This is a genomic window from Synechococcus sp. RC10A2 (genome assembly GCF_047502605.1).
In genome coordinates this window covers 12920-69189 of record NZ_JANSHP010000053.1, presented here as the reverse complement: position 1 = coordinate 69189, position 56270 = coordinate 12920, and the positions used below count along the sequence as shown (strand labels likewise).

The window sequence follows — 56270 nt, the reverse complement described above, 5'->3', positions numbered from 1 at the left end:
GGTGACGGTCTATGGGCGAGCGTCAGGACATTCCGAATACGAGTGGCAGCAAACCCAGCCGCTGCGGGATCCTCTCTTGAGCGCTGAGGAGACCACGCTCGTGCTGGAAAAGCAAGGCAACCGGCTGCTGCAGGATCTAACGCTGGTTGCTCCCGATTCCGCCGGCCCCCAGCCTGAGCCCAAAGAAAAGGGTCCCGGCCAAAAAGCTGCTGGCAAAGGCGGATCCCCTATTGCCTGGCTGTGGCCGGCAGGAGCAGTGCTGATGGTCGGGATGGCGGTGGCGGTTTTGCTTCTTTTCTTTCTCTAGAAAGCAGTCTGGCTGGGGATCAGGCCGGCTGTGGCGAAGGCCGGGATCCAGACGGGGCCGAGCGAGTCAATGCCGCCCTCTGCAGGGCATCCTGCAGCATCCGCTCCACCAGCTCCGTAAACGTCCAGCCCAGAGCTGCCGCCGCCTCTGGGCAAAGCGAAGTGGGGGTCATCCCGGGCAGGGTGTTCACCTCCAGCACCCAAGGGTTCTCGTCGGCATCCACCCGCAGATCCACCCGCGCCAGACCTTCACATCCCAACACCCGATAGGCCCTTAGCCCTGCCGCCTCGCAGCGGGCCAGCCCTGCCGCGCTGAGGGAACAGGGGATCAAATGCCGTGAGCCGCCGGGGGCGTACTTGGCTTCGTAATCGTAAAAATCTCCCTGGGCAGGGATGATCTCAATGGCCGGGAGAACCTGGCCGGAGAGAATGGAGAGGGTGATCTCCTTGCCGGGAATGTAGCGCTCCAGGAAGACCCGCGAGGAGACCGAGCTGGCCAACGCCAGCCCCTGAGCCAACGACACCTCATCCCGCGCAAGGCTAATCCCCACCGTCGAGCCGCTGTTGCTGGGCTTCACCACCAGCGGGGATCCCAAACGCGCCACACACTCGGCCCAGGAGAGCGGCTGCGCTTCATCCCAGACCAGCCACTCAGGAGTGGGAATCCCTTCGGCCCGAAAGATCTGCTTGGAGACCAGCTTGTCCATGGCCAGAGCGCTGGCCAACGGCCCGGATCCCTGATAGGGCAAGCCCAGCCACTCCAGCATCCCCTGCACTACCCCATCCTCACCGCCGGGGCCATGCAGGGCAATCCAGACGAAGTCGCAGCCTGCCTGCCGTTCCTGCCAAAGGCGCAGCGGCAGATCCTCCTCGGGGTCGATCAACTTCGCCCGATGCCCCAGATCCTCCAGCGCCCGCTTACAGGCTTTGCCCGTTACCAAAGAAACCTGACGTTCTGCCGAACGACCCCCTGCCAAGATAACAATGTTCATGGCTTAACCCCAAAGCACTCCCCACTCCCAGCAACCGGCACCAGGATAGCCGCATTCCCTCACTCTAACCTACGAAGGAGGACGGCGGCGGCGCAAAAACTCGGGAATGTCCAAGCCCCCGGATGCAGGGGGCTCAGGCTCAGGGGGCTGTCGAGGCGGTGGCTCAGAGCCAGAGGCAGTGGTCCTACGCGTCCCCACCCCCCCCTTGTTGGCGACCGAGGCTTTGGATCCAGAAGCGGCAGCCGACCGCGATCCGTCAAAACCGGTGGCGATGACGGTGATGCGCACCTCCCCTTGCATGCGCTCGTCCTGGACGGTGCCGAAGATGATGTTGGCTTCTGGATCCACTGCCTCAGCGATAATCTCAGCGGCTACCGTGACCTCGTGCAACGACAGATCCAGCCCGCCGGTGATGTTGAAGAGCACGCCCTTGGCCCCTTCGATGGAAGTTTCCAAAAGGGGAGAGGAGACGGCGGTAATGGCAGCTTCGCGGGCGCGGGACTTGCCGGATCCCATGCCAATGCCCATCAAGGCAGTGCCGGCATCGGCCATCACGCTGCGCACGTCGGCAAAATCCACGTTGATCATGCCGGGGATGAGGATGATATCCGAAATGCCCTGCACCCCCTGACGCAAGACATCGTCCGCGACGCGAAAAGCCTCGTGCACAGGAGTTTGCTCAGAGATCACCGAGAGCAGCTTGTCGTTGGGGATCACGATCAGGGTATCGACCGCCTCCTGCAGCGCTTGGATCCCTTCTTCGGCCTGCTTGGTGCGCCGCTTGCCCTCAAAGGAAAAAGGCCGCGTCACCACCCCCACCGTCAGGGCACCGCTGGCCTTGGCAATCTGGGCGACGATAGGGGCTCCACCGGTGCCCGTGCCCCCTCCCATGCCGGCGGCAATAAAGACCAAATCTGCCCCTTTGAGAGCCGCTGCAATTTCTTCGCTGGACTCTTCGGCGGCTTTCTGACCAATGGCCGGGTTGCCGCCTGCCCCCAGCCCGCGGGTTAACTTTTGCCCGATTTGCAGGCGGTTCACCGTTGATGTCGAGCACTGCGCAAGGGCCTGAGCATCCGTGTTGATACTCCAAAACTCAACACCCTTGAGGTTGCTGGCCGCCATCCGACTGACCGCGTTGCCACCTCCACCCCCCACGCCCACCACCTTAATTTTCGCGGCATTGCTCAGCATGTTCTCCTCTGGATGAGCCGCTGCCTTGGTCTGGGCTCCGTTTCTTTCATACTCGACCTGAGAGTCCTCCCCCGTGTAGCGCTCACTCCAATGGGAAGGCGTTGACTGAGTTTGCTCCAAGCCTTGCCCAGGACTGGGAGGATGGAAGTCTGACCAATGGTTAGATGGCATGTCAGCCCTCAAGATAGCTTAATTCTGGCAAATATCGAACATGCTAGCTGATTTAATATAAGGCAACTCTCTTCAGATGCCAACGGTGAAGACGTTTGCGGATCTTCTAGCTAGGCGAATGCAGCCCCCAAAAAGAGCCTCATCCGGATAATCTGGGCGCTTTCATGTTTCGTACTTTGCCTATGAATCTTCTCTCGCAGTTAAGCTTCCTCTTTTGTACAAGCGAGGTTCCTATCGAAGGGTACGTATTCCCGAACACCTAGTAGATAGAGCCCAAATTAGGACGAACTGTTGCCCCCAGCGCGCTTCGGTCGGAGCTGAGCTTGCGCTTGCCTAAAAGCTAACTTTGCGTTTTCTTTTCGGAGTATTCGAGAATACTCACCCCTCCCAATTCGAGCCTGGCAGACCAACCGCCAATTTTTGCCGATTTTTAATGCTGAGGTTTGGGTATTCTGCAAACTACCCCACGGCTAAAGCCGAAGGCTTCTGCGCCGAAAGAGCCGGTGGGGGGGTGCCGTCGGGGATCCGCGCCATGGGCTTAGAGCGGCTGCAAATGGATCTCGGCGTTCAGCCGCTGGCACAGGGATCCCCCTGATCCTGCGCCGTCGTCCTGCTGGCCAGGGCCTCTACCACTTCGTCGGAGTTGGCAGTCAGCACCACAACGGGGCGCTCGCAGGCGAGGGGGAAAGCGTGCCAGGTGCCGCGGTGCAGCAGCAGCCCGTGCCCAGGGGGGAAGCGCAGGGCTTGCACTTTGTCTAGGTCGGGGAGGGTTTTGGGGGGAGCCATGACCATGATGAATGGCTCCTGTCCCAAGGCTATAAACACATACGCAGGTGGCGCTCCGGCAGAGCACGGCCGGGTAGCCGGGCAGGATCTTGGCGGTGCGGATGACGGCTTTGCCGGTGTACCAGCAGTCGATCCTAGTTTTTTTCGGGGCAGCCGAAGAAAGGGAGGAGCAGGCAACGGTTTTCTCACCCCAGTCTGAGTCTCTGCGGGCCTTATTCTGGTGAGCTGGGCGAGTTAAACTGCCTCTCGATGATGTGGCAAATTTGCCTGGCAGCGGTGCCGTCGCCGAAGGGGTTTTGAGCCTGGGCCATGCGGGCGTAGGCCTGGGGATCCGTGAGCAATTCTCGGGCCGCCTCCAGGATCTTTTCGGGATGGGCGCCCACCAGGCGGGCGGTGCCGGCAGCAATCGCCTCAGGGCGCTCGGTGGTCTGCCGCAGCACCAGCACCGGTTTGCCCAAAGCTGGCGCCTCTTCTTGAATGCCGCCGGAATCGCTGAGGATGAGAGTGCAGCGCTGCATGGCGCTGACCCAGCAGGGATAGTCCAAGGGCTCGGTAAGAAAAACTCGCTCCCGGGATCCCAACAGGGCCTGCAGGGGCTCTCGCACCGCGGGGTTGGGGTGGAGAGGCAAGAGGAGGGCCGTGTCGGGGAACTCCGCCAAAATCTGCAGCAGAGCCTGGCCGATGGCTATTAAGGGATCCCCCCAGTTTTCCCGCCGGTGCACAGTAACCAACAAAACCCGATAGCGCCCCCAGTCCAAGCCAGGGATGGGGCAGGGGATCCCAAGCGCAGCTACCTGTAGCAGGGCATCGATGACGGTGTTGCCCGTGCAATAGATAGAGCCGATCACGCGGCTTTGCTTCAGGTTATCCACCGCTTGCGGCGTGGGAGCAAAGTGCAGGCTGGCCAACTGAGAAATGAGACGGCGATTGGCCTCTTCGGGAAAAGGGTGGTAGAGATCGTCGGTGCGCAGGCCGGCTTCCACATGGCCTACTGGAATGCGTTGGTAAAAAGCAGCCAGGGCAGCGGCAAAGGCGGTGGTGGTATCGCCCTGCACCAAAACCAGTTGGGGCCGCTGCGCCTGCAAGTAGGGTTCTAGACCCCGCAGGGTGGCTTCGGTGATGTCGGTCAGGCTTTGGCGGGGACGCATGATCTCCAGATCCCGATCCGCCCGTAGGCCGAAGAGCCGCATCACCTGATCCACCATCTCCCGGTGTTGCCCTGTCAGGATCACCTCGGTGCGCAGGTGGGGACTGGCCCGCAGGGCCTGGATTACCGGAGCCAGCTTAATGGCTTCGGGCCGCGTGCCCAAGATCACAGAAACCAGAGGAAGGGAGGTCATAGGCTCAAGGGCATCGGCGCCTGGGGGAAGCGAGCAACTCTGGCCCCGCTCCAGACAGATCGGCCGTCAAATCGGGTTTTGGAAAGGCCCTGACTGGGATCGGAGGCTCCCGCCTGCCTGGTTCTCAAGTTACGGCAGCACAGCCTCTGTAGATGGGGATGTTTCCGGGGCCAACTATAGGCAAAGAGAAACCAGCAGAGGGCGCTCCCCCCGATCTTAACCCCCGATTGCTCTACCTTTTGCTTCGCCGAAGCCAGCCCTGGGCAGGGATCCGGCAAAAAACATCAAAACCAAACAGCGCTGCTCGCTCCCTGCCCACCTCGCCCAAGTGGGCCCAGAGGCTGCCGGGCCGGGGACAGTTACCAGGGCCTCTAGATCCAGCCAAAAGCCTGGAGAGACAGGAATCCGTATCCGCCCTCTTCTACTGCCCTCCAATAGCTTGCCGAGGGCTATGGCTCGCCGAAACAAATTGCGCAGGGGCGGAGAGACTCTTAGCGGCGTTTGATCCGTGGGTATCTTGCATGTCGTTCGATGGTTGCCTCAGAGGGGCTGAGAGCCCAAAGCTGACCCCGAGCCTATATCCAGCCCATCTCATCACAAACGAGGGTAAACACCGTTGCACAACTGGCCACTAGCAGCGATATAAAGGGCGGCTGGCCATGAGCCATGCAAACAGCCGCTGCCAGCGAAGCGCCCACAGCAGCAGAAAAAGTGCGACCTGCCCAGTTGCCTTTGGAGGGTTTGTCAGAGGGATTAAATTTGTTAAACATTTTGACGCAAGCAATGGGGTACAAAAGGGATGATTCACAAGGATTTCGCCTCAGGCTATCACTCTCAGATGAAATTTCGGCGGGATTCAGGACTATTCTCAATACTTCTTCGCTTAGGCTTCAATCTTTCGTAAAATTGCGCTAAGGTATTCGTAGTCGTCCCGCAACAGCGAGCTCAACTGCCGCCCTGCTTGCACCAACCAGTGGCGATCCCGGTTCAAGATCCGGTAAGTCTGACGGATGACAGCGGCCACCAACTCGTCGCTGGGGATCCCGTTGACACGCAGCAGGGTGCGCAAAAACTCAAAAGAGCGGCAAAACTCCCTTACCTCGCTTTCAGAGCAGGGGTAAACTGGCTGGTGGATCTGGGGCGGGCGCGGCGGCAGATACTGATAAACCCGCCCCCCGCCAACGAAGCCGACAATGGCAGCGCGGAAATCGCTGCGCAACATGGCGAAAATCTGGGGTTGCTGCTCCCGCAGTTCCCGGGGGGAGAGGCCCAAGGCCCTGGGACGGTGAACGGTGTCGATGGGAGTGATGGCGGCATAGCAGACCACTCCATAGATCCAGTTGCCGGTCTCCTCGTCTTGCGAGCGGATCCAACTGCCGAGGGCGGGCAGGGGCGGGAAGCTCAGGCGTTCTGGCTCTAGGCACTGGGCCACAAGGGTGGTGGTGTTGGCCTCCACCACTTCTCCCAGGGCAGAGGGGGGTGGGGAGATGGCTTGGGATCGCATCCTTCCTCCGCTTTCTCAAGGCCAATGGCTGGGAGGTCGCTCTGGGGTCGCGGACAGAGGGGGCAAGCGGGAATGGAGGCAGGGCCGCTGCTCAGCTCTCCAAGGGCAGCCCAGAGCCAGGTGAGGAGGGGGGCAGCGGGGGTTCTTCTGCCGGCTCTGTCTGTTGGTAGCGGGCCTGGGCCCGTTGCAAGGCTTCCCGCACCACCGCAAAGCCAGTGCCTCCAGCGCTGAGCCGCGCGGCCACCACCTGGCGGGGATCGATGGCCGCAAAGATATCCTCCTCAAAGGCTCGATGAAAGCTTTTCCACCGCTCCAGGGGCAGATCTTTGAGCAGAATTCCCTCTGCCACACAGGTACGCACGATCTGACCCACCAGATCGTGGGCGGCGCGAAAGGGGATCCCTTTTCGCACCAGATAGTCGGCCACGTCGGTGGCGTTGGAGAAGTCTTCCTGCACCGCGGCCTCCATGCGTTGGGTTTGGAATTGGATCCCTTCCCGCAGCAGGATGGTCATCGCCTCCAAGCAAGCCTTCACAGTATCGACGGTATCGAAGAGCCCCTCTTTGTCCTCTTGCAAATCTTTGTTGTAGGCCAGGGGCAGCCCCTTCAAGGTGACCAGCAGAGCTTGGAGATGGCCGAACACCCGCCCTGTCTTGCCCCGCACCAATTCCAGCACATCGGGATTCTTCTTCTGGGGCATGAGGCTGGAGCCCGTGGCACAGGCATCGGTGAGGGCGACAAAGCCAAACTCCTGGGTGGCCCAGAGGATGAGCTCTTCCGAGAGACGGCTGAGATGCACCAAGATCAGGCTGGCGGCAGCGTGGAACTCCACCAGGTAGTCCCGGTCGCTGACGGCGTCTAGGCTGTTGGCACTGATGCGCTCAAAGCCCAGCAGATGAGCAACCAGTTGCCGGTCGATGGGCAAGGAAGTGCCGGCCAAGGCCCCGGAGCCCAGGGGACAGACGTTGACCTCTTCCCGCACCCGTCCCAACCGTTGCCAGTCCCGCCAGAGCATTTCTTCATAGGCCAAAAGGTGGTGGGCCAAGCTGATGGGCTGGGCCCGCTGCAGGTGGGTGTAGCCGGGCAGGATTGTCTCCACATGCTGGCTGGCCAAGTCCAACAAAACCCCCCGCAGCTCCCAGAGAGCCTGCCGGATGGTGTCGATTTCATCCCGCAGGTAGAGGCGCAGGTCGGTGGCCACTTGGTCGTTGCGGGAGCGCCCCGTGTGCAGTTTTTTGCCCACTTCCCCCACCAAGGCCACCAGACGGCGCTCGACGGCGTAGTGGACATCTTCCGCCTCAGGGTCAGGCTGGAAGATGCCCTCGGCAACTTCCTTCTCGATCTGCTCCAGCCCCTGCCGAATTTGCTCTGCCTCTTCGCGGCTCAAGATGCCGCAGGCCCCCAGCATCTGCACATGGGCCAGGGATCCGGCCACATCGTAGGGCAAAAGGCGAATGTCGAAGCCAATGCTGGCGTTGAAGCGGGCAATCCTAGGGTGGAGGGATCCCGCAAAGCGTCCGCTCCAGGGGCGCGGGGTGGAAGGTGCCGTCGGCTTAGCCATGGGCTTGGAACGGGGAGAGAGATGACCACCACAGAAAGACTTGGCTGCAGTTGAGGCGGAAAAGAGCAAGCAAGGCAACGACAGCCAAAACGCCGCCACCTTGGGGCCAGGGAATCCGGGCGCCACCGCCTTTAGTGAGAGCTGGTGATGCTCTTGAGCATGTAGCCTGCCACGATCCCTATCAAAAGGGCCCAAATTTGGCCCGATTCCACGAAGTTGTTCCAGCCCTTGCGGATATCGCCCAGCACGTCCTGCCGGAACACCTGGGCGACGATCGCTTCCGTCTGCAAGGCCGGCGAGGCCGGCAAGTAAACTAAGGAGGGCTCAGAGCCAGAAGCAGTGGAGTGCATGCATGTACCTCAGGCAAAGGTCAACTGGGAAAGCGGGCCGCCACCTAAGTGGCCTCCCTAGCTAGAGGGTACCCTTAGTTTGAACCTTCGTAGCTAGGTTGGCTCAGAATCGGGCAGTACTTTCAACACCACCAGCGTCGTATCGTCCACCGGCTCAGGCCGCAGGGAAATCTCATCCTGAAACAAGAGCCCTGCATCCACTGGCGGCCCTGGGACAACAGGGTGGGATCCCTGGCGGCCCCGGAAGGCGTCCATCTGCTCAAAAAGGTTCTCCAGGATCTCCTCGGGCGACTCGTAGCGACTGGCAGCCCGCTGGATGGCCTCCATCAGACCTGAAGTCTCCAGCCGCTCCCCGCGGGTATTGGCGGCCTCGACATAGCCATCGGTATAATAAACTACAACATCTCCCGGCTGCAGGTGCACGCAGCTTTCCGAGTATTGGCTGTGTTCCTCCAAGCCGATCAGCGCTCCCTCTGTGTCGAGGGGCTGGATGTCGCGGCTGCGGGCCCGCCACCAGAGGGTGGGGTTGTGGGCGGCGTTGCTGAAACAGAGGCGACGGGAGCGGGGATCGTACTCTGAGTAGAACAGGCTGATAAAGCGATTGGAGTTCTCCAGATCGCTGTACATGGCCCGGTTGAGATGTTGGAGAACGCGGGCCGGCGAGTGGCGGTTGAGGGCTTCTGCCCGTACCATGGCGCGGGTCATGCTCATCAACATGCCGGCAGGGACACCTTTGCCCATCACGTCCCCAATTACGATGGCCAGGCGAAAGTCTTCGGATGGCTCAGGGGAAGGGGCCAGGGATCCAACCGGCTCATCGGCGGCGGCCCTAGAGTTTTCCGGTCGCTCGCTGGGGATCTTAATGAAATCGTAGTAATCGCCCCCCACCTTGCTGGCCACACGGCAGCGGGCTGCCAGCCGAATGCCTGGAACCTGGGGGTACTGGCGGGGCAACAGTTGGGTCTGGATGTAGGAGCCGATCTCCATTTCTTTTTCCAGGGCCATTTTGCGGCGCAAGGCCGCCGTCAAGCGCTCGTTCTCGATGGCCACGCCCGCTTGGTCAGCCACCAACCGCAGCAGTTGTTGGCGACGTTCATTCCACTGGTAGCCGGGCTGACGGCTGAAGACGTACAGGCGCCCCTGGACGGAGCTGCGAATCAACAGCGGCGTCCCGAACAGGCGGACATCTGGCCCCAGACTCTGGCGCAGGCGCTCGTCCAAGAGATGTTCCAGGGCTGGGATCTTCACAGACAGGGATCCCTCGGTTTTTAAAATGGGCTCCTGCGCAGACAGAGCTTGGGCGATCTGCTCCATCTCGGCGCGAATCTGCTCGCGGCGGTCGAGGTCCGAACAATGCAGTTGATCTAGCTGGATGGTGCCGTTGGGGTTGAACAACACCAGCGCGCCGCCGTCGGCAGCGGTGAGTTGGCTGGCCACAAAAGCCGTGAGCTCTAGGATCTGGTTCAGGTTGTTGAAGGAGCGCAGGGCAAAGGCCAATCCCCCCAGCAAATACAGCATCGGCTGCTGGTCTGTCCCCAGCTCTGCCACCGGCTCCGGCTTCGGCGGGGCGGGCAAGATGGCCGGTTTCACTTCCGTCAGCTTTCTCTCCTCCGAGGCCGCCTTGGGCGCACCGGCGGGATCCCCATCTGGGCCAGCTTGGGCCGAGCGCAGATCGCCCTGCTCGTCGGTGGGCGGCAGCGACGCAGCCGGAACGTTGGCGGGAAAGGAGTTTCTGTCCGCGCCTTGGGCAAGCAAAGACTCCGTCCAGGACGAACCCGACAGCCCGGCAGGGGGCTGCGCCGGAAAGGCTTTTTGCGGGCCGTACTCATCCATCGGGAACTTAGAGGCAATCCCTTGGAAACATAACGATGCAGTTTAGCAAAAATATCAAAAGCTTTGTCGCAAAAGTTTCAGCCCAATCCCAATAGTCTTCCTTACGCGCGGCGGCGCTGACGGGATCCCCGGCACAGCTCCTGGTAGAGCTGCTCCAACCGGCTGAGGTTGTGGCTGAGGGTGTAGCGCTCCAGCACCCGCTGGCGGGCTTTCATCCCCAGCAGTTGCGTAAATTCCCGTTGATCCCGCAGCAGGGGCAGCAGCGTTTGCAGCTCCACCGCCACCCGAGCCGGATCCAACAGGATCCCGGCTCCATCGGCCAAAACCTCGCCGTCGGCCCCGACGTCGGTGGCCACCGCCGCCACCCCACAGGCCATCGCCTCCAGCAACGACAAAGAGAGCCCCTCGATTAAAGAGGGCAGGATAAACACGTCGGATCCGCGCAGGATCTCGATGCGCTGCTGCTCGTCGGCAACGTAGCCCAGCCAGTGGATCCCGTGCTGGCGGGTGTAGAAGGGCTTGAGGGTATTGAGCAGCGGCCCATCCCCCACAATGAGCAGGCCGCACTTCTCGCCCATTTGAGCTTGCTTCCAGGCTTTGAGCAAGGCCTCCACATTTTTTTCCGGCGAGATCCGCCCTTGGTAAACGAAGATCCGCTCCAGCCCCAACCGTTGCTTAAGGGTGGAGGGCCCCGGCGAATACTTATCCACGTCGACGCCGTTGGGAATGACCACCACCTGCTCGCGGCTCACCCCTAGCCTGACCAAGATCTGCCGCTGTGTTTCCGAGAAGACGATGGTGCGGTCGTAGTGGGCCAAACAAGGAGCATAGAGCTGGTAGGCCAGGTATTGGGTGCGGGAGGCAATGTTGCGCCGCCGCCGGTCGAAGGCCGGGTGGAAGGTGGCCACCAGCGGCTGGTTGAGCTCCGCACAGATCTCCGGCAAGACAAAGTCGATGGGAGAAATCGTCAGCGAGGCATGCACCAGATCCGGCTGCAACTCCCGCAGCGCCTGGGTGAGCAGCCGCCTGGCGTTGGGAGCTGGGATCGTATAAATCTGCGACTTGTACAGACAGGGCAGGGAGACATCCCGCCCCGCCAGCTCAGCACGCCAACGGCTCCCCGGACGGGATCCCTCTACAGCAGGCGCCTCCAGGCTGGGGGAGGGGCTTTCGTTGGTGAAATGGAAAAAGCTCACCTGATGTCCCCGCTCCAAGAGGCCGTTGGTCACCTCACGGCCATAGGTGACGTTGCCACAGAAAGGTGCCTTCTTGCCTATCCAGGCGATGTGCATGGGCGGATCCCTACAGCGCCAGAACGCTGATCTACAAGGGGATGTGCGATTCCAAAGCCTCTATAAGGGTAGCAGACTCGCATCCCACCTCGGCCCGCTCCTCCCCTCTCAGGGGAGAAACCCAGACCGACAAGGCATTGACAGATACCCAGCCCTACGTCGCAGCTATCCAGCAGAAAAACTTATCTGTGCCCCTCTCTGCCCAGCAGACCCCAGAGGTACAGCCCCGCCGACCCGGTCAGGGCCGCCAGGCCGAGAAACGTCCAGGCAAGGCCGAAATAGGTTTCCGCCACCCCCGCCAAAACCAGCGGCAAACTGAGAGCAATGTTGACCGCATTGTTCTGCAGTCCAAAAACCTTGCCGCGCAGATGTTCGGGGGTCTCCTCCTGGAGCAGGGTTTGCATGGGCACCGCCACCAACGCCCCTCCACAGCCCAGCAGGGCAATCCAAGCCAAGCTGGGAAACAGCTTCCCCTCCGTCCAGGACAAGGCCGCCAAGGACAGACACAGCAACAGGGATCCCAGCCCACTCCAGGCGCGACGGCTCACCTGCCGGCCCGTATGCCCCACCCAAAAGGCCCCAATGGCCATGCCCAGGCCGGCAGCCGCCAGCAACACCCCAAACTGATCTGCCTCCAGCTCCGCCGTCACCTCGGCCATGCGCACCGCCAAGACCGCCAGCGCCGCAAACAGCGAGTAGAGCACCACCATTTGCAGCAGGGCCGCGCGGATCAAGGGCATTTGCCCGATGTATTCCAGGCCCAGCTTGAGATCTTCCCAGAGATGGGGAGCCTCCCAAGGTCTGGGCTCCAGCTTCTCGTGGGGTTGCAACAGCAGCAGCAGGGCTCCCGCCGACAGGTAGGCTCCCCCCACCAACAGCTCTGGCCCCACCTCCCAGCCGGGCAACCACGCACGCCCCCAACGATCCGCCAGCGTTAGCAGCGGCTCGCCGATGGCAAAGCCGGCGATCAGCGAAGCCATCATCGTCGTGGTGTAGAGGGAGTTGGCCGCTAACAGCTCCCGCCTGGGCAGGATCAGGGGCAGAGTGGCCTGTTCGGCAGGGGCAAAAAACTGGGTCAAAACAGACACGGCAAAGCTAATCAACAGCAGCCCGCCAAAGCCCAAAGGGATCCCTGGCCAAAGGTTGCGCCCCGCCGTCAGCCAGAGCAGCGGCGGCAACAGCAGCACCAGGATCCCGCGCACCACGTTGGAGAGCACCAGCACCCCCTTCTTGGGCCAGCGATCCACAAATACCCCCGCCAGGCTGCCCAACAACACCGCCGGCAGCGTAAAAGCCAGCATGATCGCCGCCACCCAGCCGCTGATGGAGGCCCCTTCCGGCTGAAACTGCCTCGAGATCAACCCAATCAGCAGCACCAACAACACCTTGTCGGCCAACTGGGAAAACACCTGCCCTATCCACAGCAGCAGGAAATTGCGTCGGCGCAGCACGGCCAGGAAATTTCTCAGGCCTGGCCCGGCCAGAGCAGCATCCTCCTGCTTCAGCTTCTCGGTTGGGCCGTCGTCTTTGGGATCCTCAGGGAGCGGCTCCGGCAAGGGATTCCCGGACGAACACGCCAGCGAGCCGGAGGGAGGACTTGCCGGCGGCTCAAGTGGGGGGGCCTCCGACTTTAGCACCTCAGTTGAAGGAAATGTGGGAGGAAGATCCCGAAGATGAGGAGTCCGCTGGCAGACCTCCGCCTCCCCTTCCGGCCAATCCCCTCGTCGCTCCAAAGTCATAGTGCCCCGTGTAACCTTTCTCCCTCCCCCGCCTTGGCCCTGACAGGTGCTTTTCATGCCGGCTCGTGCCGCCACTGCTGCTGGACGGAGAGAGGTGCCCTGATCTTAATCTTGGCCCATCCCGCAATCAAACTTGCGCGCCCGTCTCGAGGAGGGGGCGACACCTCCCATCGGTCGCGCCGGCAGGATCTCATCAACCCTCTGCCAAGGACAGGGAGCGCAAGGGATCCGGGATCGACTCGCTGGGGGCCACGAAGCTGCCCTTTTCCACAAAAGTGAGGCGCACCGCCAGCCAACGGATGAAATCCTCATTGGTCGAGACCACTGCCCCCAGCGGCTCCTTTAACTTGTGGCGCAGGGGACGCAGCTCTGGAGCTTCCATGAAAGCCGGCTGGGGCACCCAAAAGAAATCGATGGAGCGATGGTGCTCCTCGTAGTGTCGGCGACGCTCCTCCAGCACTTCCTCCAGAGGTTCAGAGCGCAAAAAAGACAGACTGGCAACAATAAAGTGGTAGGTGGTGGGCTCAGCAGCAGGCATACTCTACGATTAACATGTGAGACTCGAACACCTAGAGGCGCGCTCCTGGCGAAAACACAACTTCTCCTGTCGGCTCTTCACCCAGAGTTGCCAACTTCAGCCTACTGGCAGGATTAGTTGGCAGACTTGAGTAAATGCGGGGCGGGATCGCGGGAGCTACACAGGGTCTGACAGTCTTCCAACTGCCGGGGGACGGGCAGCCGCGCCATCACCTCCTCAGGCGGCATAGACTGCTCTGAAGCCTGCCTGAGGGTGGGCAGAGCTTGAGCTGCCCATTCCTGCGCCCAGAGGGGTGTTGTTGAGGAGGGTTCCCCCTGCTCCAACAGCTCCTGACAGAGCGCGGTCGAGCGCTCCAAGTCGCCGCTGCCCTGATAGGCCATGACCAGGGCTACCCGCGCCAAAGCGCATTCCTCAGGGTTTATCCTGGAACCGTTGCGCTCCTTCTGGCGGGGCGAGCTCTCGTGAATCGAGCAGCAGTAGCAGAAAGACTCAAGGAGGTTGATCGCCTCTAAGTAGCGCTCCTGCTTGAGAGCAGTGATGCCGGCACGAAGGGATCCATACGGAGGGGACATGAGCCTAAGTATAGAAAAGATTCTGACGCCTTGCACTTAAGGGCGTTGATGACCTAGCTTTTTATCCGAGGTTTCGTGTCTGATACTACTATACAGCCTTTGGCCAGGCGACCGCGAATCTCCTTACCCTCTTAAGCTTTTGGCAAGGGCGCTCAACTCTTACGGGCCAAGATATAAGTGCTGACGTAGTGGGTTTCTCGGCGCAACACCTCACAGCCTGCCTGCTGCAGGCGCACCCCCAGGTCGTCGCGGATGTAGTCCCGGTAGTAGGGTTCGTGGAAGGTTTGCACAAAAGCTTCCATCGTCTCCTCCAGCTCGGGCGAGTCCAGCAGTTGCACCGAGTCGCAGATGACAATGGCGCCCCCCGGCTTCACCACCCGGCTCATCTCGTTGATGACATTTTGGCGGGCCGGGCCGGGCAGCTCGTGGAAGAGAAACACGCTGACAACCGCATCAAAGGTGGCGTCGGCGTAGGGCATGGCCTCGGCATTGGCGCGGATGAGCTGGGGCAGCTCCCCGGGCAACTCCTGCAACAGCCGGTTGGCCTTGCGCAGATAGGCAGGGGAAAGATCCAGGCCGTACAACGCCGCTTTGGGCAGGGATCCCCGCAGCAGGCGCAGCGTGCGCCCGGTGCCACAAGCTACGTCGAGGATGTGGGGGTCGGATAGAGCAGGATCGAAACCATCCTTGAGCAGGCGGATCACCCGTCGCCGCATCGCATCTGCCGCGCCACCAAACAGCAGTTCCACCTGCAGGTCGTAGAGCTCAGCCGAGCTGTCGCTCAGGTAACCGTTGGTTTGGTAATGAAAATTTTGCAGGTAGTATTTTGGATAGCCCTCGGTGGAGATGTCTGGAGAAAACTCTTGGTAGCGCCGGCTGTGTACCCGCTGAGTGATCTGCGGCAGATCCAGCCATACCTGCGGGTAGTAGCGGGCAAAGTCCAGCCAGGGGTTATCGAAAAGAAGGGCGTGAGGGTAGTAACCTGCCTCGGCGTCTTGCCAATCGACCTGTAGCAGCCGTTCGTAACGAGCCCGCAACTCTTGCAAAGTAGCTGGGCTGACCTTCACCCGCTCCCGCGGCGGTAGGGGCTTCCCAGAGGAAAAACTTTGCAGCTCCCTGAGCACAGAGAGCATCAGCTCCAAAGCCTGGGTGGAGAGAGCCTTGTGGGCAAAGCCAAAGAGATTTTTGCCCCACTGAAAAGCGCGGTAAGCAGCTTCTCCGACTGGAGATGGGATCGGCAGCGACAGCTCGGAGCTCAACTGTAAGCTCATAACCCTGCAAGGTGCGAATGCTTAATGTTTGTTTACGTTAGATTATAGCAAGGCAGCGATGCGAAACCGGCAAGTTCTGGGCCTTGGGAGAGTCGGCGAAATTGGAGCTGTAAACACTCCACTTCCCTGAGAGGGAGAGTACTCTATTGGTGTCCCAGGAAGGACGCCTCTGATGCTTCATGCGCTGGAGGAAGAGGCTGAGCAGGTCGAGTAGATTGGGAAAAGGGGGCGCCCGAGCATGACAGCCAAGACGGTGTTGGTCATTGACGATAGCATCATGATCCGCAAGATGGTGGCCAGCATCTTGGCTGACCAGTTTCAGGTGCTGGAGGCCAAAGACGGCCTAGCGGGCCTGGAGGCTGCCAAAAAACATCACCCCGACCTGATCTTGCTGGATTTTGTCATGCCCAAGATGGACGGCTATGACACATTGCAGGCCATCCGGCAGGAAGAGAGCCTGAAGAATACCCCTGTCATCATCATGTCGGGGATGAAAGAGCAGGTAACAGCCCGCGTCCCTGAGCCTTTTGTCGATTTCGATTTTATTGAAAAGCCGTTTGAGGCGGAGGCTCTTCTGGCTCGCATTCAAAAGGCCCTGCAAGTAGCCCCTGCGGCGGCAGCAGAGCCGGGATCGGAAACCAACACCCAGTTGCTCTTGAACAAGCTCACCGCCATCGAGACGCTGCTCATCCAAGGCACGGAAAACCTGATCCAGCGGGAAGTGGTGACGCGGCTTTCTGATCTCAACCAGCGCCTGGAGCGTCAGGAATCCCACAGCGCTAACCTGGAAGAGCAGATCCGTAAGCTCACCAGCGAGGTGGAACGGCACAGCCAGGGCTTGGCCTTGATCGTCAAGGAGCTAAAGCACATCCGCAAGCTGTTGGGGGGATCCTGATGTCTGAGAGGGTTTTTGAGCGCGCCTATCGGCACCTGGATGCGGTGACGGCCCTGTTTGTGGCTGTGCTGCTGATCTCCAACATCGCCTCCACCAAGATCGTGCTCTTGGGGCCGTTTACGTTCGATGGCGGCACCGTCCTTTTTCCCCTCAGCTACATTTTCGGCGACATCCTCACGGAGGTCTACGGCTATGCCCGCTCGCGGCGGGTGATCTGGCTGGGATTTATCTCGGCGGCCCTGATGTCGGCGACCTTGATGATCGTGGGATCCCTGCCGGCAGCCCCCGACTGGCCCTACCAGGAAGCCTACAAACAGATTCTCGGCCTTACCCCGCGCATTGTACTGGCCAGCCTAATTGCCTACTGGAGCGGCAGCTTTGCCAATGCCTATGTGCTGGCCCGCCTGAAGGTGTGGACGCGGGGACGCTGGCTGTGGACACGCACCATCAGCTCCACCCTGGTGGGCCAGGCGGTGGATACGGGCCTGTTTATTCTCATCGCCTTCTGGGGGGTGTTTCCCGGTCTGATGAGCCTCATTGTCTCCAACTACGTGTTCAAGTGTGCCGTTGAGGCGGTCTGTACGCCCCTGACCTATGTCATCACCGGCTGGCTGAAGCAGCAAGAACAGGAAGACTACTTTGACGTGGCAACCGACTTCAACCCTTTCCGAATGCAGTCCGTATCTGGGTAGTTCATTCGTCCATGGCTGCCCCGACGGATATGGCCAAAAGAGGGATCCCAGTTTTGGTATAGTCAGCTAGAAACCGCAGGAGCCCCGCCCTGTACCCCCCTATATCCCCCCGTATACGGGGGGACTGGGGGGCCGGGGGCCGTGCCGGTCAGGGTCGGGAGGAATGCGGACGACGTATAATCGTGACATGGCCCAAGTCCTGACTATCTCCTGCAAACTCAAGGTGTCTGTGTCGCAAGCCGCCAAGCTGGATGCGACCCTGGATGCCTTCGCAAAGGCACTGAACTGCGTGAATGAGAACACACCAGAGAAGATAGTCAACGCCGTCAAGCTCCAATCTCTCTGCTACCGCGAGATTCGTACCCGCTTCGGACTATCCAGCAACCTGGCACAACAGGTGTGCAGAAGGTTAGCCGGTGCCCGCAAGGTTGCCCAGCAGAAAAACCGTCCAGTCAAGGCGTTCAAGTCTGGCTTTGTTACCTACGATGCCCGCATCTTCTCGTTCCGTGAGAAGGACTGGACGGTGTCGCTGACCACCGTTGAGGGACGGGAACGCTTTGAACTGGATATAGGTCACTACCAGCGCGGCCTGCTAGCGGGTTCAAATCCCAAAGCAGCCACGTTGGTCAAGCGCCAAGGCGGCTCCTACTCCATCCAGATTGGCGTGGAGTCTGAGGTGCCGGAGCCGGAGCACGCCGTCAAGGCCATTGGTGTGGACTTGGGTAGGAGAGATATTGCCCACACCTCTGAGGGAGATAACTGGAATGGACAGCAGTTGAACCAGGTCAGAGACCACTACTCCCGTTTGAGAGGGGTTCTCCAACGCAAGGCCAGCAAGGGCACACGCAGTACACGACGTCGGTGTCAGCAACTGCTGCAACGGCTGTCTGGTCGGGAGAGACGCTTTCAAACTTGGGTGAACCACTGCATCTCCAAGTCGATTGTTGCTAGGGCACTGGCCACTCACCGTTTTATTGCCTTGGAAGACCTGACCGGGATCCGGGAGCGGGTCAACCGGCAGCCGCGCAGCAAGACGGAGCGGCGGCGGGCAAACAGTTGGGCGTTCTACCAGTTGCGGCAGTTTGTGCACTACAAGGCGATGCGGGCAGGGGTGAAGGTTGTGGTGGTTTCGCCGGCCTACAGCTCGCAGACCTGCCACCAGTGCCTGTGGATTGGGCAACGGGAAGGGAAGCATTTTCGCTGTGTGAACCCGGCTTGTGGTTGGGAAGGGGATGCAGATTTGAACGGTGCCAACGGGATTGCACTTTTGGGGGTCGCTGTAAACCAGCCCCCCTACATCCCCCCGCATGCGGGGGGACAAGAGGGGGGTTCGTGGTTGGCTTGCCAGCTGCAGGGCTACCAAAAGCCCGCTCCGTACCCCCCTCAATCCCCCCGCCCCCCGTATACGGGGGGTTGGGGGGCTGGAAGGGGGGGCGGTCGGAGCCGGGTAGTTTACAGCGTTATCCTATCTACCCTGCCGCCGGTGCGCAGCGAGCCGGATCAGGTTGGGCAGCCCGGTGTTGTCGGGAGCTTTTATCCAAGACAAGACTTTTGTGAGGGATCCAGACCATGATGCTCATTTTCCAAATTGCTTTGTTGGTGTTGGTGCTTTACAGCTTGCTGTTGGTGGTGGCGGTGCCGGTGCTCTTCAGCTCGGCCAGCGACTGGAGCCGGGCCAAGAATGTGATTTTGGTGGGATCCCTGCTCTGGGTGCTGATGGTGATCGGGGTGGGGGTACTTAGTTTCTTTAAGTGATATCCTTCGACGCCCATCCCCCAGGCTCCTGGACGTTGCAGAGCATCAGGGTTGCGACTGCAAGGTTCTGGGGGCGGGGAAAACTGCGCATCTCCGCACCCGCGTGGGCCTTGAGCGCTCTCGGTAGAAGGGATCCCACCCCTTACAATGGATAGCAATTTAATCTCATGGCCTTGCTGCTCCCTAGGTCAGCGGCAAGTTGTGCCTACACTGATGTCTTTTGGGAGGTTTGGGTGTTGAGAGCAGTGAAGCGTTCGTGGAGCCTCCGCTTGGCCCGGCTGGGGACGAGGCTGATTTTGGCAGGCTTGTTGGTAGGGGTGCTGTCCCCTTCGGCAGCGGCGCAGTCGGGCCTGGTGATCACCGGCAGCGAAGGGGTACCTGTCCTCAGCTATCGGCTGGATTTTCGCGGCATTCGCGGTCGGTTGGATCGCTATCGCCTGACGATCCCGCCTCAGAACGTGGCGGTGGCAGAGGTGCAGATCAACGGGGATAGAAATTTCGATGCCGTCATCGACCCGGAGAACGTGCGCCTAGAGGTGGAGGGCAAGCCGGTGGAGCTGGCGGAAGTGTACTGGAACGAGGAGTTTCGCTCTTTGGAGGTGGTGGCCCGTCAGCCCATTGCCGCCGGCCAGGAGATCCGCTTGGTGCTCTCCAATGTGCGCAATCCTTCCGCTGCCGGCATCTACCGGGTAGAGGCGCGGGTACGGGGGACAGAGCCCAACCCCCTCTTCCGCAATGTGGGCAACTGGCTCATCACCATCGACGATCCGGAGCGGCTCACTTTCTAAGGGCAGCTCCCTTCGAGCGGGGGAGAGTTTTGAGAGTGGATCCCTGAACAGGGGGTTTCGGGCGTAGCCCTTTTCAGAGACAGGGCAAGGCTGGTGAGGTACTGCGGCATCTCTATCTCCCCTCTCCCTAAGGGAGAGGGGTTGGGGGTGAGGGAAACTCCCCTCCAGACAGTAGCCTGGCGTACTGGGAGAGGCTTTCTTTGGTGCTGGCCGATATCTGGTATCCCAACTGGTGGCAGGCCCTGGTCTTGGGCATGGTGCAAGGGATCACGGAATTTCTGCCCATCAGCAGCACGGCGCACCTGCGGGTGTTTCCAGCTTTGCTGGGCTGGCCGGATGCGGGGGCTTCCTTTGCGGCGGTGATCCAATTGGGCAGCCTGGGAGCGGTGTTGATCTACTTTGCTTCTGACCTGCGCCAGTTGCTCCTCGGCTCCTGGAAGGCTTGGCAGAAGCGAGATTTCCAGGAGGAGTCTTGGCGGCTGCTCATGGGGATCCTGGTGGGAACGCTGCCGATTGTCATAGCGGGCTGGGCCGTCAAGGCCATCTGGGGATCCCCGCCCCGGCAGTTGTGGGTGGTTGCCGCCGCCGCCATCGGCTTGGCCCTGGCTTTGGGCTGGGCAGAACGGGTGGGGAAGCGCCGGCGCGATCTGCACAGCCTGGGCATTGGGGATGGGCTCTGGGTGGGGCTGGCCCAGGCTTTGGCCCTGATCCCAGGGGTATCCCGCTCTGGTGTGACGCTGACGGCGGCTCTGTTGCTGGATTTGCAGCGCTCGGCTGCCGCCCGCTACTCCTTTTTGCTGGGGATCCCGGCCCTCTTTTTGGCCGGGGTGGCGGAGTTTATCGCCGAGTTCAGGGCAGAGGCGCTGCTGTCGCAGGGGCTGGGGACGCTCTCGGCCTTTGTCTTCTCCTACGGGTCCATCGACTGGCTAATTCGATTTTTGCAGCGCAGCAGCACCTGGGTGTTCATTGTCTATCGGATTGGTTTTGGCCTGTTCATTTTCCTGGGGCTGGCCCTGGGGTTTTTGCAACCTTAAGTGGGCTTTTGTTGCCGCAGAATCCGCAGCGCTTTCGGCAGGTGCTCCGCCAGGTGGGCCGGATCCACGCCCGTTAGACCCCGTTCCCCCGCCAAATGGATGGCTGCTTGAGCATGCCACCACACCCCCGCACAGGCGCAACTGAGCAGCTCCGCGATCCCCATCGACTGACCCAGTTGAGCCCTTCTGCGCGCCACCAGGCCGCCGATCAGGCCGGTCAGAACATCGCCGCTGCCGCCGCGGGCCAAAGCCGGTGTGCTTTCCGGGTTGACCCAGCATTCCCCCGTAGGAGAGGCGATGACCGTCCGCGCCCCCTTCAAGACCACTACTGCCCCGCTCTGGGCTGCTGCTCTCTGGGCTGCCTCCATGCGATCTGAAAGCGGGAGGTGCGGAAAAAGCCGGCGAAACTCCCCCAGGTGCGGGGTGAGGATGGCTTGGATCCTGTGTTCTGGCAAGCGCTCCACCCCTATTTCCGCCAAGGCGTTGAGGCCATCGGCGTCGATCACCCAAGGGATCCCGGCCCAATCCTGCAGCAGGATCTCCAGCAGCAGACGGCGGGTTTCTCCCACGCCCGGCCCCACCGCCACCGCCTGAAAGGGTTTCTCGGCCAGCAGGGAGGGGATCCCTTCCCAGGCGTGAACCAAGACTTCCGGCAAAGCGCTGTGGACGAGCCCTTTCAATTCTGCCGGCACCGCCAGGGTTACCATGCCCACGCCGCTGGCGCGGGATCCCAGCCCGGCCAACACCGCCGCCCCGGCATAGGTTGTCGATCCCGCCACCAGCAACAGGGATCCCTGGCGGTATTTGTGGGTATCCAAAGGCGGATCGGGGGGGAAATGGGGCCAGGGGTGCAGCAACACCTGGGGAACTTCCACCTCCGGCCAGGCCCAAGGGGGAATGCCGAAATCGAGGCGGCGCAGACGTCCCACCCAAGGCAGAGCCGCCTCCTGCCACAGGCCCCGCTTCCAGAGGCCCAGGGCATAGGTGTAGCTGGCGCGGATGCAGCAGCCCCAGATCTCGCCTGTCTGGTCGTTGAGGCCGGAGGGCAGGTCCAGGCTGAGGATGGGAATGCCGCTGCCGTTGGCCCACTCCACCGCCTCCGCCCAGGGATCCCCCAGGGGCCGGTTTAGGCCAATGCCAAAGAGGGCGTCGATGAGCAGGTCGCAGTCGGCCAACGCCTCCACCCGCTCCACAAACTCCGCCCCCAGGGCCCTGAGGTAGCGGGCGTGCTCGGCGGTCAGGGGTTTGAGATCTGGCTTGCCCAGCCACACCTTCACCGACCTTTGGGCCAGCCGCAGCTCTCGTCCGACCACCAAGCCGTCGCCGCCATTGTGCCCTGTCCCGCAGAGGATGCCGATGCGCTGGGCCTGGGGAAAATCCTGTTGCAACTGGGCAAAAGCGGCCAGCCCTACCTTTTCCATCAGGGCGGCCACGGGCATGCCGGCAGCGAAGATCTCCTCCTCAAGGCGCTGCATCTGCGCCGCGCTGACCAGGGCGGTGGCCGGGTCGAACTGGCAGCGGGGATCCCTATCGCCACGCCGCGCTGGTGTTACAGGCGGTATCGCTGGGGGGAGAGGGTTCATGGCTCAGTTGCGCCAATGGCGCTTAGCTCGATTACATTCCCATCCGGATCGCGGACAAACACAGCCGCCCGCCCGGAAGCGCTGGGCTGCACCTCATAGCCTGCCTGCAGCAGGCGGGCTTTCACCGCCTCCAGATCTTCCACTCCCAGCGCCACGTGGGGAAGGCGCCCCCACTTCGCCCTGCTGCCACGACTGGCTTGCTGCCCCTGGTCAAGCGGCTCCTCAGTGACGATCAAGTGAATCTGCGAAGACCCCACCTGGTACCAGGCGCCGGGAAAGTCAAAGGGAAACCGTTCTGCCTTGGGGATCCCGAGCACCGTGCCGTAGAAATGCTCGGCCCTGGCCAGATCGCTGACCCAAAGGGCGGTGTGCAGGTGCTGGTAGGCGGGCTTTGGGGAGGCGGTCATGACATTGCTCCGGGAAAGTGCTTGCATCTGTCGAGGGAAACCATATTTTCTCCAAGAGCCTGCTCCGCCTGTGCGCTAAGTTGGAGCTAGGGCAGCGGCGAGGAACGTACCTTTGTCCTATCTTGGTTCTTACCCAGGAGTTGGTCTATGGGATCCCGCACCAAGTTTTTCGGCACTGTCCTGGCCATGCTGGCCGTCAACAGCATCTATATGCAGTTGCAGCAGCTTGCCCTGCGGCTAGAAGAAAAAGTGAAGCCAGCTCCCTCAGAGCAAGCCTCTCCAGAGCCTCAGAGCAACGCGCAGCCGCCGGATCGCTGAGAGCCTCTGGCCCAAGTTTTCCGGAGGGTGCAACTGGCCAGGGCCGGCTTTGTCGGGATCCCCTAGAAGCCGGGTGGTGCTTTGCAAAGGGGATCAAACTCCGTACCATAGAGGAGCAGGCTCCCCTGTTTTGCGGTTTACACCTTGGGTACTCGCCATGACTCAGCCCTCCGCAGCCTCTGGGCAAAAGCCGATCGTCGTCGCCCCCTCCATCCTTTCAGCCGATTTTAGCCGCTTGGGGGAAGAAGTGCGGGCGGTGGACGAGGCAGGGGCCGACTGGATCCACGTGGATGTGATGGATGGCCGCTTTGTGCCCAACATCACCATCGGCCCGCTGGTGGTAGAAGCCCTGCGCCCGGTTACGGCCAAGCCCCTGGACGTGCACCTGATGATCGTGGAGCCGGAGAAGTATGTGGCCGACTTTGCCAAGGCGGGGGCCGATATCATCTCCGTTCACGCCGAGTCCAGCTCCACCATTCACCTGCACCGCACCCTCGGCCAAATCAAGGATCTGGGCAAGCAAGCAGGCGTGGTGCTCAACCCCGCCAGCCCCCTGGAGCTGATCCAGTACGTGCTGGATCTGGTGGATCTGGTGTTGATCATGAGTGTCAACCCTGGCTTTGGCGGGCAGAGCTTCATCCCGGCGGTGGTGCCCAAGATTCGCCAGTTGCGAGCCCTGTGCGACGAGCGCGGCTTGGATCCCTGGATTGAAGTAGATGGCGGCATCAAGGCCAGCAACGCCTGGCAGGTGATCGAGGCGGGGGCCAACGCCATCGTGGCTGGCTCAGCCGTGTTCAAGGCCAAGGACTACGGGGAAGCCATTCGTGCCATTCGCCACAGCCGCCGCCCCGAGCTGGTAACGGTTTGATTTGAGCTGATCTGGGAAAACCCTGCCCTTGGACTCCTCTCAGGCCAAGGCGCAAAAGAGAGGGGAGAAGGCCTGGCGCTCCTCACCCTCAGCCCATTGGGAAGGGCCACGGCTCAGCGGCAGGGATCCCTTCTGGTGGGAGGATGGGCTCGAAATTCTAGCGCAGAGCGTTGGTCTTCTTCTGGGCAGCCAAAGGCACGGTACCGTCCTCACCGGCGGCCTGGACTAGGCAATGGGGAGGTGTGGAAGGAGGCGTGATGGGCTGGGGCGAAGTGGGGCTGAAAAAGGTCTGGCAGAAGGGCAGGCGGCTGTTGCGCTGAATGGTGGCAAGGTAAGGGGGAGGGACAGTGCCCCAGTAGGCGCCCAGCACCTGCTGGTCCGGATCCTCCGGCAGCACCTGGTAGTACACCATCAGGCGATTATCGGGGAACCAGGCGCGAACAAGCCTTTGCAGTTGCCTTAAATTGAAGCCCGGCTCTTCTGGATTGTCAATTAGGTGCATCCCCGCCAGCCGCCCGCCCATGAAGTAGGCCTCCACATAAAACCCACGGGCATAGAGGGGGGGCTCTAAGGGATCCCGCGACGAAGGGGCATCCGGCAGGTAAAGGGCCTCACCGCCCGGGCGCAGTTGCCAGCGGCTCCAGCGGGGATCCTCCCGGTCGCTGGAAATAGTCTCCCAATTGTTGGCGCGGGCGTAGCTCAAGAAGCGCTCCTCCACCATGCCCAAATAGAGCATTTCCATCTGCAGGGGCAGCCGGGCACTTGTTTGCAATAGGGGCAAAGTTCGCACTTCTCCCTGCTTGAGCACCAAAACCTCTGCCAAGGCAGGGCGCGGTTCCCACGCCAGCAACGCCGCCAGGATTCCTGCTCCGAGGGCTCTGCCAAGGCCGGCCAGACCTAGCCGTGCCGAGGCCCGCAGCAACAGGAAAAGCAGTTTGACAAGGGGCAGTTTAAACCGAGGCCGTGCCCCGCCCCACATGGCAACGGAAGCAGGGACATAAGATGAGATCACGGGGAAATTCGAAGAGCTGGGAAGACGATAGAGACTATGGATGTTCTATTCTAGCCACAGCGCTAAGGTTCTTTGAAAATTTTAATCTGCTGCCCTGGGTGAACTTTCTTGCCGGCGGATGGATCAAAACCGGTCTCCAAATGGGCGCGACTGTCGAGAACCTCCCTCCCCCTCCTCGACTGCAAGGCCGGGGCTTGTCGTCATCGCTGGCCCCACGGCCACCGGCAAGTCGCGCCAGGCGCTGCTGTTGGCCCAGCGGCTGGGATCCCCCCTGTTGAACGCCGACTCTCGTCAGGTGTACCGGGAGTTCGACATCGGCACTGCCAAGCCCACTCCCGCCGAGCGGGCCCTCTGGCCCCACGAGTTGATTGACTTTGTGGATCCCCGCCACACCTATACAGTGGCCGAGTTTCAGCAGGCGGCCCAGGCGCGCATTGCCGCAGCCCATCGGCAGGGACAGACTCCTATTCTGGTGGGGGGCACAGGGCTCTACATTCAGTCGATCACGGCAGGCTTAGGGATCCCGGCAGTTCCCCCCCAGCCTCAGTTGCGCGCTCAACTGGAGACGTGGCCGCCCGAGATCCGCTACGCCTGGCTGCAGCAGTTGGATCCTGTGGCAGCGGGGCAGATTCACCCTCATGATGAAGTGCGCACCCTGCGGGCTTTGGAGATCATCTACACCACTGGGAAGCCGGCTTCCTACCTGCGGCAGGCCCATCCTCCTGACTACCCCATTTTGCTCTTGGGGTTGCACTGCCCAATGCCCCGTCTGGAACAACGCATTGCCCGGCGCACAGCAGAAATGCTGGCGGCAGGCTGGATTGAGGAGGTAAAAACGCTGCGGCAGCGCTACGGCCCAGACCTGCCCCTCTTGCAGACCTTGGGCTATGCGGAGATCGGCGCTTACCTGGAAGGGCGGATCCCGGCAGCCGAGCTGCAGCCTCTGATTGTGCGGCGCACCCGCCAGTTTGCCAAGCGGCAGATGACCTGGTTTCGGGCCATGCCAGGGATCCAGTGGCTGGACTGCGAGGCCGAGGATCTGCCCGAACAGATCTGGAAGCGGGTTACGGCGTGGATGGCAGCTCAGACCAGCGCCGGAACCACTCCTGCCGTCGCCGCGCGTCCGCCCGCCGATCCGTAAGGATCTCCAACACCCGCACCCCTTGGGCGGGCAAGGGATCCAAAGCCTGGGCCAGCTCTTCCCAGGTCTCTATCCGCTGCTGGGGGATGCCATGGGCCTGGCAGAGGAGGGCAAAATCCACCGCCTGGGGAGTGGCAAAGTAGGGCTCAAAGGGAGGGTTGGGCTCCTGGCGACCCGCCTTGGCAATGGGCAAGAGCTCAAAGATACCGCCCCCCTGGTTGTTGATGAGAAGAATGGTCAGGGATCCCTGGAGGCATTGGGCAAGACGCAGGCCGCCGCAGTCGTGCAGAAAGGCCAGATCCCCAGTCAGCAGCACTGTTGGCCGATGGCGGTAGGCCACCCCAAAGGCAGTCGAGAGGATGCCGTCGATGCCGTTGGTGCCGCGGTTGAAGTAGGGCCGGATGCGGCGATCGTTGGGCGGCCAAAACCACTCCACATCCCGCACCGGCGTGCTGTTGGCAATAAATAGCGGCGTCTCCGGCGGCAGGTGGTGGGCCAGCCACCAGGCAAGCTTGCCCTCAAACCACTCCGGCAGGTCAGCCAGCAGCCGATCCAGCTCAGCCCGAGCTTTGGCTTCCGCCCGCAGCCAGGTTTGTAGAAAAGCGGTTGCTTTGGCCTTGCCTGCCGGGATCCCTGCCGCCACCTCCTCCACGACAAAGGGCAAGTGGGTGGTGGGGTTGTGGAGGGGATCGGCGTTCTGGGCCCGGGGATCGAGCAGCCAGGTGCGGGGTCGGGCTTGGGCTAGGGTTTGCCGCAGCGCCTTGCTGGTGGGCAAGGATCCCAGTTGGATCACTTGCTCTGGCCAAAGAGGAGGTTGCTCTCCCTGGAGGAGAAAATCGTAGGTGGTGATGAGGTAGGGGTTGAGGGAAGCGTAGTTGCGCAAAGGGGAGAGTCCCTCCGCCAACACCGGCCAGCCCAGGGCCAGCGCCAAGCGGGCCACCGCCTCTGCATAACGCTGGGGGTCTGCCGGTTGGGCCGGCCCTGCCAAGATCACCCCCCGCTCACAGCCACACCACTCCCGCCAAAAGGAAGCTGTTGACGCGAATGCAGAACCGCCAGCCGGGGTGACCAGGCCAGATGGGGAGATAACCCCGCGGAAAAAGGTCTTCTCAAACTCCGGATCTTCCTGCAAATGAACCAGCGGCGCCGTGCTGCCATCGGCAACGGGAGCTAGGGGATCCCGCAAAGGCACGTTGAGATGCACCGGACCCGGGAAAGGGTAGAGAGCACGCTCCCAGGCGTGGATGATCATTTGGCGCAGGTAGGCCAGAGCTTCCAGGTCGGCGCTGGGCAGGGCCAGCTCCGCCTGCCAGTTGGGGTAGTGGCCGTAGAGCTTCACCTGGTCAATGGTCTGCCCGGCGCGGCAGTGGCGCAGCTCCGGCGGCCGATCCGCCGTCAACACCAAAAGGGGCCAACCACTTTCTGCCGCCTCGATGAGAGCAGGGAAAAAATGGGCGCCGGCGCTGCCGGAAGTACACACCAGAGGGATGGGCTGCCGAGTTTGCTGGGCCAAGCCGAGGGCAAAAAAGGCCGCCGACCGCTCGTCCACCGCTGGAATGGCCTCGATCTCAGGGTGCTGGGCTAGGGCATAGGTGAGGGGGGCAGAACGGGATCCTGGACAGACCACGGCCACCCGACAACCCAGCCGGCTCAAGGTCTCGGCCAAAATGGATCCCCAGAGGGTGTTGAGGTTGCGCCAGTCCAGCCGTTGAAGGGAGTTTGCGCCAGTCACTCCAGCTATCCCAGCCAGCGGGGAGATCGAGCAAGTTGGGTAGGAAGCCCAAAATAGGCACATCCTAGTAATCTATAGCCATCCCCAATCGCAGGGGAACCACTTGCTTTGGCCTTCCTTCGCCTTTCCTCTCTTTTTGGGAGGGGAGCTGTGGGCCGGGGAGGCGCCCGGGAAACTGCCTCAAGTCGGTTGGTCGCGCCGCAACTCCAGATTTCCTGGCGGGGGCAAGGGTTGGCCAGGCCTCTCCGATGGGGGAATAATGTTCATGAGAACGCCCCTTATCGACCTTCGCTGCACCCAATAGGAGCACCCATGGCCAGAAAACCCGATGGATACCTTGTCCACATCATGCTCGAAGGTGGACAAACCATGCAGGTACGGGTCAAGGAAGCTAGAGAATACACAGAGCTGATCAACCAACTGATGGTGGGTGGGGACGAGTTCATCACATTGCCCAAGCAAATGGACAACGAGTACATGATCGTGCGTCCGCAGCGGGTGTCCGGCGTGTCGGTGGAGGCGATCTACACTTCCAGCGTCGGCATCGACCTGTAGAGCTCAAGGCCAGGGTCGCCGGGCTGGGTTGCAACGCAAAGCCCCCACCCCTGAGGGCAGGGGCCGGACTAGACCCCCCTGGGATCTAGAGCCTTAACACCGACAAGTTAGCTTTGCGGGGGCAGGATCACCTTGTCGATGACGTGGATGACGCCGTTAGAGGCCTCAATGTCTGCTTGCGTCACTTTGGCATCGTTGACCTTGACTCCGTCGCTCAAGGAGATCTTCACAGAAGATCCTTCGACCGTCGTCACTTCACCTTCCTTTAGATCGCTGGAGAGGACTTTGCCGGGCACCACATGGTAGGTGAGAATCCGGGTCAATTTCTCGCGGTTTTCCGGCTGCAGCAGCTCCTCTAGAGTGCCTTGCGGCAGCGCCGCAAAAGCTTCATCGGTGGGAGCGAAAACGGTGAAGGGGCCTTCCCCGGAGAGCACCTTCACCAAGTCGGCAGCTTCCAAGGCTTGGATCAAGGTGGTGAAAGAGCCGGCCTCGGCAGCAACATCTACTATGGTTTTGCTGGCAGGGGCAGCGGTTTTCACGCTTTCAGAAGTCGCGCCGTGGCTGCCGGCAATGACCGCAGGGGCTGCAACCAACGTGGTGGCCGAGGCAACAGCCAAGGAGAGAGCGAAGAGATTGCGAATCATGCAATGTAACCATCCGTGAAGAGTAGGTTCACATTTCTATGTGACGGACGGGATAGAGCTCGGGTTCCTCAAAATCGCAAAAAGTCCCCGAAAAAGATATTTCTACTACCCCAAAATACCTTTTTGACAAGGCTTACAAGGCTACTCTCCGCTGAGGTTAGATTTGCAACAATCATCGCGGGATGGCGGTGAACCATCCAAAACACGCCCGATGAGGATCCCTTGAGGCTGAGGGATCGTTACGTTTGTTTACATTGTTTGTTCAAGTTAGCGTTCCATTGGCATCGCCAAAGTGGGCACCTCTGCGGTGCTGGGCAGAGGGGTAAACGAGTTGGCGATCTCAGCAGGCATGCCTACTCTTCTTCCGCCTCGAAGTCTTCGTCGTAGTCGTCCCCGATCAAATCGTCGATGTCGTCGATGTCTTCTTCCAAAACAGCTTCAGGGACTTCAAGAGGCTGCTCGATCAGCCGGCCTTCCTGGCGCAACCAGTCGAGGATAGAAATGCTACCGGGCAGGGGCAGCACTACTGGAGGCTGATCGCGAGGTTCTTCCCGCAGAGAAGGGTTGTGGTACATGCTGTCCAGAAGAAGTGCAGCTGTGAAGAAGGTGTGGGCAAGCTTCGGGTCGATGGCCTCGATAGGGCGCTACTTATCGACTGTCCTTTAGCTTAGCTTATCCCTGCCAAGCCTGCAAAAAGCGGTGCAGCACCCGCTCCAGCTCGACGGCTCGCGCCGCCTTAAACAGCAGTCGATCCCCTGCCCGCACCTGCTGCTGCAAACCCTCCACTAAGGCAGAAGCTTCCTCAAAGCGTTCAACCTCGGCGGCTGGCTTTTCGTCAACCAGTGGCTGCATCTCCCCGTCGGGATCCAAAAGCCAGACCCGCTCCAGTCTCAAGGAGGCAGCCGCCCGACCCACCTCTGCGTAGAGCTGTGGGGCATGCTCTCCCAGTTCCCGCATTGGGCCGAGGATGGCCCAGCGCCGTTTTCCCGCAGTCTGAGCCAGCAGGTGCAAAGCCGCGATCATCGCTTCCGGCGAGGCGTTGTAGGTCTCATCCCAAATCTCCACGTCCCCAGCCAGCTTGAGATGGCGATTGCGCCCCTCCAGAGGCAGCGGTAGGTCAAGGGGCTCTTGCAGGCGCTCCCAATTCAGACCCAAGCTGCGCACAGCCGCCAGCACCCCCATCCAGTTAAGGGCGTGATGCCTTCCTGGCAGGGGCACCGGCAAGGTCAAGCCCTCCACGGTTACGGTTTGGGCTTGGGGATCCCATTCTCCTCGCAAGTCCCCTTGGGCGAGGCCATAGGTGAGGGTTTTTCCCGACCACAGGCTGGCGGCAGTGGCCAACAGCAAGGGATCCTCACCATTGAGCACAGCTATCCCCTGCCCCAACTCCTGCAGCAGCTCACACTTGGCAGCAGCAATGGCCTCGCGGGATCCCAGCCTGCCGATGTGGGCGGTGCCGATGTGGGTAATCAAGGCATGGGTGGGGCGAGCCATCTGTGCAAGGCGGCGAATCTCACCAGGGCCGCGCATGGCCATCTCCAGAACGGCAAACTGGTGTTCTGGTTGTAGCCGCAGCAGCGTTTGCGCCACCCCAATGTCGTTGTTGTGGTTGGCCTCGCTTTTGAGAACGCTGCCGTAGCGCGAAAGAGCAGCCGCCAGCATTTCCTTGGTGGTGGTTTTGCCTGCTGAGCCGGTGATGGCCACTACCGGGATGGAAAATTGCTCCCGCCAGGCTCTGGCAATGCGCTGATAGGCAGTCAAGGTATCGGGAACCTGGAAGTGGGGACCCTCCACCGGCCGCTGGCTGATGACAGCAACGGCCCCCTTGCTCAGGGCTTGCGGAATAAAATCGTGCCCGTCGAAGCGTTCTCCCCGCAGCGCCACAAAAACGGATCCTGGCTGCAACCGGCGGCTGTCGGTGCAGAGGGCCTGAACCGGCAACCCCAAGAGGTGGGGATCTCCCTGCAAAGGGGCTTGCAGCAGGTCGGCCACAGTTTGCAAGGTCAGCATGGAGCAGCAGTCGGAGACCGGCTATCGCGTAGGATACCAACAAAAGCCCAATCCAACGCCAGGCAACGACCCAGCCCTTGCCATCCAGGGCTCAACGGTTGCCTATGCCCGATTTCACCTGCTTGGATCCCCTTGTCCGGCACTTCCATCTGGGGGATCCGGAGCCACCCGCAGCCATTCAAGGGGGCCTTATTCATCAGCTATTCTCAAGAGGGGTTCTCCCGCTAGCATTGCGGAAGAAAGCTTGGGGTGTGAGGCAAAACTAAGGTGAAGACGGCCGGTAAGGGGATCCCAGCGGCGCGGCAGCAACTCAGGCGCAAACAAGCTCTGGGGCTGGGGATCCTGTCGCTGCTGGGCTTTGTGGCGGGGATGGGGTTTGCCGCCCTCTCCCAGCCGGAAGGGGGATCGCCCGTCGCCGCTCCAGAGCCGGAGGTGCCCCGTTTTACGGCCCACGGCTGGCCGCTGCTGGATCCCCTGCCCCAGCCGGACGAGATCTGGGAGTGCGAGCTGGTGGTGGTGGGCGGATCCCTGGGGGGCGTGGCGGCGGCAGGCCAGGCCATGCGGGGGGGCGTGCAAACCTGTCTCATCGAGCTCACCCCTTGGCTGGGGGGCCAGATCACCTCCCAGGGGGTATCAGCCATCGACGAGTCGCTCCCCATGCGGCAGCGGGGCAATTTTTCCCGCCACTGGCTGGAGTTTAAGGCCCTCATCGAAAGCCAGCCGGTGCATCTGCCCGCCTGGACAGGGATCCCGCCGGGAACCCGTGTCTCCGAAATCAACAGTTGCTGGGTAGGGGGGCTGTGTTTTCCGCCCCAGGCTGGTTTGCAGGCGGTGGAAACCTGGCTGCAACAGGCCGCCCGCAGCGCCCCCCACAGTCGCTGGGCCACCCAGACCGCTTTTAAGGGGGCCACCTTCAGCGCCGACGGCTCCCGCCTCGAGAGCATCTACGCGGTGCAGCGGCAGCCGCGGGATCCCGATTTTGTGCCGCCGGGGCGGCTGTGGCGGGAATTGGTGAGCTGGTATAGCTGGCAGGAGACGGAAGTCTTTGCCAAGCGGGTGCTGCGGCTGCAGGCGCCGCCGGGCCGCCCCTTGTTCGTGATCGACGCCACCGACACCGGCGAGCTGGTGGGCTGGGCCGGGATCCCCTACCGGCTGGGCTCAGAAGGGCGAGATCTAACCGGGGAGCCCAACGCCGCCCCGGCCAGCAACCCGGAGTGCACCCAGGCTTTCACTTTTCCCTTCGTGCTGGCCATCCACGACGACGGCGGGCGCTCCCGCGCCGAGCTGGCCCAGTTGCAGCCGGGCTACTCCCGCGCCGAGCACCGCCGCCAGTTCGACCTGGAGGGGTTTCCCACCTTCAGCGGCCAGAGCTTTTTCAACTACCGCCGCATCGTCAGCAAAGGCCGCACGGATCCCTTTTACGGCACCCCGCTTCCCGGCGATCTCACCCTGGTGAACTGGAACCGCGGCAACGACTGGGGGATCATGAACCCACCCCTAATCCTAACGGAAGAGCGGCTGCTGGCCTCAGGGCAGCGCCACAACTGGCTGGGGGGGCTGGATGTCTCGGCCATCAAAGATGGGGAGAACCACGCCCTGCTGTTTGCCGAATGGCTGATGGAAACCCAGTCCCGCGCCGGCTATCCCCTCTCCTTGCTGTTTGGCGAAGAGTCTTTGCTGGGCACCCGCTCCGGCCTCAGCCTCTACCCCTACATCCGGGAGGGGCGGCGTATCCTGGGGCGGGCCGCCTACGGCCAGGCGGAATTCCTGATGCTGGAGCAGGATATTCGCGTCGGCGCCAGCGGGGGACGGGACTTTAGCCCCACAGCAGTTGGGATCACCCACTACGCCATCGACATGCACGGCTGTCGCTACCGCAACTGGGAGCCTTCCCTGTCGGCCAGCTCGGCGCCGGTCAACGAGTTTTCCGTCCGCCCCATCGTCATCCCCCTAGAGGCCCTGATCCCCCAGAAGGTGGATAACCTGCTCATCGGCGGCAAGGGGATCGCCGCCAGCCACATTGTCAACGCCGCCACCCGCACCCATTACGGCGAGTGGACCATTGGCTCGGCAGCGGGGCTGACCGTGGCTTGGCTCCGCAGCCAGGATCCCGGCTTGACCCCAGCCCAGATCGTGCCCCAGGGCAAAATGGCCGATTTGCAGCGCTACCTGGTTGCCTACGGCCAGCGACTGCACTGGTAGGCCGTTGCCGCCGCTTTACCCCTGGGCTAGGGAAGATCCTACCCCTCTGCGCCGGAAGGCAGGGGATTGGGATCCCTGTTGGCGCCATAGCGCCGCTGCCGCCACCACACCAGCAGGGGGCTGGCGATGAAGATGCTGGAATAAACCCCCAAGCTGAAGCCGATAAGCAAAGCAATGGCAAACCCCTTCAGGGTGGCTCCCCCAAAAATGGCAATGGCCACCAGGGGCAGCATCGTCGTCAGGGTGGTGTTCAAAGAGCGGGCAAAAGTCTGGTTCAACGACAGGTTCACCACCTCGGCAAAGCTGACCTTGCGGCTGACCAGACGCAGATTTTCCCGGATGCGGTCGTAGATAACCACTGTGTCGTTGACGGAAAAGCCAATGATGGTTAGCAGCGCCACCAAAAACAGGCTGTCCACCTCCATGCCCACCGTCAGGCCCAAAAGGGCAAACAGACCTGTTGTCAGCACCACATCGTGCAGCAAGGCCACAATGGCAAACACTGCGTAATCCCACTGGAAGCGCAGGGCCAGATACACCACAATGAGCCCAAAGGAGATGAGCACCGCCACAAGGCCGGAGCGCAAGAGCAGACGCCCCACCGTCGGGCCTACCGTCTCCACCAGCTTGCGCTCAAAAGGGCCTATCTGTTGCCGCAGCGTGGCTTCTACCGCCAGGCGCTCCTGCTCCGTCAAAGGGGGCATGCGGATCAGGGCTTCTTGGCCCGTCTGGGTGTCCAGTTGGATGATGCTGGTTCCCAGGTCATGTTCCTGCAGAGCCCGCCGCAGCTCGTCGGTGGTGACAGGCTGCTCAAAACGCAGATCCAACAAGGTGCCGCCGGCAAAATCCAGCCCCAGCCGCAGGGGGGTTCCCAGAGAGGCCAGGGAAAAAGCCATGCTGACCAGCCCCACCAGCAACACTGCCAGAGACAAGCTAAACCACAGCCTGCTGCGACCCACGATGTCGAAGCGGTAGTCAAGCGACCGCCGGGATCCCACCGCCGGATCGGTGGGGGATAGCTCTTGAGCTGTCATGATTGAGCCGCCTCCATGCGAACGCCGTAAAACTCAGGTTTGCGCAGGGCGGGGATCCCCATTGCCGCCAAAAGCAGCGTGCGGGTGCAGGTGATGGCCGTGAAAAAGCTCACCAAAATGCCAATGGCCAGGGTTACCGCAAAGCCTTTCACCAGCCCCATCCCCAGCCAGAAAAGTACGCCACAGACCAAAAGGGTGGTGACATTGCTGTCGAGGATGCTGCTGAAGGCGCGGTTAAACCCTTCCGAGATGGACTTGTAGATGGACTTGCCGGCCCGCAGCTCCTCTTTGATGCGCTCGAAAATCAGCACATTGGCATCCACCGCCATGCCGATGCTGAGGATGAAGCCGGCGATCCCGGGCAGGGTCATGGTCACCCCCAGCAGTTGGAACAGAGCAAACGTACAGAGGGCGTAGATGAGGAGGGCGATATCGGCAACAAGCCCCGGCAGGCGGTAGTAGGCCACCATGAAGACGAAAACCAGCACCAGGCCGGCAATGCCAGCATAGAGGCTGCGGCGCACGCTCTCTTCCCCCAACGTGGCCCCGACGGTGCGGTTTTCAATGACGCGAATGGGAACGGGAAGCGCCCCCGCCTTGAGCTTCACCGCCAGATCGGTGGCGGTTTCCACTGTGAAATTGCCCGTGATCACCGCCGTCCCGCCGGTAATGCCGGTGCGGGCAAACTCCGGCCCCACAATTGGCGCGCTGATCAGCACGTCGTCCAGAAAAATGCCAATCGGGCGCCCTGTTCCGGCCAACTCGCGGGTGAGCTGAGTAAACTTCTCTGCCCCTGCCGGCTTAAACTCCAGCAACACTTCCCAAGTCTGGGATCCGCGGCGGGGGGCTTGGGGATAGGCGTTGCGCAGCAGATCGCCGGTGAGGCCGACCCGTTCAAACAGGGCGTCGGGATCCTCCCCCGCCGTTATCTCTCCCCGCTCGTTGCGGGGCAGGGCACTGACCGGCACCAGGCCCTTGCGAAACTCCAACCGGGCCGTATCGCCCAAAAGAGCAATGGCCCGATCGGGATCTGCCACCCCCGGCAGCTGCACGAACAGGCGATCTTGGCCGCTGATCTGCACCAGAGGCTCGGCCACCCCCAGGCCGTTGATCCGCTGCTGGATCACCGCCTCTACCCCCTGCATCACCTCAGAGGTAATCTCAGGCACCTCTTCCGTGGGCAAAGCCTGCAGGGTGAGCTGCGTCCCCCCTTTGAGGTCAAGGCCAAGACGAACTTCGCGGCTGAAGCCCAAGTAGACGAGAGCAACCACCACCGCCAAGATAAAGATCAGCCCTCGCAGAACAGCGAGGCGACTGAGCCACAAAGCTGGAGATCTGGCCATACTGCTGAAAGGGTGAGGAACACGGGCGCACTCGATCCGAGGCTTTCAGGATTTTGGCACCTTTTGATCCTATCGCACACGGGATCCCTCACCTGACAAGTCGGAAAACGGCAGCGGCAGGAGCGTCCAAGTAGGGTCTCTGGGGAGCTGCTGCAGAGACAACCGCGAGTTTCTCAGAAGATGGGCGCTCGGCTGCCGAGCCGAGTAAGGAGAAGGTTGAAAGCCGTTAAACCAACGCTGTCTCCTCTTGGTTTGTGCTAGCCCTGGGGCTAGGCTATTGCCATCTCGGGGCAGCAGGCAACATCTGGGTGCGGTTTGGCTCTACCCCGACATCTGCGAGTTCAAGGAGGGAAAGTTGAGGTGAATTGGAGACGGACTTACTATCTCCCTGGATTGCTCTCGGCCCTAGCTTTATGGGGATCCCCCGCCTGGGCCGGAGAGTATTTCACCGAGGAAGTGACCAGCCCTAGCCTGGAGATCATCCACGGCTGGCGGCAGGAAGTGGACGGCATTAACGTCACCATCACCAACACCAGCCTGGGATCTTTTCGGGTGCCGCTGGAAATCGATATGGAGGATCGAACTAGCTGTGAGCGAGCCGACTTAGTGCTGACGAACAATCGCGTTATGCCAATGGGATCCTTTCAAGACTGCATTCTCAACATCTTTCCCTACTTGGATAAATTCATCAACCAAGAAGTCGCCAGCATTCGGGTCGCCCTCAAAGGGCCGGCCCCCCTCCTGGAGATCCCCCTGGAAGAGTCGGATCGGCTGATCTTGGCCCAGGTGGCCAACCAATCGCGGGAAGCCTTTGTCTTCTTTCAGCAGGAGCTGGCCCGCGTCTTGGCGCTCTTGAAGCAGCCCGATCCCGGCCAGGCCGAGACGGCCCCACCGACGGCCAGCCCAACGCCGACTGCTGCCGCCGAATCTGCACCCAACCCGGGAGATTTCGTGATCGTGGGCTCGATTCAGGAAGAACGGGTGGGGGCTGGCAGCCGCCTGAGCGTAGAGGCGATCAACCGCAGCACCCGCACCGTCCTCAACGCTCGTGCTCGCTTCACGTTCTACCGGGGAGAGGAGGTGGTGGAGACGCGGGTGGTCGCGTTTGAACCCAGCGACGTGCCGCCGGGACAACGCGCCTCTGCTAGGGTTCTGAAAACCGATGCCAATTGGGATCGGGTCACCGTCACCTTCCAGTGGCAGTAGGGATCCCTAAGGTGCCAGGGCGTTCCCTCGCAGCAGGCTGCCTAGAGTCTTAACCGTGATCTTGAACTGCACCCAAGGGTTCATGGGCACCACCGTCTTGTAGAGGTAGCTGTCAAAGGTCATCCGCTGCACATCCCGGTCAGCGCACATCTCCACAAAGGCCTCGCGGGTGGCGTTGGAACGGTAGAACACCCGTTGCAAAATGTCCAAAACCTTGTAGGTTAGGCCGTATTGGCGATCCCAGCGCTTGAGGTACAGCTTGAGATCTTCTTCGCTGGGGATGCGCTTCCCGCCCTCGGAGGTCTCGACGATGGTCTCGGCGCACATGCGGCCCGACTTGGCGGCAAAATAGATCCCCTCGCCGCTGGACTTGGTTACATAGCCTGCCGCATCTCCCACCAGGGCTGCCCGACCCACCACACGGCGCGGACGCGGATGCTCTGGGATCGGATGGGCTTCCACCTTGATCACCTGGCCGCCCCGAATCCGCTCGGCAGCGCGGGCGCGGATCCCGGCCTGCAACTTTTGGATCTGGGCTTGGTTGGCCTTCATGGTGCCGGTGCCCACCGCCACGTGGTCGCACTTGGGGAACACCCAGGCATAGAAGTCCGGAGAAACATCGTCCCCCACGTACATCTCTGCCCGCTCCTCGTAGTAGGCCATTTTGTCGTCCGGGAGCCGAATCCGCTCCTGAAAGGCCAGAGCATAGTTGTAGTCGCCGGCACCGATGGCTTCTGCCACCTTGGAGTGAAAGCCATCTGCCCCGATCACCAGATCCACCGCCAGCGAACGGGGTACTCCCCGATTTGAGCCGTCGGAAAAATCGCTGTAGTGCAGGATGTAGGGATCCCGGCCATTTTGGGGGATTTCCAGATGCATCACCTTGCCGTGGATCAGCTCCGCCCCTTTTTGGCGAGCGCGGTTGCGCAAGAAGGCATCCAGGATCTCGCGGCGGCACATGCCGATATACTCATTTTCCTTTTCGAGGGCGATATCCACCTCGTAGTTGGAAGGGGAGATCATCTTCATCTTGCGCACTTTGCGGTCGATAATCTCCTCAGGGAGGTCGAACTCTGAGACCATACAGAGGGGAATAGCGCCCCCGCAGGGCTTGGCGTTGTCTAGCTTCCGCTCAAACAAAAAGGTCTCGATTCCGGCTTGGGCTAGAACTTCGGCGGCAGAGGCTCCGGCTGGGCCACCCCCAACAACAGCAACTCTCAGGCTCAAGGCGCTCTCCTCGCTGCAAGTAGATCGGCTCGTCAGACAGCAGGCATCCTACCACAGCTCCCCAAAAGCGTTGCAAACCTTGACGAAGTATTGCAGTTCGGCGAGGCTCAAGGGAACGTGCTTTGGCGATGGGAACAATAAAAAGGGGTCCGCCCCGTCTGCTTGTCCAGGGGGCGGGGAGCGGAAACCTGCCCTGCAGTCCGGGCTCAGCGCTAGAGGTTCTGAATCATGAGCTTAATTGGCAACATCATTTGGCTGATCTTCGGGGGGTTGCTGACCAGTCTGGGCTATATCTTGGGGGGGCTAAGCCTTTGCCTGACCATCATCGGCATTCCTTTTGGCTGGCAGAGCCTCAAACTGGGGTTTGCAGTGCTTGCCCCCTTCGGCAAAGAAGTGGTGGAGTATCCCGATGCCAACAGCCCGCTGCTGCTGATCTTCAACGTGATCTGGCTGTTGCTCTTCGGCTGGCCCCTGGTGCTCAACCACCTCTTCTGGGCTGTGATCCTGGCCGTCACCGTCGTTGGGATCCCCTTTGCCAAACAGCACCTGAAGCTGGTCATCCTGTCTTTGTTGCCTTTTGGCCGGGATCTGCGCTGAAAGAGGGCAAAGTGGGGATCCCTGCAGATTAAGATCACTGCCAAACTCTACCGCGACGGCAAGGGGAGAGGGCGAGCGGCCAGCCGTTGACTGTGATTTGGATCGCCTTCGAACCTCTCATCCGGTCACCAAGACACGGGCGGAAAAGCGAGAGATTGAACTCATCGCAGATGGGGAGAAAACCATGCGCAGCATCTGGCTCGCGGGGGTAGTCGCTGCTTTGGCTCTGCTGGCGGCTATGTCTTTGGCTCAATCGGATCCCCAGGAAGAGTGGCTGCACGGCGAGCAGTGTGGCACAGAGGGGCCGGTCATCTGTCTGGAGTGACGTTCTCCTCAGCCCGGATTTCAGAGGGGCTCTATCTGGGTCACTTCTACCCGGCTCTCTGGCCCTAGGCTGATGCGGAACTGTTTGGCACCCGTCGGCAAGGGATCCGGCGGCAACTCCGGCAGGTCGGCAAGAGGAGTTTCGGCGCGGCGTTCCCGGGCCAGCTCATTCTCCGGCTCGGCAGCCAGCAGGGATCCCGCCGCATCCACCGTTACTCGATAGATCAAGCTCTCCTGCAAATCGGGAGGAGACTGCCATTGCTGGGCCAGGGTGTTTTGCAGCCGCAGCAGAGGATCTCCAGAGGCTTCCGGCGCGGTGAGCTGCTCCTGGGCCGAGTTGAAAGCAGTGGGAGCCCTCTTCTCCGGGGTGCGGCTGGCCCAGATCCCGACCCCGGCCACCAGGGCGATCCCTCCCACCAGCAGGGCAGCGATCCCGGCAGGCTGTCGATACCAAGCCCGCGTTACCGGCGTTCCCAGGCTGGCCAGTTGGGGAATGTCATCGGCCACCTGAGAGAGGTTCTCCAACAGGTCGTACAACTGGGTCATCGACAGATCCACTTGGGCAATCTGATTCTCCCCTTGGCGCACCGTGAGGCGATGAAAAATAAAATCCAGCGGACGGATGGCCACAGTACCGCTGAAGGTTCCCTTGGGCGCGCCGCTGAGCTGGGATCCGACGTAGCGGTCGATCACCGCGATCAAATCGCTGAGCCAAACACTGTCCCCCTGCAGAGTTTTGGTGGTCTCCCCCTGGCGAATTTCCAACTGACACTCGAAGTTCTGCTGGATGGCTCGCAGGGGCGGCGTTGAGGAACCCTCGGCAGCTTCGGGCAGGCCAGGTGCCTCTCCCCGCACCGTGAGGGTCGAGGTGGGCTGTTGATAGGTATGACTGATAAGGGTGAGACTGGGCATGGCAACTGGCGGGCAAACAACACAAGCAAGGAGCCTATTTCAGGAAGAGGGCAAAGCATCCGATCCGGAGCTATGGGCTACCTCCCCTTCTTCGTCGCTGCCGGCGGGCAGATCCATCTCAGGGCGGTTGAGCAGGGCTTTCCATAGACGCTGGGCCCCTCTTGGGCTGCTGTAAAACATCAGCTCGATCAAGATGCGCAGAGCCAGCTCGGCGAGGCTGTTCTCGTCACGCACATCCCCATCCACCATGCGGCTGCGGTAGTGGGAGATAAACTCATCTAGATAGTCGCCCACCAGTGGCTGACGGAAAGGGCTGAGCTCCTGTTCAACAGCAGCTTCCAGTTGCTCCAAGGTGCTGCGGATACGGGCCTGCTGCTGAGCAGCCAGATGAGCAATCACCAGCACCAGGGCGCGCGCCTCTTCGATATCGACTTCTTTTCGCCCACCGCTGCTGCGGCGCAGAGGGTTGGCGTTGCGCAGCCGCCAGAGAGCCACCCGATCGCCGATCTGCTTTTCCAAGTTCAGGGCTTTGGCTGCAGCCAGAACCGCCTCGGAAATTTCTCCGCTCAGGGACTCCAGCCCCAGCAACAGCAAATCCAACTGGGCTTTGATGGTTCCGGTAGCTGTGGTGAGGCCGGCGGGCCGAGGGTCTAGCTGAGTCTGCTTAGGTTCCACCGTCACGCTGTCAATGGGAGCTTTTTGCTTTGATAGGACTCTATGATCTCCTGTCTGGGGCAAACCTGCAACCGGATCCCTCCTGCGCTTGATTCTGACCCTTGCCAAGGGCTTGGATGACGACATCCGGCAGGCGCTGGGCATTGTCCCGCTCTTTCTCGCTTCTTGAGAGTTCCCCAACCAGATTAGAAGTCAGACCGAGTTGTTCTGGGTCAGTTGTTGTTTTTGCAACGAACCCATTTTCTCAGCCTGTTTGCCCTTGAGAAAAAGAGGGGGTAGGAGGCGCTGTCGGTATGGGTTGACCTAGGATAGTGTATGATTCAAGCCTATAGCGGGTGAGAAGAGAGGGGGATCCGCATTTTGCGGCTTGATTGCCTGACTGTTCCCAGTCTGCCCTTTCTGACCACCTCAGCTCCGGGCGTATCCACAGATGAGCATGAGCGCTCCTGCTGCCCAACCCAGCCCTCCTCACTTGGTCTTGATCTTCACGAATCGGATGGGTCGGCGCGGCGTTGTCTTAGACAAGATTTACTACTCGGTGGGCCGGGCAGCCAGCAACCACATCCGCCTCTACGACTCTTGTGTTTCCCGCGAACACGCCCTGATCATCCGCATCCCGGAAGAGAACCGGGCTGGGTACGGCTATATGATCTTTGACGGCAGTTCCGCATCCCGCCGCAGCACCAATGGTTTGTTCGTCAACGGCAAGCGGGTTTTGTCTCATCGGCTACAGCTTTTGGACAAGATAGGGTTTGGGCCCAATGTAACCGCCATCGTGGAGAGCACCGACCGCCTCAGCCCGGAGACGCTGGCAGCCCTGTTGAGGCCGCCGGCCCTCGGCGACAATGTAACCCCAACCGGATCCCAGAGAGAAACCTTGAAAGAGACGCCCAGAGAGAACGACGACTTCACCGCCGCTTGATGGCGTGAATGGTTTTCAATCCAACCCCCTGCCGAGTTTTGGGTTCCCGTGACTCCCACTCCCCCTGCCCTGAGCGGCTACTGGCAAAATGGCTTCGACCTGGAAGCTCACTTGGGATCCTTTCTCGGCCTCAAGGCCGCCGAGCTGCGGGAGAAGCTGCGGCTTGGCCAGCAACAGTTGGCAGAGCTGGGCCGGCGCGACTTCATCTGGGATCAGGCGGAGATCTTTTACCGGGATCGGGTGGGATCCGCCTATTTGCTGGACTTGGCAGCTTGGCACCTGAGCAGCACCGACTACATCGGCGATACCCTGCGCCTGGTGGCCGACCATGCCCGTGGGCGGGTGTTGGATTTTGGCGGCGGCATCGGCACCCACGCCATTGGGGCGGCCCTCTGCCCGGCGGTGGAGCAGGTGATCTTCTGGGATATCAACCCCATCCATCGGCAGTTTGTGCAACTGCGGGCGGAAAAGCTGGGCCTAAGCGAACGCATCCACTGTCCAGACACCTTCCCGGAAGGGATCCGTTTTGACACCGTCATCTGCTTCGATGTGGTGGAACATTTGCCGGATCCGGCGGCGCAGTTGCGGCAATTTGACGACTGGCTCCAGCCGGCAGGTAAGCTCTTGATTAACTGGTATTTTTTCAAGGGGTTTAACGGCGAATTTCCCTTTCATCTCGACGATTCACAGCGGATCGAGGAGTTCTTTCAGGTGTTACAAAGCCATTTCTTAGAAGTGTTTCACCCCTATTTGATTACTGCCCGCTGCTACCGCAAGTGGAATGAACGCTGAGATGGGAGAAAACCCAAGTGCTGCGCTATTTGCAGGTGTTGTGGTTGTTTTGGAGCACTTCTGTAGCTGCAGAAATGGAGTACCGGGCCAATTTTGTCTTTGCCAGCCTCAGCAGCTTGGGCGGCCTGGGGTCAGCTTTGTTTGGGCTGTCGCTGTTCTACCAGCAGGGGCACCGCCTGGGGGGCTGGAGCTGGCCGGAGGCGCTCATCGTCTTGGGGGTGTTCACCATTTTGCAGGGGGTGTCGGCCAGCCTTTTTAACGTCAACTTAAACCGCATCGTGCAACAAGTTCAGGAAGGCACCCTGGATTTTGTGTTGCTCAAGCCCATCAGCAGTCAGTTTTGGCTGTCAACTCGGGTGTTTTCTCCCTGGGGCCTGGTGGATATTGGCTGTGGCCTGTTGTTGATTCTCTACGCCGGGATCCAGTTGCGGCTGCCGGCCTGGGCCTATGTTCTGGGTCTAGTGCCCCTTTTGCTGGGGTTGGTCATCCTCTACAGCCTCTGGTTTATGCTGGGGGCCACCAGCATCTGGTTTGTCAAGATCTACAACGTCACCGAGGTGTTGCGGGGCTTGGTGGAGGCGGGGCGATTCCCGCTGGTGGCCTATCCGGTGGCCTATCGGTTGTTTTTTACCTTCGTCGTGCCGGTGGCTTTCTTGACCACCGTGCCGGCAGAAGCCTTGCTGGGTCGGATCCAGTGGCCCTGGCTTGTGGGATCCGCCCTGCTGGCGGCGGGGCTGCTGTGGGGATCCCATTTGTTCTGGCGCTTTGCCCTGCGCTTTTACACCAGCGCCTCTAGTTAAAATCTCCGTCCAAACCTCTCCATCCTGAGCATCCAAGCAGGGAGGATGGGAGTAATTGCTACAGAAGCGCCCCACGCGATCCCCTTTGGGAAGAACAATTGGCCTTCCCCCTCAATGAAAGGGCAAAAGCGGATTCTCGGCTGGGGGATGGGATCCCTCTAGCCTGCCTTTCTAGCGGCAAAAGAGAGTGCTGCTTGCCGCAGCAATCTGCAGCCACCTGTCTTGTGGCGCAGAGGGGTGTTTTGTTGTCAACAATCCTGACACCGACTGAGACAATTTGTCAATTTTTTAAGGAGCATTTTCCATGCGCAAGCACCTGCAGTGTGTGGCCGTATCTGTGGCAGCCGGTAGCTTAGCTCTGCTGGGCTGCAGCAACAGCAATGCTTCTCCGATGGCGATGATCCCCTCCCAAGCAGATTTGGTGGCCCTGGGCAGCGGCAACCGCCTCACCTTCATCCGCTCCACCGATGCCTCGGTACAGGGATCCCTGACGGTGACGGGGGTGAGTGGTAGTTTGATCGGTATTGATGTGCGTCCTGCCAATCGCCTGCTCTACGGCCTCACCGACGCCAACATCCTCTACACCCTTAACTTGCAGACCGGCGCCGCTACGGTGGCCAGTACCCTGTCGGTTCCCTTTACGGCGGGTACGCTGTCCGGCATGGATTTCAACCCCGTTCCGGATCGGCTGCGCCTGGTGGGAGCCAACGGCCAGAACTTCCGCATCAATGTGGACACGGGCGAAGTGATCCAAGATAGACCTTTGGCCTTTGGCCCAATGGAACTGCAGGGATCCCGACCGGCTGTTACCGCCGCCGCCTACACCAACAACGTGGCCGGCACCCAATCCACACGGCTGTTGAACATCGACGGCGAGCGCAACCTGCTGCTGTTCCAGAATCCGCCCAACGAGGGGGTGCAAATGCCGATTGGCCCCCTGGGCGTGAACTTCGGCCCGGTGGGCGGGTTTGACATCCGCACGGTCGGCGGGGTGGATACCGGCTTTGCCATCGGCGGCTCCACCCTGTATCGAATTGACCTGAATACAGGTCGCGCCACCTCTGTGGGCACGCTGCCGGGTGGGCCGTTCTTTGGCTTGGCTGCCTTCTAGATCGGCCAGGTTGTTACAATTCCAGTCATTTTTCTGGCCAATTGTTGCTGTTTTGTTTCGGCCCGATTCCAGCTCGGGATTGGGCCTTCTGTACTTCTTCAAGTAGGGTTGACCTCCATCTATGCAGGCGATAGATTATGGGAGCCGCTGTCCTTTCTGGCTTGCCTTAGGCAAGGCCTGCTTCTTACTAAGTGCTTTCTCGTCGCCGTTTTGTTTTCTCCTTCCCCCCATGAAGATCGAGGATGACAAAGCCGAGGGATCTCTGCAGGAGAGAAGCGATGCAGAGGTATTTTCAGCCCTCAAGGCAGGCCAGTCGCAAGCTTTGGCTATCCTCTACGACCGCCACGCCGGTTTGGTATACGGAATCGCCTGCAAGATGCTGGGCAACTCTGCCGAGGCCGAAGATCTGACGCAGGACATTTTTTTGAGTTTGGCCCGTTCTTCCTTCGATCCCAAGCGGGGATCCCTGCGCACTTACCTGGGCATTTTGGCCCGCTCCCGCTGTTTGGATCGGCTGCGCTCTTGGCGCAATCGACAGCGATCCCTGGAACGGGGCAGAGTGGAATTACAGGGCGATGCCGCCGAGGATCCGGCCCTGGAGCAGTTGGCCGGGGCAGAGCAGGCGGTCGAGGTGCAAACGGCTTTGGCCCAGCTATCTGAACATCAACGCCAAATCCTCAAAATGGCCTATTACGAAGGCATGAGCCAAACAGAAATTGCCAAGCAATTGAATCTGCCTTTGGGAACGGTTAAAGCCAGAGCCCGCCGAGGCTTGCTGCGGCTGCGCGAGTTGCTGGGAGGCGCCCCATGAAAGCCGAGTCTGTGTCTCCCGAAGAACTGCAACTGTGGCTGGCCGGCTACGTGCTGGGGGATCTCTCCCCGGAAGAGGCCGACCGCCTGGAAGCGGTGCTCAAGCTGCGCCCGGAGCTGCAGCAGGAGCTGCAAGCCCTGCAACAGACCCTGGAAAGGGCCTACGGCGTCGAAGAGAAGCAACCTCCCCCCGCGCTGCGGGCTTCTCTGCTGCAAGCCTACACAGAGCCGGCGCCCAAACCCCTCTCCACGACAATTCAGGGATCCCCTCGCTGGCGGGGCCTGGCGGCATTGGCAGCAGGGTTAATCGTGGCTTTGGGACTGGGGAATCTCTACCTGTGGCGCAGGCTGCAACTGGCCCAGACGCAAGGGATCCCGGTCGAGGTGGTGACATATGAATTGCAACCGACGGCAGAAAACGTGACTGGCTCGGTTACGGTGGAGGTGGATCCGCAGCGCTTGCAGGGGAGGCTGGTAGCCCGCGGTTTGCCGCCGCTGCCGGAAGGCCGCGTCTATGCGCTCTGGGTGGTGCTGGAGCCGGAAGCGCCCTTCACCAAAGATAGGGCGGGGGCGATCCTCACCACAGCTTTCCGGGTGGATGCGGCGGGAAACCAAGAACAGGAGCTGCGCTTGCCACCGGTGTTCGCATCCACAGAATGGGTGCGGGCAGTGGCCATTACCGAAGAAGACGGCAGCCGGCCCCAAGAGCACCAGGGATCCCCTCTGTGGATTTCCGGCTAGCGGGAGCAGTGGCCAACCAACATAGGTTCGTCGGCGGAGGCAAGGCATGGATCTAGCCAGGATCCCTCTGCTTAAGCGACTGGCGGAGCACTCTCGCCGATGTGGATCGGCAAAACAGGGATCCCGAGCCACCCTGCCGTTGGGAAAAGTTGTGGGCGCACCGGAAGCGTAACAGCATTAAGATGATGGTCACTACCCCGGCACAGCAAAAGCCAACTTGGAGGCCACCCTATGGGCGAAGCCAAGCGCCGCAAAACCCGAAACAGACCGACTCCCGACCAAGAGCTGCTCTTTCCCCAGCTCAAAGACATTCCTCTCACCAAAGCCCAAGCCCGCACGATCTACAATTGGACAACTCGAGGCGCTTGGGCCGGCATTATTCTCCTGGCCATTGTCTGGGTGGTGGTGCGATTTGTGGGGCCTGCCCTGGGCTGGTGGCACCTGGTGGGCTAGCCGGCTGGATCCCTTGAGTCTCCTTGGAGTTTTCCTATGCGATCCTACTTGGCAGCCGCCCTGCAGATGACCAGCACCCCCGATCTGGCCGGCAACTTGCAACAGGCAGAGGAGTGGATTGACTTTGCGGCGCGCCGGGGCTGTGAGCTGGTGACCTTGCCGGAAAACTTTGCCTTCATGGGGCCGGAGGAAGAAAAAGCCCGCCTTGCGCCGGAGATTGCGCAGCGGGCCGAAGAGTTTTTGGCCAAGATGGCCCAGCGCTACCAGGTGTTTGTGCTGGGCGGGGGATACCCGGTGCCGGATGGACAGGGCAAGGTGTACAACACGGCGGCCCTCTACAGCCCCGAGGGCAAGGAGCTGGCCCGCTACCGCAAGATCCACCTCTTCGACGTCAACCTGCCCGACGGCAACACCTACCGCGAGTCGAACACGGTGGTGAGCGGCAACGAGGTGGTTGTCTGCCAGGAGGAGCGGCTAGGCACCCTTGGTTTGTCGGTCTGTTACGACGTGCGCTTTCCTGAGCTATATCGCTCCTTGGTGGATCGAGGGGCAGAAGTGTTGTTGATCCCCGCCGCCTTTACCGCCTACACGGGTCGGGATCACTGGCAGGTTTTGCTGCAGTGTCGGGCCATTGAAAACACCTGCTACGTGATCGCCCCCGCCCAGGTGGGCACCCACTACGAGCGGCGACAATGTCATGGCCACGCCATGATCGTGGATCCCTGGGGGACGATCCTGGCGGATGCCGGCGGCGAAAAACCAGGAGTGGCCATTGCCGAGATCGCCCCAGAGCGGCTACAGCTTATCCGGCGGCAGATGCCCTCGCTGCAACACCGCCGGCTGGCCTGTGCCGTTACTCCCTAGGGATCCCCTATGCCTTGGCCGCCGCTGATTCTCTACAGCAAGCCCGGATGCCACCTCTGCGAGGGCCTAGCGGAGAAATTGCGGCAGATCCCCGAAATCGGCGAGCTGGAAATCCGCGACATCACCGCCAACCCCGCCTGGTGGGAGCGCTACCACCTGGAGGTTCCCGTGCTGAAGGTGGCCGGGGATCCCGAACGGCTTTTGCCTCGCCCCTCGCCGCGGCTGACGGCGGCGCAGTTGCGCGCCTGGCTGGGACAACAGTTGGGTTGCCTATCGGGAGGCTAGCGCTTCGCTGCGGGCGGTATAGCCAGCTTGGCGCAAAGCTGCCACGGTGGCCTCGGCATCTTTAACCCAAAATTGGGATCCCAGCCTCACCCAGAGCGTGTGGGGAGGGGCGACGATGGCCGCCACAACAGGGATGCGATTTTCTTCCTTGGCTTCCGAACGTTGGCGGGCAAGCAATGTTTGCAAACGGTATCGATCCTCCAATGTCCCAGCCGAGTCCAGAGGGAGTTCCACCGTAACCCAACTCACCGATTCAATCGGCTGTAAGTCCTCGACAATCAATTGCACCTGTTCATCCCGCTGATCCACCTTGGCCCAGATAAAAAGCCGTTGATCCACCTCCAGACGATGGCGCAAACGTTCGTAAGTTTTGGGGAAGATCACCGCTTCGCAACTGCCGGTGAGATCTTCCAGTTGCAAAATGGCCATGCGATCCCCTCTCTTGGTGGTTACCGTTTTAATGGCGGTCAGCAGGGCCAGAATGCCTACAGAAGTATCGGCTGCGTAGCCGCTCAAATCGGAGAGGTTAACAGGAGCCAACAGCCGCGCCTGCTCTTGAATCCGCCGCAGCGGGTGATCCGAAACATAAAAGCCCAACAGCTCCCGTTCTAGCCTTAACTTTTCTTGCGGTGGAAAATCTTCAGTTGCAGGCCCCCGCGGAGCTTCAATAAATCCCTGGTCGTTGCCCAACAAATCAAACAGGCTGGCTTGGCCAATGGCTTTGGACTTAGCCTGCTCCGCTGCCCAATTGAGGATGGGATCCAGATCCGCCATTAGCTGTTTGCGGTTGCCGGAAATACCATCAAAAGCGCCCGCACAGATCAACGACTCGATGGCGCGGCGGTTGACCACGCGCAGATCCACCCGCTGGCAAAAATCGGCCAAAGAGGTGAAGGGGCCTCCGGCCTGGCGGGCAGCCAGAATGTTTTGAATCGCCCCCTCGCCCACATTCTTCACTGCTCCTAGACCAAACAAAATGCTGGATCCCTGAGGGGTAAAGTCCAGGCCAGAACGGTTGATATCCGGCGGCTCAATTTGGATCCCGATCGACAGGCAATAGGTGATGTAGCGCTGGACCTTGTCTTGATCCCCTCCCACAGAAGAAAGCAGCGCCGCCATGTATTCTGTTGGATAATTGGCCTTGAGATAGGCTGTCTGGAAAGTAATCAGTCCATAGGCCGTAGAGTGGGATTTGTTGAAGCAATACTCGGCAAAAGCAACCATTTGGTCAAATAGCTCCGTAGCCACTTCCTTGGCCACACCTCGCTCTACTGCCCCTCGGACGAATTGCTCCCGGTGTTTCTCCATCTCGGAAACTTTCTTTTTTCCCATCGCCCGCCGCAATAGATCAGCCTGGCCCAGGGTATAGCCGGCCATGTCCTGGGCAATGCGCATGATCTGTTCTTGGTAGAGAATGGCGCCATAGGTATCTTGAAGGATTGGCTTGAGGAGATCGTGGGCGTAGGTTACCGGCTTGCGGCCATGCTTGCGATCGATAAAGTCCGGGATCATGCCCGTATCCAATGGCCCTGGCCGGTAAAGAGCTAAGACCGAGGAAATATCTTCCAAGTTGGAAGGCTTGAGCTCTCGCACCACCTGCTTCATGCCGGAAGACTCCAGTTGGAAGATCCCTTCCAGCTCTCCTTTTTCCAAAAGTTGGTAAGTTTTCTCGTCGTCCAATGGCAGGTTATCCAGGTCGATAGTGACCCCTCTGTGCTCTCGAATCAGCTCCACGGCCCGCTGGATCATCGTCAGGTTGCGCAGCCCCAAAAAGTCCATCTTCAACAGGCCCAGAGACTCGATATCTTCCATCGAGTACTGAGTAATAATTTGGCCTTCGTTGTTGTATTGCAAGGGCACGATCTCATCTAGAGGATCTTTGGAGATGACCACGCCGGCAGCGTGAACCCCAAAGGTTTTGTTGGTGCCTTCCAACAGGCGGGCCAGCTCGATCCAGCGGTGAGTGGTTGGGTCTTTCTCGTATTTTTCTTTGAACTCTGGAGCCGGCGTGTTCTCGCCGATCATCTCCTCCAATTTTGCCGGTTTGCCCCGCGAGATCGGGATCAGCTTTGCCATTTTGTCGGCTTCGGCATAGGGAATATCCAGCACCCGACCGACATCTTTGAGAATGGCCTTAGAAGTCATGCGGTTGAAGGTGATGATCTGGGCCACTCGCTCCTGGCCGTATTTGCGGGTTACATAGTCGATCAGCTCTCCCCGCCGCTCGATACAGAAATCGGTATCGATATCCGGCATCGATTGCCGTTCTGGGTTGAGAAAGCGCTCGAAGAGCAACCCATATTTGACGGGATCGATGTTGGTAATCTGCAAAGCATAGGCCACCAGGGATCCGGCTGCCGAACCGCGGCCCGGGCCCACCGGGATCCCATGTTCGCGAGCATAGCGAACGTAGTCCCAGACCACCAGGAAATAGCTGGAGAAGCCCTTTTGTTGGATGATATTCAGCTCAAAGCGCAGGCGCTCCTGATAGTTTTCCGGAATCTGATCTGGATAGGCGACGCCGCAGCGTTTCGCCAGGCCCTGCCAGGCCAATTCGGTGAGATAGCTATCGGCAGAATGGCCCGGCGGAACCGGATAGTCGGGCATGCGCGTTTCCCCAAATAGGTCATAGCCCTCGATCTTTTCCAGCACCTTGAGAGTGTTGGCAATGGCTTCGTCGATCACCTCCTGCTCCAGGTGATCGCGGCAGAGGCGGCGCATCTCCTCCGGGCTTTTCAAGTACTCTGTGCCGCTGTAGCGAAGGCGGTTTTTTTCGGTGAGGGATTTGCCTGTTTGGATGCAGAGCAAAGCATCATGAGCCTCCACATCCCAACAGGAGATGAAGTGGCTATCGTTGGTGAGGATGATCGGGATCCCTAATTCGCGAGCAATGCGCACCAATTGCACATTGACAAAGCGGTCTTCTCGATAGCCGTGATCCTGAATCTCGATGTAGTAATCATCTCCAAACTGTTCCTGATACCAGGCGGCAACTTGGCGGGCAATTTCTGGCCGCCCCTGCAAAATGGCCTGGGGCACCTCCCCGGCCAGGCAGCCGCTGGTAACGATCAACCCCTCTTTGTATTGCGCCAAATACTCTTTGTTGATACAGGGCCGAGCGAAGATCCCCTTGCCTTGAACGCCTTGGAGATGGGAAATGGTGGTCAGCTTGACCAAGTTTTTGTAGCCCTGGGTATTTTTGGCCAAAACCACTTGGTGATACTTGGGGTACTTGCGGCTTTTGTCTCGAATATCGCCGTTGATAACATACATCTCATTGCCGATGATCGGCTTGATCCCTTTGCTTTTACACAGTTTCACCAGCTCGATGGCCCCGTACATAACGCCGTGATCCGTCAGGGCCAGCCCCGGCAAACCCATCGCCACCACCTGCTCAATCAGAAGCGGCAATTGGCTGGCGCCATCCAAGAGGCTGTACTCGCTGTGCAAGTGCAAGGGAACAAAGGCCATGGCAAGGCTACAGATAGAAGGATCTTTCTTACCTTAACTCGGTGTGCCCATTTCCCGGCTGCCTGCAGGTGTGGCTACAGTGAGATCAATCAAGCTTGTGTTTTCTCCTTTTGCCTAAATGGACACTCCCCTTCGCCTCACCCAGTACTCCCACGGCGGCGGCTGCGGCTGTAAAATCGCCCCGGCGCTGCTGCAGCAGATTCTCAAAGAGCTGCCCCTTTTCTGGTCGGATCCGGCGCTGCTGGTGGGATCCGAGACCAGCGACGATGCCGCCGTCTACCAACTCAACGACGAGCAGGCCCTGATCCTGACCACCGACTTTTTCATGCCCATTGTGGACGATCCGGTGGATTTTGGCCGCATCGCCGCCGCCAACGCCCTTTCCGATGTTTACGCGATGGGGGGCACGCCCATTCTCGCCCTGGCCATTTTGGGCATGCCGGTCGACAGGTTGCCCCTGTCGGCCATTCGGGAGATCATGGCCGGGGGAATCAAGGTCTGTCAGGAAGCCGGGATCCCTTTGGCCGGGGGGCACTCCATCGATTCGCCCGAGCCCATCTTCGGCCTGGTGGCGGCAGGGCTGGCCCACCCGCAGCACATCCGCCGCAACGCCACCGCCCGGCCCGGCGACGATCTCATCCTCACCAAGCCGCTGGGGATCGGGGTGATGACCACCGCCCTGAAAAAGGGCCAGCTCAGCGCGGCAGGCTACGCGGAAGTTTTGCAGGTGATGACTCAGCTCAACCGCATCGGCCCGCAACTGGCGCAGCGAGCCCAGGTTCGCGCCCTAACCGATGTAACGGGGTTTGGCCTTTTGGGACATCTGCTGGAAGTCTGCCGGGGCTCGGGGGTGAGCGCCGAGCTGGATTTGGCTGCCATTCCGTTTTTGACCGAAGCGCTCTCCTTAGCTGAAGCTGGGATCTTCCCCGGCGCAGCCCGGCGCAACTGGCAGGGCTATGAGGGAGTAGAGGCCAACTCTCTGCCGGAGTGGCAGCAGTTGCTCTTGTCGGATCCGCAAACCAGCGGCGGCTTGCTGGTGGCGGTGGATCCCGCCTACACCGCAGAGCTTTTGCAAGAGCTCCACAGCGCCGGCTACTCTTACGCCCGTCGCATTGGCCGCTGCCAGGCCGGCGAAGGGATCGCCATCCGGGTTGTCGGCGAGATGCCGGTAGCTTGAGTGAAGCCTATATTCGGCCCTCTCCTGCCAATATGAAGATTCGGTCAAGCAGAGCTGCGAAAGTTGAAGATCTCATGTAAGGGTAAGGGGAGCTGAGATATCTTAAAGGGGTATGAACGAGCCCTCTCCCAACAGCCATAGCCTGGTTCAGTGGGTTGAGCCAGGTCAACTGATTCGCAGCCTCAGCAGTGGCCAATTGCTGATGGTGGATCCACAGCGGCCCAACGCCCTGATCATCTGCAAGACGTTTCATGCCGAGTTTGCCGGGCCGGGGGCTGCGGTCGGGGGGCCCTTGGATGTGGATTCGAGCGGCGTGCTCCCCATTGGGGATGTGGCTCTGTTGCATCCCCAGGGCTATCAAGAGCGGCAAAATGCCTATGCCAAGCGGCTGCACTGGATGCGCTGGCTGCAGCAGATCACCGATAATCCTCTGCCGGCCCAGCGGGCGCGGGTGCTGCTTTTTAGTTTGGAGGAATTTTTCTCTGCCGATTTGGTCAGCCAGTTGCCGGATGACATTTTGGCGCGGCTGGTCGGGGTGCTGCCGCAGACAATCGCCGCAGCTCGGATGGAAATGATGCCCCTCTACAGCCCCAGCTATTCCCTGGCCGGCTGAGCCGTCTTGGGGAAGAAGGGAGAGGGGAGCCTGAGTTGGGGCTGTTCGGGATCGGAGTAAGAGACCTAGACTACAGAAATCAGGCCTTCTGGCTCTCTGGATTTGATTGGAAAATAAGCGCGGTATCGCTACCCTGAAAGCTCGCCCAACCGGGATCCTGGCCTCATGCAGTGGTGGAAACGGCTTCGCCAAAATCGCTGGGCTCAAGCAGGAGCCTACATCCTCCTCGTTTTCTATACTTGCGCCATTTTTGCCGAGTTTGTCGCCCCCTACAGCCCGCTGGAATCGCAGCCGGGGGGATCCCTTCTGCCCCCCACCGCCATTCACTTTTGGGACGAGTCGGGGGCTTGGCTGGGACCCCACGTTTATCCAACTCGCCAGGGGCCGGTGGATCTGGAAACGGGCGAACGTCCGCTTTTGGTGGATACCAGCCGTCCCGCCGGGATCCGCCTGTTTGTGGCCGGCACCCCTTACCGTTGGTTGGGTTTGATCCCCTGGGATCGACACCTATTCGGCACTGTCCCTCTGCGGACGGAGGAAGGGCTGCCCGTAGCGCGGCTACACCTGCTGGGCACGGACGATCAAGGTCGCGACTACTTCAGCCGTCTGGTCTACGGTGGGCGCGTCAGCCTGTTCGTTGGCCTGGTGGGCATCGGCATCTCTTTTCCCATCGGTCTGCTGGTGGGGGCCATATCCGGCTACTTCGGCGGCTGGGTGGATACGCTGCTGATGCGGCTGACTGAGGTGTTGATGTCGATCCCGACGCTGTATTTGCTGGTGTCGTTGGCGGCGGTGTTGCAGGTGAACCCGCTGACCGGTGTGCCCTTCAGCAATGCCGAGCGCTTTTTGGTGATTGTGGCCATCCTCTCTTTGGTGGGTTGGGCGGGCTTGGCCAGGGTGATTCGGGGGCAGGTGCTGTCCTTGCGGGAGCGAGACTTTGTGCAGGCGGCGCGGGTGGCCGGGGCCGGATCCCTGTATCTGCTGGTGCGCCATATCCTGCCCCAGACCACCACCTACGTGGTGATCTCGGCAACCTTGGCGGTGCCCGGCTATATCGTGGCAGAGTCGGTGCTGAGCTTGATCGGCCTGGGGATCCAACAGCCGGATGCCTCGTGGGGGAACATGCTGTCGCTGGCCACCAACGCTTCGGTAATCATTCTGCAGCCCTGGCTGGTGCTGGCCCCCACCCTGATGGTGGTGCTCACCTCCCTGTCTTTTAACTTGCTGGGAGATGGCCTGCGAGATGCCCTCGACCCGCGGGATCCTGATCCTCGCTGAGGAGAAGTTGCTTCCTGGTTTGCCGGCTGTAGAGGCAATGGGGCGGCCTGCCGTTCACCGTTTCCCGTCGGGATAGAGCCGGTTGAGCCCCTTGCGAGCCTTGGCATGGACGTCCAGGGTGGTATCCATCTTCAGGATCTGGCGGTAGACTTGCTCGGCCCGGGCGATTTCCCCCTCCTGCTCCAACTTCTCGGCCAGCTTGAGCCAACTTTGGGCCGAGGGATCCGCCAAAGAGCCCTGCTCCTGCAGTTGCCGCAGCTCTTCCAGGCGCTCTTGCACCATCGGTCGCAACAGCCAGGAATCGTCCAGATCCAACACTTCTCGGTAGTAGCGCTGGGCCTCTTTGAAGTTCTTTTGCTCGTCGTAGGCTTCCGCCAGTTGCAAAGCCAGCTCCGCCGTGGGCCGATCCTTAAACTGGCGATGCAGTTGGTTCAGCCGCCGCAGGAAGGGGGATCCCTGCTGCGGGTTTTTCAAATCCGGCGCGTGTTGAACCGGCAAATAGTTACTCCTCTCCGCCGATTGTTGAGGGGAAGGGGCAGGCTCCGCGGCCTGAGGTCGAAGGGGCGTTTGCCGGCTGATGCTTTTGGGGTCAATGGGGGTGGGCTTGTAAACCCAAACCGGCTGATCCGAAGAGGATGCCGGTGGGGTTGGGTGTGGGATCGGCTGGGGCAAGGGAATGGTCTTGCGATCCGGTGGTTCAGGAGGTGGCTGCTTCAGTTCTTCAGGGGTGCCGGGAGGTTTGGGGGCTTGAAATTGAATTGCCTTGGGAGCCTTCCTGTGCTCTTGGGCCAATTCTCGATAGAGGGCGGCCAATTGGGCATACCCCGCTTCTTCGTAGGCGGTGGCCAGCCAACGAGCATTCTCTGGGCTGGGATCTGCACGGTAAGCCCGCCGCAGCAACTGCAAAGCAGTGCCATAATTGCGCTCTCGAATGGCTGCCTGCCCCAAACTGGCTGAGCTGGCCCCGGTCGTATCGCTAGCCATAGGTTTCCGTCATGCCTCGCTGTGCGCCAATGATAGATCAGTTCTCCCTAGCCAGCCACCTGGGGCAACCTTTGCGACTGGATCCCTTGGCCATAGCATACCTTTGTCGAGCCGAACGCTGACTGCCAAGAAAGACTTCTCTTCTTTGGGATCTGCTCGCTAGACATCTTTAGCTGATGTTGATTTGAGATTGAGGCATTGAGATCTGGATGTGAGGCATACTTTCAAGCTAGCTTGTAGTCAAGCCCCGAGCAGCGACAGGTTTCGGCGCAAACATGATTCAACAGTTTCGAGATCGGTACCCCATGGGCAGTTTGCTTACCGATCTGTTGCGCGTAGAAGAAGGGATCTACATCGTCAAAGCCCAGGTGGTGGTCAACAACACGGTTCTGGGCAGTGGTATTGCCGGCTCCAACACAGTAGAAGAAGCAGAAGATGCTGCGCTGAAGCGCGCTTTAAACCACGCAGGATTCGGTCATTCCACAACTTCCCTGAGCTTGGGGGTGGATTCTGCTGCCGCCAGGATGCCCTACCTGCCCACTCCTGACTTGGCCAATGGGCGCACCCACTCTTCTGCTGCCCCTCAAGCTCCTGAGTCGATAGGGATCCCGGCGAAGCCGACTTCCCCAGAGTTGCCCAATCTGAGCGAGCCAGGGGCCTATGGAGATGATTTATCCGACATCATTGCTCAAACAGATGTCGAGATGCAGCGTATTGGCTGGGGCCGCAAGGAAGGACAAGAGTTCTTGGAGCGTCGCTTCCAAAAAAAGTCGCGCCACCAACTAAATGAGGCCGAACTGCGGGAGTTCTTGCGCTATTTAAAACAGCAGCCGTCCCGCCTCAACAGCGAGCCCCGTTTTTGACTTTTCCAGACTCCCTCGCTCCCGGCCCCTCTCCCAGAGGGAGTCCCCCCTCACCCCCAGCCCCTCTCCCAGAGGGAGAGGGGAGTTAGACTTGACCTTGGAAAAATCCCTTGCCCAAAGACAGGAGACTGCATCAAACCGCCAGTCTCTCTGGTGTCTCGTTGTGTTCTGGAATAGCCACGGCTAGGGCGCACCCACGATCACAGTGGTGTCTTGCATTGTCTTCACGACGGTCTCGCCTCCTTCCGAGAGCACAACCCGTCGCTCCGGCACCGACACTCCGGCCACCCTGGCAGTTTGGTAGTTTTGCCCGGCCTGCACCACAGAAGGAATGACGCCTGGGCCGGAAACCAAAGCAAAGGATTCGCCACCAATCTGGATCATCCCAGAAACCTGCACGCTGCGGGCAAAGGCCGCCGGGTCACGAGTGGGGGTCGGGAGCGGCGTGGTCACTGCTACGGGCACTTCGCCACCATTGCCGGGCGGCGGCAGCTCCGGCGGCGGAGGTAGAGGTGGCAGGTTAAGGGTTGGCTCAGGGGCACGCACGTTTTGGGGCACAAAGGGATCCGCCCGTCCCGCCCCACTCAAGGCCCGCTGGGTTTCCTGCTCTCGATCCACTGGCGGGATCAGGCTAGAGGCAGCTTGGGTAGCCTGCAGAAGGGAGGGCACCGGCGGCGGGGGTTGATCGGGGGCGGTCTGGCCAAAG

General features: G+C 60.7%; 56 protein-coding genes and 1 pseudogene (1 of these 57 cut by a window edge). 29 read left to right on the top strand and 28 right to left on the bottom strand.

Going from position 1 to position 56270, the window contains the following annotated elements; translation table 11 throughout:
• Positions 1-307: the 3' portion of a hypothetical protein gene (locus tag NW848_RS07015; protein WP_041438022.1), read on the top strand. The gene continues 191 nt to the left of window position 1, outside the view; 307 of the gene's 498 nt are visible here — the last part of the coding sequence; its start codon lies off the left edge, out of view; it ends in the stop codon at positions 305-307.
• Between the two features lie 19 nt (positions 308-326).
• Here the strand turns inward: NW848_RS07015 and NW848_RS07010 are convergent, their stop codons facing one another.
• Together NW848_RS07010 and ftsZ are read right to left on the bottom strand one after the other, a co-directional pair.
• Complete coding sequence (locus NW848_RS07010) at positions 327-1298, bottom strand: D-alanine--D-alanine ligase (protein ID WP_011429032.1); 972 nt, start codon at positions 1296-1298, stop codon at positions 327-329.
• Between the two features lie 69 nt (positions 1299-1367).
• Complete coding sequence (ftsZ, locus tag NW848_RS07005; RefSeq protein WP_011429031.1) at positions 1368-2489, bottom strand: cell division protein FtsZ; 1122 nt, start codon at positions 2487-2489, stop codon at positions 1368-1370.
• 604 nt (positions 2490-3093) lie between these two features.
• Between ftsZ and NW848_RS07000 the strand changes: the two genes are divergently transcribed.
• Positions 3094-3255, top strand: a complete 162-nt coding sequence (locus NW848_RS07000) for a hypothetical protein (RefSeq protein WP_168173323.1) — start codon at positions 3094-3096, stop codon at positions 3253-3255.
• On the opposite strand, the gene NW848_RS06995 is transcribed toward NW848_RS07000, so the two are convergent.
• The 11 genes from NW848_RS06995 to NW848_RS06945 form a co-directional block, all read right to left on the bottom strand.
• On the bottom strand, positions 3228-3452 hold the full coding sequence (locus NW848_RS06995) for an ureidoglycolate lyase (RefSeq protein ID WP_206336818.1): 225 nt from the start codon (positions 3450-3452) through the stop codon (positions 3228-3230). The two genes, NW848_RS07000 and NW848_RS06995, sit on opposite strands and share 28 nt — an antisense overlap.
• Before the next feature lie 206 nt (positions 3453-3658).
• Entirely contained in the window at positions 3659-4786 is a 1128-nt protein-coding gene (wecB, locus tag NW848_RS06990) for a non-hydrolyzing UDP-N-acetylglucosamine 2-epimerase (RefSeq protein ID WP_011429028.1), read from the bottom strand.
• Between the two features lie 883 nt (positions 4787-5669).
• Entirely contained in the window at positions 5670-6290 is a 621-nt protein-coding gene (locus tag NW848_RS06985) for a hypothetical protein (protein ID WP_011429026.1), read from the bottom strand.
• A 91-nt stretch (positions 6291-6381) separates the two neighbouring features.
• Positions 6382-7851 carry an argininosuccinate lyase gene (argH, locus tag NW848_RS06980; protein ID WP_011429025.1) on the bottom strand — a complete coding sequence of 490 codons (1470 nt, stop codon included), beginning with the start codon at positions 7849-7851 and terminating at the stop codon, positions 6382-6384.
• Between the two features lie 131 nt (positions 7852-7982).
• Positions 7983-8201, bottom strand: a complete 219-nt coding sequence (locus NW848_RS06975) for a hypothetical protein (RefSeq protein WP_099812611.1) — start codon at positions 8199-8201, stop codon at positions 7983-7985.
• 93 nt (positions 8202-8294) lie between these two features.
• A complete protein-coding gene (locus NW848_RS06970; protein ID WP_228375389.1) occupies positions 8295-10034 on the bottom strand; it encodes a PP2C family protein-serine/threonine phosphatase in 1740 nt (579 codons plus the stop codon).
• 101 nt (positions 10035-10135) lie between these two features.
• Entirely contained in the window at positions 10136-11326 is a 1191-nt protein-coding gene (locus tag NW848_RS06965) for a glycosyltransferase family 4 protein (protein ID WP_414508722.1), read from the bottom strand.
• Positions 11327-11508: 182 nt separating this feature from the next.
• Positions 11509-12882, bottom strand: coding sequence for an MFS transporter (locus NW848_RS06960; protein WP_240527765.1), 1374 nt, complete (start codon positions 12880-12882; stop codon positions 11509-11511).
• 376 nt (positions 12883-13258) lie between these two features.
• On the bottom strand, positions 13259-13603 hold the full coding sequence (locus NW848_RS06955; protein ID WP_011429018.1) for an MgPME-cyclase complex family protein: 345 nt from the start codon (positions 13601-13603) through the stop codon (positions 13259-13261).
• 113 nt (positions 13604-13716) lie between these two features.
• Positions 13717-14175, bottom strand: coding sequence for a hypothetical protein (locus NW848_RS06950; RefSeq protein ID WP_049749696.1), 459 nt, complete (start codon positions 14173-14175; stop codon positions 13717-13719).
• Positions 14176-14327: 152 nt separating this feature from the next.
• Positions 14328-15446, bottom strand: coding sequence for a class I SAM-dependent methyltransferase (locus NW848_RS06945; RefSeq protein WP_414508723.1), 1119 nt, complete (start codon positions 15444-15446; stop codon positions 14328-14330).
• A 238-nt stretch (positions 15447-15684) separates the two neighbouring features.
• On the opposite strand from NW848_RS06945, the gene NW848_RS06940 reads away from it, so the two are divergent.
• The 6 genes from NW848_RS06940 to NW848_RS06915 all read left to right on the top strand — a co-directional run bounded on the left by NW848_RS06940 (position 15685) and on the right by NW848_RS06915 (position 20610).
• On the top strand, positions 15685-16341 hold the full coding sequence (locus tag NW848_RS06940) for a response regulator (protein ID WP_011429015.1): 657 nt from the start codon (positions 15685-15687) through the stop codon (positions 16339-16341).
• Positions 16341-17033: a queuosine precursor transporter gene (locus NW848_RS06935; protein WP_011429014.1), complete on the top strand. Its 693-nt coding sequence runs from the start codon at positions 16341-16343 to the stop codon at positions 17031-17033. The genes NW848_RS06940 and NW848_RS06935 overlap by 1 nt, the downstream gene beginning before the upstream one ends.
• 187 nt (positions 17034-17220) lie before the next feature.
• Positions 17221-18606 (top strand): RNA-guided endonuclease InsQ/TnpB family protein, encoded by a 1386-nt coding sequence (locus tag NW848_RS06930; RefSeq protein WP_414508724.1) that lies wholly within the window; start codon positions 17221-17223, stop codon positions 18604-18606.
• Positions 18603-18788, top strand: coding sequence for a photosystem II reaction center protein PsbZ (gene psbZ, locus NW848_RS06925; protein WP_011429012.1), 186 nt, complete (start codon positions 18603-18605; stop codon positions 18786-18788). The genes NW848_RS06930 and psbZ overlap by 4 nt, the downstream gene beginning before the upstream one ends.
• A 233-nt stretch (positions 18789-19021) precedes the next feature.
• A complete protein-coding gene (locus NW848_RS06920; protein ID WP_228375387.1) occupies positions 19022-19576 on the top strand; it encodes a DUF2808 domain-containing protein in 555 nt (184 codons plus the stop codon).
• Between the two features lie 203 nt (positions 19577-19779).
• Complete coding sequence (locus NW848_RS06915) at positions 19780-20610, top strand: undecaprenyl-diphosphate phosphatase (protein ID WP_011429010.1); 831 nt, start codon at positions 19780-19782, stop codon at positions 20608-20610.
• Here NW848_RS06915 and NW848_RS06910 read toward each other — a convergent pair.
• Positions 20607-22193, bottom strand: coding sequence for a bifunctional ADP-dependent NAD(P)H-hydrate dehydratase/NAD(P)H-hydrate epimerase (locus NW848_RS06910; RefSeq protein ID WP_011429009.1), 1587 nt, complete (start codon positions 22191-22193; stop codon positions 20607-20609). The genes NW848_RS06915 and NW848_RS06910 overlap by 4 nt on opposite strands.
• Positions 22190-22600 carry a VOC family protein gene (locus tag NW848_RS06905; RefSeq protein WP_011429008.1) on the bottom strand — a complete coding sequence of 137 codons (411 nt, stop codon included), beginning with the start codon at positions 22598-22600 and terminating at the stop codon, positions 22190-22192. The genes NW848_RS06910 and NW848_RS06905 overlap by 4 nt, the downstream gene beginning before the upstream one ends.
• A 147-nt stretch (positions 22601-22747) precedes the next feature.
• On the opposite strand from NW848_RS06905, the gene NW848_RS06900 reads away from it, so the two are divergent.
• Positions 22748-22918, top strand: a complete 171-nt coding sequence (locus tag NW848_RS06900; protein WP_414405389.1) for a hypothetical protein — start codon at positions 22748-22750, stop codon at positions 22916-22918.
• Positions 22919-23075: 157 nt separating this feature from the next.
• Positions 23076-23786 carry a ribulose-phosphate 3-epimerase gene (gene rpe / locus NW848_RS06895; protein WP_011429006.1) on the top strand — a complete coding sequence of 237 codons (711 nt, stop codon included), beginning with the start codon at positions 23076-23078 and terminating at the stop codon, positions 23784-23786.
• Between the two features lie 157 nt (positions 23787-23943).
• Here the strand turns inward: rpe and NW848_RS06890 are convergent, their stop codons facing one another.
• On the bottom strand, positions 23944-24708 hold the full coding sequence (locus NW848_RS06890) for a hypothetical protein (protein ID WP_414508725.1): 765 nt from the start codon (positions 24706-24708) through the stop codon (positions 23944-23946).
• A gap of 208 nt (positions 24709-24916) precedes the next feature.
• On the opposite strand from NW848_RS06890, the gene miaA reads away from it, so the two are divergent.
• Positions 24917-25939, top strand: coding sequence for a tRNA (adenosine(37)-N6)-dimethylallyltransferase MiaA (miaA, locus tag NW848_RS06885; RefSeq protein ID WP_011429004.1), 1023 nt, complete (start codon positions 24917-24919; stop codon positions 25937-25939).
• Here miaA and menD read toward each other — a convergent pair.
• Positions 25863-27671: a 2-succinyl-5-enolpyruvyl-6-hydroxy-3-cyclohexene-1-carboxylic-acid synthase gene (menD, locus tag NW848_RS06880; protein ID WP_414508726.1), complete on the bottom strand. Its 1809-nt coding sequence runs from the start codon at positions 27669-27671 to the stop codon at positions 25863-25865. The genes miaA and menD overlap by 77 nt on opposite strands.
• A gap of 312 nt (positions 27672-27983) precedes the next feature.
• Between menD and NW848_RS06875 the strand changes: the two genes are divergently transcribed.
• A complete protein-coding gene (locus NW848_RS06875) occupies positions 27984-28226 on the top strand; it encodes a hypothetical protein (protein ID WP_041438020.1) in 243 nt (80 codons plus the stop codon).
• 107 nt (positions 28227-28333) lie between these two features.
• Here NW848_RS06875 and NW848_RS06870 read toward each other — a convergent pair whose 3' ends face one another.
• From NW848_RS06870 to NW848_RS06860, 3 genes are all read right to left on the bottom strand, one after another.
• Positions 28334-28870, bottom strand: coding sequence for a fasciclin domain-containing protein (locus NW848_RS06870; RefSeq protein ID WP_011429001.1), 537 nt, complete (start codon positions 28868-28870; stop codon positions 28334-28336).
• A 353-nt stretch (positions 28871-29223) separates the two neighbouring features.
• Complete coding sequence (locus NW848_RS06865; RefSeq protein WP_011429000.1) at positions 29224-29445, bottom strand: DUF3134 family protein; 222 nt, start codon at positions 29443-29445, stop codon at positions 29224-29226.
• A gap of 97 nt (positions 29446-29542) precedes the next feature.
• Positions 29543-30880: a UDP-N-acetylmuramoyl-tripeptide--D-alanyl-D-alanine ligase gene (locus NW848_RS06860; RefSeq protein WP_011428999.1), complete on the bottom strand. Its 1338-nt coding sequence runs from the start codon at positions 30878-30880 to the stop codon at positions 29543-29545.
• A 267-nt stretch (positions 30881-31147) separates the two neighbouring features.
• Here NW848_RS06860 and NW848_RS06855 point away from each other — a divergent pair, with 267 nt between their 5' ends.
• Positions 31148-33082 carry an FAD-dependent oxidoreductase gene (locus NW848_RS06855; protein WP_240530353.1) on the top strand — a complete coding sequence of 645 codons (1935 nt, stop codon included), beginning with the start codon at positions 31148-31150 and terminating at the stop codon, positions 33080-33082.
• Between the two features lie 38 nt (positions 33083-33120).
• Here the strand turns inward: NW848_RS06855 and secF are convergent, their stop codons facing one another.
• Positions 33121-34116, bottom strand: coding sequence for a protein translocase subunit SecF (gene secF, locus NW848_RS06850; protein ID WP_011428997.1), 996 nt, complete (start codon positions 34114-34116; stop codon positions 33121-33123).
• A complete protein-coding gene (gene secD, locus NW848_RS06845) occupies positions 34113-35459 on the bottom strand; it encodes a protein translocase subunit SecD (protein ID WP_099812619.1) in 1347 nt (448 codons plus the stop codon). The genes secF and secD overlap by 4 nt, the downstream gene beginning before the upstream one ends.
• A 360-nt stretch (positions 35460-35819) precedes the next feature.
• Between secD and NW848_RS06840 the strand changes: the two genes are divergently transcribed.
• Positions 35820-36665: a hypothetical protein gene (locus tag NW848_RS06840; RefSeq protein ID WP_011428995.1), complete on the top strand. Its 846-nt coding sequence runs from the start codon at positions 35820-35822 to the stop codon at positions 36663-36665.
• A gap of 6 nt (positions 36666-36671) precedes the next feature.
• Here NW848_RS06840 and chlP read toward each other — a convergent pair whose 3' ends face one another.
• The gene (chlP, locus tag NW848_RS06835) at positions 36672-37892 is read right to left on the bottom strand and encodes a geranylgeranyl reductase (RefSeq protein WP_099884389.1); all 1221 of its coding nucleotides are present in this window, start codon (positions 37890-37892) and stop codon (positions 36672-36674) included.
• Positions 37893-38120: 228 nt separating this feature from the next.
• Here chlP and NW848_RS06830 point away from each other — a divergent pair, with 228 nt between their 5' ends.
• A complete protein-coding gene (locus NW848_RS06830) occupies positions 38121-38489 on the top strand; it encodes a YccF domain-containing protein (protein ID WP_414402503.1) in 369 nt (122 codons plus the stop codon).
• Positions 38490-38673: 184 nt separating this feature from the next.
• Positions 38674-38814, top strand: a complete 141-nt coding sequence (locus tag NW848_RS06825) for a hypothetical protein (RefSeq protein WP_168173324.1) — start codon at positions 38674-38676, stop codon at positions 38812-38814.
• A gap of 20 nt (positions 38815-38834) precedes the next feature.
• Here NW848_RS06825 and NW848_RS06820 read toward each other — a convergent pair whose 3' ends face one another.
• The gene (locus NW848_RS06820; RefSeq protein ID WP_011428993.1) at positions 38835-39725 is read right to left on the bottom strand and encodes a DUF4335 domain-containing protein; all 891 of its coding nucleotides are present in this window, start codon (positions 39723-39725) and stop codon (positions 38835-38837) included.
• A 39-nt stretch (positions 39726-39764) separates the two neighbouring features.
• Positions 39765-40406 (bottom strand): DUF3038 domain-containing protein, encoded by a 642-nt coding sequence (locus tag NW848_RS06815; RefSeq protein WP_011428992.1) that lies wholly within the window; start codon positions 40404-40406, stop codon positions 39765-39767.
• Between the two features lie 424 nt (positions 40407-40830).
• Between NW848_RS06815 and NW848_RS06810 the strand changes: the two genes are divergently transcribed.
• The 9 genes from NW848_RS06810 (at position 40831) to NW848_RS06770 (ending at position 47178) form a co-directional block, all read left to right on the top strand.
• Positions 40831-41322 (top strand): FHA domain-containing protein, encoded by a 492-nt coding sequence (locus NW848_RS06810; RefSeq protein ID WP_414402504.1) that lies wholly within the window; start codon positions 40831-40833, stop codon positions 41320-41322.
• A gap of 48 nt (positions 41323-41370) precedes the next feature.
• Complete coding sequence (locus NW848_RS06805; protein ID WP_099812623.1) at positions 41371-42114, top strand: class I SAM-dependent methyltransferase; 744 nt, start codon at positions 41371-41373, stop codon at positions 42112-42114.
• 17 nt (positions 42115-42131) lie between these two features.
• The gene (locus NW848_RS06800; RefSeq protein WP_011428988.1) at positions 42132-42914 is read left to right on the top strand and encodes an ABC transporter permease; all 783 of its coding nucleotides are present in this window, start codon (positions 42132-42134) and stop codon (positions 42912-42914) included.
• Between the two features lie 304 nt (positions 42915-43218).
• Entirely contained in the window at positions 43219-44025 is an 807-nt protein-coding gene (locus tag NW848_RS06795) for a DUF4394 domain-containing protein (protein WP_414402505.1), read from the top strand.
• A 229-nt stretch (positions 44026-44254) separates the two neighbouring features.
• A complete protein-coding gene (locus tag NW848_RS06790; protein ID WP_011428985.1) occupies positions 44255-44836 on the top strand; it encodes a sigma-70 family RNA polymerase sigma factor in 582 nt (193 codons plus the stop codon).
• Entirely contained in the window at positions 44833-45576 is a 744-nt protein-coding gene (locus tag NW848_RS06785) for an anti-sigma factor (protein ID WP_011428984.1), read from the top strand. Before NW848_RS06790 ends, NW848_RS06785 begins: the two co-directional genes overlap by 4 nt.
• Before the next feature lie 231 nt (positions 45577-45807).
• Complete coding sequence (locus tag NW848_RS06780) at positions 45808-46029, top strand: DUF2839 domain-containing protein (RefSeq protein WP_011428983.1); 222 nt, start codon at positions 45808-45810, stop codon at positions 46027-46029.
• Positions 46030-46065: 36 nt separating this feature from the next.
• On the top strand, positions 46066-46893 hold the full coding sequence (locus tag NW848_RS06775; protein WP_011428982.1) for a carbon-nitrogen hydrolase family protein: 828 nt from the start codon (positions 46066-46068) through the stop codon (positions 46891-46893).
• Positions 46894-46902: 9 nt separating this feature from the next.
• Complete coding sequence (locus NW848_RS06770; RefSeq protein WP_011428981.1) at positions 46903-47178, top strand: glutaredoxin family protein; 276 nt, start codon at positions 46903-46905, stop codon at positions 47176-47178.
• Here NW848_RS06770 and NW848_RS06765 read toward each other — a convergent pair.
• A complete protein-coding gene (locus NW848_RS06765; protein ID WP_414402506.1) occupies positions 47164-50649 on the bottom strand; it encodes a DNA polymerase III subunit alpha in 3486 nt (1161 codons plus the stop codon). The genes NW848_RS06770 and NW848_RS06765 overlap by 15 nt on opposite strands.
• 118 nt (positions 50650-50767) lie before the next feature.
• On the opposite strand from NW848_RS06765, the gene selD reads away from it, so the two are divergent.
• From selD to NW848_RS06750, 3 genes are all read left to right on the top strand, one after another.
• Entirely contained in the window at positions 50768-51826 is a 1059-nt protein-coding gene (selD, locus tag NW848_RS06760) for a selenide, water dikinase SelD (RefSeq protein WP_099812628.1), read from the top strand.
• Positions 51827-51938: 112 nt separating this feature from the next.
• Complete coding sequence (locus tag NW848_RS06755) at positions 51939-52439, top strand: hypothetical protein (protein WP_011428977.1); 501 nt, start codon at positions 51939-51941, stop codon at positions 52437-52439.
• 165 nt (positions 52440-52604) lie between these two features.
• Positions 52605-53717: an ABC transporter permease gene (locus tag NW848_RS06750; RefSeq protein ID WP_011428975.1), complete on the top strand. Its 1113-nt coding sequence runs from the start codon at positions 52605-52607 to the stop codon at positions 53715-53717.
• 54 nt (positions 53718-53771) lie between these two features.
• Here NW848_RS06750 and NW848_RS06745 read toward each other — a convergent pair whose 3' ends face one another.
• Positions 53772-54701, bottom strand: coding sequence for a hypothetical protein (locus tag NW848_RS06745; protein WP_414402507.1), 930 nt, complete (start codon positions 54699-54701; stop codon positions 53772-53774).
• Between the two features lie 275 nt (positions 54702-54976).
• Between NW848_RS06745 and NW848_RS06740 the strand changes: the two genes are divergently transcribed.
• Positions 54977-55564: a hypothetical protein gene (locus tag NW848_RS06740; RefSeq protein WP_099887291.1), complete on the top strand. Its 588-nt coding sequence runs from the start codon at positions 54977-54979 to the stop codon at positions 55562-55564.
• A 183-nt stretch (positions 55565-55747) separates the two neighbouring features.
• On the opposite strand, the pseudogene NW848_RS06735 reads toward NW848_RS06740, so the two are convergent.
• Positions 55748-56270: pseudogene (locus NW848_RS06735) on the bottom strand (hypothetical protein); the annotation flags it as partial.

Coding starts and splice junctions, on each gene's coding strand:
- NW848_RS07010 (WP_011429032.1), bottom strand. CDS start 1,298: ATGAACATTGTTATCTTGGCAGGGGGTCGTTCGGCAGAACGTCAGGTT.
- ftsZ (WP_011429031.1), bottom strand. CDS start 2,489: ATGCTGAGCAATGCCGCGAAAATTAAGGTGGTGGGCGTGGGGGGTGGA.
- NW848_RS07000 (WP_168173323.1), top strand. CDS start 3,094: ATGCTGAGGTTTGGGTATTCTGCAAACTACCCCACGGCTAAAGCCGAA.
- NW848_RS06995 (WP_206336818.1), bottom strand. CDS start 3,452: ATGGTCATGGCTCCCCCCAAAACCCTCCCCGACCTAGACAAAGTGCAA.
- wecB (WP_011429028.1), bottom strand. CDS start 4,786: ATGACCTCCCTTCCTCTGGTTTCTGTGATCTTGGGCACGCGGCCCGAA.
- NW848_RS06985 (WP_011429026.1), bottom strand. CDS start 6,290: ATGCGATCCCAAGCCATCTCCCCACCCCCCTCTGCCCTGGGAGAAGTG.
- argH (WP_011429025.1), bottom strand. CDS start 7,851: ATGGCTAAGCCGACGGCACCTTCCACCCCGCGCCCCTGGAGCGGACGC.
- NW848_RS06975 (WP_099812611.1), bottom strand. CDS start 8,201: ATGCACTCCACTGCTTCTGGCTCTGAGCCCTCCTTAGTTTACTTGCCG.
- NW848_RS06970 (WP_228375389.1), bottom strand. CDS start 10,034: ATGGATGAGTACGGCCCGCAAAAAGCCTTTCCGGCGCAGCCCCCTGCC.
- NW848_RS06965 (WP_414508722.1), bottom strand. CDS start 11,326: ATGCACATCGCCTGGATAGGCAAGAAGGCACCTTTCTGTGGCAACGTC.
- NW848_RS06955 (WP_011429018.1), bottom strand. CDS start 13,603: ATGCCTGCTGCTGAGCCCACCACCTACCACTTTATTGTTGCCAGTCTG.
- NW848_RS06950 (WP_049749696.1), bottom strand. CDS start 14,175: ATGTCCCCTCCGTATGGATCCCTTCGTGCCGGCATCACTGCTCTCAAG.
- NW848_RS06945 (WP_414508723.1), bottom strand. CDS start 15,446: ATGAGCTTACAGTTGAGCTCCGAGCTGTCGCTGCCGATCCCATCTCCA.
- NW848_RS06940 (WP_011429015.1), top strand. CDS start 15,685: ATGACAGCCAAGACGGTGTTGGTCATTGACGATAGCATCATGATCCGC.
- NW848_RS06935 (WP_011429014.1), top strand. CDS start 16,341: ATGTCTGAGAGGGTTTTTGAGCGCGCCTATCGGCACCTGGATGCGGTG.
- NW848_RS06930 (WP_414508724.1), top strand. CDS start 17,221: ATGGCCCAAGTCCTGACTATCTCCTGCAAACTCAAGGTGTCTGTGTCG.
- psbZ (WP_011429012.1), top strand. CDS start 18,603: ATGATGCTCATTTTCCAAATTGCTTTGTTGGTGTTGGTGCTTTACAGC.
- NW848_RS06910 (WP_011429009.1), bottom strand. CDS start 22,193: ATGAACCCTCTCCCCCCAGCGATACCGCCTGTAACACCAGCGCGGCGT.
- NW848_RS06905 (WP_011429008.1), bottom strand. CDS start 22,600: ATGACCGCCTCCCCAAAGCCCGCCTACCAGCACCTGCACACCGCCCTT.
- NW848_RS06900 (WP_414405389.1), top strand. CDS start 22,748: ATGGGATCCCGCACCAAGTTTTTCGGCACTGTCCTGGCCATGCTGGCC.
- rpe (WP_011429006.1), top strand. CDS start 23,076: ATGACTCAGCCCTCCGCAGCCTCTGGGCAAAAGCCGATCGTCGTCGCC.
- miaA (WP_011429004.1), top strand. CDS start 24,917: ATGGATCAAAACCGGTCTCCAAATGGGCGCGACTGTCGAGAACCTCCC.
- NW848_RS06875 (WP_041438020.1), top strand. CDS start 27,984: ATGGCCAGAAAACCCGATGGATACCTTGTCCACATCATGCTCGAAGGT.
- NW848_RS06870 (WP_011429001.1), bottom strand. CDS start 28,870: ATGATTCGCAATCTCTTCGCTCTCTCCTTGGCTGTTGCCTCGGCCACC.
- NW848_RS06865 (WP_011429000.1), bottom strand. CDS start 29,445: ATGTACCACAACCCTTCTCTGCGGGAAGAACCTCGCGATCAGCCTCCA.
- NW848_RS06860 (WP_011428999.1), bottom strand. CDS start 30,880: ATGCTGACCTTGCAAACTGTGGCCGACCTGCTGCAAGCCCCTTTGCAG.
- secF (WP_011428997.1), bottom strand. CDS start 34,116: ATGACAGCTCAAGAGCTATCCCCCACCGATCCGGCGGTGGGATCCCGG.
- secD (WP_099812619.1), bottom strand. CDS start 35,459: ATGGCCAGATCTCCAGCTTTGTGGCTCAGTCGCCTCGCTGTTCTGCGA.
- NW848_RS06830 (WP_414402503.1), top strand. CDS start 38,121: ATGAGCTTAATTGGCAACATCATTTGGCTGATCTTCGGGGGGTTGCTG.
- NW848_RS06825 (WP_168173324.1), top strand. CDS start 38,674: ATGCGCAGCATCTGGCTCGCGGGGGTAGTCGCTGCTTTGGCTCTGCTG.
- NW848_RS06820 (WP_011428993.1), bottom strand. CDS start 39,725: ATGCCCAGTCTCACCCTTATCAGTCATACCTATCAACAGCCCACCTCG.
- NW848_RS06810 (WP_414402504.1), top strand. CDS start 40,831: ATGAGCATGAGCGCTCCTGCTGCCCAACCCAGCCCTCCTCACTTGGTC.
- NW848_RS06795 (WP_414402505.1), top strand. CDS start 43,219: ATGCGCAAGCACCTGCAGTGTGTGGCCGTATCTGTGGCAGCCGGTAGC.
- NW848_RS06790 (WP_011428985.1), top strand. CDS start 44,255: ATGAAGATCGAGGATGACAAAGCCGAGGGATCTCTGCAGGAGAGAAGC.
- NW848_RS06785 (WP_011428984.1), top strand. CDS start 44,833: ATGAAAGCCGAGTCTGTGTCTCCCGAAGAACTGCAACTGTGGCTGGCC.
- NW848_RS06780 (WP_011428983.1), top strand. CDS start 45,808: ATGGGCGAAGCCAAGCGCCGCAAAACCCGAAACAGACCGACTCCCGAC.
- NW848_RS06775 (WP_011428982.1), top strand. CDS start 46,066: ATGCGATCCTACTTGGCAGCCGCCCTGCAGATGACCAGCACCCCCGAT.
- NW848_RS06770 (WP_011428981.1), top strand. CDS start 46,903: ATGCCTTGGCCGCCGCTGATTCTCTACAGCAAGCCCGGATGCCACCTC.
- NW848_RS06765 (WP_414402506.1), bottom strand. CDS start 50,649: ATGGCCTTTGTTCCCTTGCACTTGCACAGCGAGTACAGCCTCTTGGAT.
- selD (WP_099812628.1), top strand. CDS start 50,768: ATGGACACTCCCCTTCGCCTCACCCAGTACTCCCACGGCGGCGGCTGC.
- NW848_RS06755 (WP_011428977.1), top strand. CDS start 51,939: ATGAACGAGCCCTCTCCCAACAGCCATAGCCTGGTTCAGTGGGTTGAG.
- NW848_RS06750 (WP_011428975.1), top strand. CDS start 52,605: ATGCAGTGGTGGAAACGGCTTCGCCAAAATCGCTGGGCTCAAGCAGGA.
- NW848_RS06745 (WP_414402507.1), bottom strand. CDS start 54,701: ATGGCTAGCGATACGACCGGGGCCAGCTCAGCCAGTTTGGGGCAGGCA.
- NW848_RS06740 (WP_099887291.1), top strand. CDS start 54,977: ATGATTCAACAGTTTCGAGATCGGTACCCCATGGGCAGTTTGCTTACC.